Genomic DNA, 48,418 nt, shown 5'->3' with positions numbered 1-48,418 from the left:
TTCCTGCGGTAACGGCCACTTAGGGTTCCGCTTTTACAGCGGGTCACTTTTGAAAAGCGCAGAAGTAACCCAATGCTCTTGCCCCACCACTCGGCACCTCGCTTAGGCTCGGTGTGCCCGTAATCCGCCATGGATTTGGGGGGGGCGCCGCCACGCGCCATCCATGGCGCGGGGCGGCTAAACCGGCATCCCTGCCGGTTTACCCCCCAAATCCCTGTCGAATTCCGGCCAGCGTGGTTTGACGGGGCGCCTGAGATCAAAAGCAGATCAAGATCAAGAGCGGCTCGCTTCGCATCGTGGTTACGGTTGGCTGCGGCTACACAAGCTGTGTCCATACCCATGCTTATTGGGGGCAAGCCCCCCTCCCACATTTTGACCGAGGTGTATTAGTTCAATACCTGTCAGTTGTCAGGCAGCACTCGCATTTGATCCATCGATCAATGAGGCTTCGAGGGGGGAAACAAGTTATCCAGCGTATCAATCAACCGCACCAGATAGATCGGCTTGCGAAATAGATCCAGCACCTGCAAGCGCAGCATATCGCTGACATCATCCATCTCGGCATGACCGGACATCACGATCACAGGCAAATGCGAGCGAGAGGTATGTTCGCGCAGGCGCTTGATCAAGGAGATACCACTTTCCTCGGGCATACGCAGGTCGGTGATAACCAGGGCGATATCGGGATTAAGTGTCAGTTCTTGCAAGGCAAAAGTAACGGACGTGGCGGTAAAGCAGACGAATCCCTCGTTTTCGAGGGATTCGGCCAACTCGATCAGCGCATCCTCCTCGTCGTCCACCAATAGGATTTTTTGGCGGGATGACGAGGGGTTGCTCATGGGCAGTACCTGATAAAAAGAATCACCGGAACGAAAACGTACAGCAGTTACGGTTAAGGCGCAGCTGGCAGCGCATCAGACACTTGCTTAAAGATGCCTTTTATCTTATCGCCAAGCCCAGTACCAATGCCGACGATAACCAACGCCACTATCGCCACAATAATCACATATTCAATAGCCGACGCCCCCTCTCTGCGACGCAGAAATAACTGGGCATGAATGTACAACTTCAAGAACAGGTCAAGGATCATAGGAAGATCTCCTTCATGCGCCACAAAGCGCCGTTACAGCTGGCCCGCACAATGATTGCCGTGTGCCACTAGAGCATTGTCAAGAAATTTAACACTCACAACTGTAAGAACGCATTAATCACAAAGTATTAGTCGCCGCAAACACGCCGCACATCCTGCATTTACAGGACCACCCTTGAACCTCAGATAATTTTTTCGTTCGGTAATGGCATTTTGTCCTAGCTGAGCTACCTTCAAATAGCCAAATCGTTAGTTGTTCATCACAGCCAAGTTGCGAATTTAACTCGTTTGAAGTAACGGGAAAAAAGCCGTGCAACAGGATAGGGAGAGCCGTCATGAACAGTCGCATCAGCATGGTCCTGGCTGGCTTGCTGCTTGTTGGGGCTTTGATTGCAGGGTATTGGGGCCTGGTGCTTAGCCGTTCTCCAGTGCCAGTGGCGGCCCCATCACCAGAACCTGTCATTTCCGTTGAAAAAACCGTCGCCGTCGTCGAGGACCAGACCCGCCAGCCGGTGGTGGTGCTGGTACACGCGGTGCCGCCTTTCGTCGCTCTCACTGCCGCCGATGTGGCGGTGGAAAAACTGCGCACCGTCCCGGCCGGGAGCCTCACTAGTCTCGACCAGGCCATCGGCCGCGCGCCTTTGCGTGCCCTGGGTGCCGGCACCTGGCTGAACGAAGAAAGCTTCACCGCCGGCGGCCCCCTGGCCCGCATGATCCGGGCGAATGAACGCGCCCTGGCCGTGGCTGTCGATGAAGTCATCGGGGCCGGTGGCCAGTTGAGCCCCGGCGATTACGTCGATGTGTTGCTGTTCCTGCGCCAGGACAATGCCAATGCCGAGCAGTCGGCACAGGTGGTTATTCCGGCGATTCGCTTGCTCAGCGTCGGCGATCAACTGGGCCTGGCCAACGACGGCCAACCCGCAGTGCCGCCACCGGCCACCGCCGAAGAGCGCGCCCAGGCGGCCCAACGCCGTACCGCCGCGCGCAGCGTCGTGCTGGCAGTGCCAGAACCGCTGCTGAGCCGGCTGATGCTCGCCTCCCAGGCCGGCACGTTGCGCCTGGCCGTGCGCAGTGCCGATGAGCAACTGCTCAGCCGCTACTGGGCTGGCGAAAGCGATACCCCGGACAAAGTGCAAAGCGCCAACCGCGACCTCTACCAATTCACTCAATTGGCCCTCAGCGGACCGCCGAAGAAAATCGCCCCCACGGTTGCCGACACCGGCCAGCGTCGCGGCGTCGAAGTGATTCGCGGCGCAGCGTCAGCACCCCAAACCCCCTGATTGAACAAGGATGCCTTGAATGAGCCAACGCTACGCTCAATTGGCCTTGGCCTTGATGCTGCCGTGCTTGCCCGTGGGCGTGGCGATGGCAGCACCGGGTAACTGCAACACCCTGGGCCAACTGCCCGCTGTGGTCGAGGTGGGCGAAGGATTGCAAACCGAACTGCACTCGCCGGTGGCGATCACGCGCCTGGCCATTGGCGACCCGAAAATCGCCGACGTGCGGGTCAATGGCGACCGCAATTTCCTGCTGACCGGCGTCGGCACCGGCGCCACCAGCCTGATGGTGTGGACGAGCTGCTCGACCGGCCCGCGCCAGAGCATGGTGTTCGTCAAGGGCAAGGCCACTTCGGCGCTGACCAGCCAATCGCTGTCGCCCTCCGAAGACCCGACACTGCCCAGCCAAGTGCAGACCGACATCCGCTTCGTCGAAGTCAGCCGTACCAAGCTCAAGGAAGCCAGCACCAAGATCCTCGGCATGGGCAAGAACTTCTTCCTCGGCAGCCCCGACCTGCTGTCTCCAGCCGAGAGCGTGTTCAAATTGCCGGTGAGCGCTGACAGCTTCAACATCGGTTTCGGTGGTGGGCGGGTCAAGGCATTGATCAACGCGCTGGAGAGCAGCGGCTTTGCCTACACCCTGGCGCGCCCGAGCCTGGTGGCCATGAGCGGCCAGAGCGCGACCTTCCTGGCCGGTGGTGAAGTGCCGATCCCGGTGCCCAGTGCCGGCAGCGATACCATCACCATCGAATACAAGGAGTTCGGCATTCGCCTGACCCTCACGCCCACGGTTATCGACCACAACCGCATCGCCCTGAAAGTCGCCCCGGAAGTCAGCGAACTGGATTACAACAATGCGATCCGCATCGAGGGCATTCAGGTGCCGGCCCTGACCGTGCGACGTACCGACACCAGCGTGTCGTTGGCCGACGGCGAAAGCTTCGTGATCAGCGGCCTGATCAGCAGCACCAACCGCTCCACCATCGCCAAGCTTCCGGGCCTGGGCGATATCCCGATCCTTGGCGCGTTTTTCCGTGACTCCAATATCCAGAGCGAAGAGAAAGAGCTGCTGATGATTGTCACCCCGCACCTGGTTCGACCCTTGGCGGCCAATGCGCAATTGCCGTCCTTGCCCGGCGAAAAACTGCGCAACTATGACCCGAACTGGTTCCGCCTGTTCTTCCTGGAAAACGGCAACTTCGACCGTCGCAGTGGACTTTCCCAATGAGCGATAGCCTGAGCCAGACCTTCCTGGCAATCACCCGCAACAGCACCGACCTGGAATGGCTCCAGGGTGCGCTGGCACCGCTGGGTCAAGTGATCAGCGTGGGCGGCGGCAGCCTCGACGAACTGCTGGCGCTGGTGGACGTGACCTTCGCCAACCTGGTGTTCGTGGGCCTGGACCGCGAGCACCTGGTGGCCCAAAGCGCCTTGATCGAAGGCGCACTGGAAGCCAAACCGATGCTGGCGGTGGTCGCGCTCGGCGATGGCATGGATAACCAATTGGTACTCAACGCCATGCGCGCCGGCGCCAGGGACTTTGTCGCCTATGGCTCGCGCTCCAGTGAAGTCGCCGGGCTGGTGCGGCGCCTGAGCAAACGCCTGCCGCCCACCGCGCCCAATGCCCACCTTGGCGGCCTGACCGTGCTCTACGGCGCCCAGGGCAATACCGATGGCGCCCTGCTCGCCAGCCACCTGGCGATGGTGGTGCAAAAGAGCGGCCAACAAACCCTGCTGCTCGACCTCGGCCTGCCCAAGGGCGACAGCCTCGCGCTGCTGGGCCTGGAGAGCACCTTCAATTTCGGCGACGCCTTGCGCCACCTGCGCCGCCTCGACACCACACTGATCAACAGCGCGTTCACCAGCACCGACACGGGCTTGCGCATCCTCGCCTACGCCGGCAACGAAGAGCCCCTGGAAGTGACCAGCGCCGCCGAGCTGTACATGCTGCTTAGCGCCCTGCGCCAGCACTTCCAGCACATCGTGGTGAACCTCACCGGCCAGGCTGACAGCGAAGCGTTGCGCACCTTTGTCAGCCACTGCGACAAGCTGCTGTGGTGCACCGACCAGGGCGTACTGGACTGTCGCCGCAACCTCGCGGTGCTGAACCTGTGGCGCGAAAAAGGCATGAAACTCGACCATGCCAAGCTGCTTGTCGACCGCTATATCAAAGGCTGCGCGCCCGACACCGAAGCCCTGGAAAAAAGCTTCGGCCTTGAGTGCATCGCCGTATTGCCGCTGAGCCCCGAAGTGCGCCTGAACGCCAAGAACCAGGGGCAAAGCCTGTTCACTTTGGCGCCACGCGAAGCCTTGACCCAAGCCCTGCGTCAGCTGGGTGAGCGCCTGGCGAAACGCTCCGAGGGCATTGCAAAACCCTCGACGCGCTGGTTCGAGCGCCTGTTGGGGCCAGGTCGATGAACGGCGAAAAACTCTTCGGCGCCCCAACTCGCGGCGCCGCCGCGCACAACGATCACGACGGCCTGAAACTGGTGCTGCATCGCTACATCATCGACGCCATCGAGGAGTCCGGACAGAATTTGCTGGAAGGCTCGCGCCAATCCCTGGCGCAATTTGTCATCGACAAAGTCGCCGAATACATCACGCGCATGCACCTGGCGATCTCGCGCTATGAGATGGAGCGCCTGGCCGAAGAAATCGTCGATGAGCTGACTGGCTTCGGCCCACTGGAAGTGCTGCTGCGCGATGTGTCGGTGACCGAGATCCTGGTCAACGGCCCGCACCGGGTGTTTATCGAGCGCGACGGTGTGCTGTACCAGAGCGACCTGCGCTTTATCGATGCGCACCATGTGGAGCGCGTCATGCAGCGCATCCTTGCGCCACTGGGGCGGCGCCTGGATGAATCCTCGCCAATGGTCGATGCGCGCCTGCCTGACGGTAGCCGGGTCAACGCGATCATCCCGCCGATTGCCCTGGATGGGCCCTGCCTGTCGATCCGAAAGTTTCGCAAGGACATGCTCAAGAGCAGCGACCTGGTGGCGATGCAAACCATAGACCACAGCATCTTCGAGTTCTTCCAGGAGGCGGTGGGCAAGCGCTGCAATATCCTTATCAGTGGCGGCACTGGTACCGGCAAGACCACGCTGCTCAATATCCTCAGCCAATTGATCAACCCCCATGAGCGCCTGGTCACCATTGAAGATGTGGCCGAACTGCAACTGGGCCACCCCCATGTGGTGCGCCTGGAAACCCGCCCGCCCAATGCCGAAGGGCATGGCGAGGTCAAAGCCAGCGACCTGATCCGCAACGCCCTGCGGATGCGCCCCGACCGCATCATTCTTGGCGAAATTCGCGGCGTGGAAGTACTCGACGTGATGACTGCCATGAACACCGGCCACGATGGTTCCATGAGCACCGTGCACGCCAACAATGCCCAGGACGCGCTGCTGCGCCTGGAAACCCTGGTGGGTCTGACCGGTCGCGTGGTGGCGGAAAAAACCCTGCGGCAAATGATCTGTGCGGCACTCGATGTGGTGATCCAGCTGACACGCCTGCCCGATGGGCGCCGGTGCGTCAGCGAGGTGGTGGAAGTGGTGGGCGTGCGCGATGACGTGTATGTCACCAATACCCTGTTTCGCCTGGACCGCCGTACCGGTTTTGGCTTCCTGCGCGAGGCGCTCAACCCGGCCGGTGACAAGCTGCGGCGTGAATCGGCATTGCCGTTGTAGAGGGCACCATGACCGGACTTATCTTGCTGCTCATCTGCATCCTGCTGATCAGCCTGTCGGTGTGGCTGTTCCAGCGCGGGCTGCGCCAGGCCGGCACCGACCGCGTGCTGGAGCGTCTCGCCGACGGCCAGCCGTTGCCCCAGGAACCGAACGGCAGCTGGATTGCGCTGGAGCGCATGTTCCAGCGTGCCGGCCTGGGCAAACCCACCGATCGCCTCGGGTTGTGGCTCAGTTGCTGGGCCGTGGGCATGTTGCTGGGCTACCTGCTGGCCGACTGGCTGGGTTTGCTCACCCTGTTGATAGCGCCGCCGCTGCTGCTGCGCTTGTACATTGCCTGGCGCTACCAGCGACGCGTGCAGCGCATGATCGAACAATTGCCGCAACTGCTGGACCACAGCGTGCGCAGCCTCAAGTCGGGCCGTACCCTCGCCGATGCCGTACTGGGTGCTATCGACAGCACCGAGGCGCCACTCAAGCAGGCCATGAGCCGCATCCAGCGCAACGTGCAGATGGGCGTAAGCCTGCCGGAATCTGTCAGCGACTTTGCCGAGTTCTATGAACGCGATGAGTTTCGCCTGTTTGCCCTGGGCTTGAAGGTCAACCACCGCTACGGCGGCAACGCCAGTGAATTGCTGGAGAACCTGATCAAGATGATTCGCGAGCGTGAGCAGGGCGCACGCCAACTCAAGGCCATGACCGGTGAAACACGCATGACCGCTTATGTGTTGGCGGGCTTGCCCATCGTCATGGTGGGCTACTTCCTGATGGTCAACCCGGGTTATCTGATGAGCATGTGGAATGACGGTACCGGGCGCTATTTGTTGCTGGCCGCGGTGGCGCTCGACATCACGGGCACCTTCGTCATGTGGCGCATGTTGCGGAGTATCTGAAATGGCGATTCTGATCAGCATCCTGCTGTTGCTCGCCGCCGTCGCCTTGATCGCCGGCAACCTGCTGGAGCAACGGCGGCGCCAGCGCATGGTCAGCCAGCGCCTGCAAGGCCACCTGACCCGCGAAGACAAACTCGGCAGCCTGATGCGCCAACTGGGCGCAAGCCAGGTGGCCCAGCGCTCGGTCAGCCTGGACAACGAAACACAGACCCTGCTCAACCGTGTGGGCTGGCGCAAGGCCAACCAACGCTCGATGTTTGCCGCCTGCCAGGTCGGCGTACCGATCGTGCTGCTGGGCCTGACCCTACTGGGCCAGCAACTGCTGTTACCCCATGCCGGCTCGCCGTGGATCGCGCCGGCGGTGGCCCTGGGGATTGGTTACCTGCTGCCCAAGCGCGTCCTGGCCCTCAGCGCCAAATATCGCCAGGAACGCATTGCTCGGGAAATCTCCACGTTCATTCCACTGCTGCGCATCCTGTTCGAATCCGGCATGGCGGTTGAGCAATCACTGCGAGTGTTGAGTACCGAAGCCCAGCGCCTGCTCCCTGACTTGACCCATGAACTGCGCCTGATCCTGGCGCGAGTCGACTCGGGCCTGGAGCTGTCCGAGGAGCTGGGCAAGACCGCACGCCTGCTGGCGGTGGACGAGTTCACCGACACCTGCATCATTCTTCAGCAACTGATTCAGCAGGGCGGCGGCGCGATGAAGTCGCTGCTGGCGCTCAAGCAATTGCTCGATGACCGCCGTCTGACTCGCCTGCAGGAATACATCTCTAAAATGTCGGCGAAGATGTCGGTGGTGATGATGGTGTTCCTGTTTCCAGCCTTGCTGATTGTGCTCGGGGGCCCGGCCATGATCGCCATCTCCCGCGCCCTGAATAACTTCTGAGGAGTCTGTTATGAAGCCACTGATTGTCGCCATAAGCGTGCTGATGCTGGGTGGCTGCGCCAGTAATGGCCAGGCTCCGTGGGCCGGCTTGCTGGCGCCCGGCAGTTGCCCCAAACCCAGCTCGGACCAGGAGCTGTCCTTGAACCTGGCCGACGACATGGCCAACGAAGGCAAGCTGCACGCCAGCCTGGCCAACCTGCAAAACCTGCCCGCTACCTTGCCTCAGGTGCGCCAGCGCCAGGCCCGCGCCTATCGCCTGCTGGGCCGCACCGAGGCCGAGCCGTTGTACCGCAGTTTGCTCGGCACCTGCCTGGCCGCCGATGGCGAGCACGGCCTGGGGCAACTGGCATCGGCCAAGGGCGACAATGGCCAGGCCATGGCCCATCTGCAACGTGCGGCACGCCTGGCGCCCACCGACGAAAAAGTCCGCAATGACTTGGGCGTGGTGTACCTCGATCAACTGCGCCTTGAAGACGCACGCTTTGAATTCATGACCGCCATCGAACTCAAGCAGAGCGATCAATTGGCGGCGGTGAACCTGGTGACCTTGCTGATTTACCAGGACAACTGGGAGCAGGCCGCAAAAGTGGTCGGCCAACTCGGGCTGAGCCCCGAGCAAGTGACGCAGGCCCAGGCACGCGCGCAACGCATCAAGGGTGCGGCTGCGGCAACGGTCCGTCCATCCAAAGACCAGGTAGCGGCCGTCAGCGACACGCTGCCGGCGTCTGTGAAATAGGGAGCCGATGATGAAACTCCATTACCTCGCCAGCCTCGCATTGCTGGCCCTGCCCTACGCAGCATCGGCCATCGAGGCTGGACCGTCTTCGCCGCAGCAGGCGGAAACAGAAAACTGGATGGCCCTGCAACTCAGCGGGCGCGCAGCCTCGGCCAACCCGCAAAAGACCACGCCGGCGGAACGCGAGCAGGCGCTGAAGCGCTGGCTGGACAGCAACAAGCATCCGATCCCGGAGTTCTTTGATCAGAAGGTGGGCGGGTCTGCGCAGAGCGGGAATAAATAGGGTGACTGTGGGAGGGGGCAAGCCCCCTCCCACATTGAATCTCTACCTGCTTTTGCTCTGCCGTTGACTGGGCTTTCAGTGCGCCGTCACCCGCTGGCCCATCGCCGAGTTGCTCGGTGACAACGCCAGCGCCAACTGTGTGCGATTGTGCATATGGGTCAGGCGCAGCACCTGGGACACATACAGCTTGACCGTGTTCTCGGTGATCCCCAGTTCACAGGCAATCTGGTAGTTGGTCTGCCCCTTGCCGACCAGCCGCGCCACGTCCAACTGGCGCGGAGACAACTGATTGAAGATCGCCGGAATTTCCACTGGCCCGGCTTCGTCAGCCATCGCCTCGCCGTCGCTGGCCTTGGGCGCCGGGTTGCGCCGCACCTTGTCCAGGTCCATATACAAGTCATTGATGGATTCGGACAGGTACTGCAACTTCTGGTTAAGCGTACCCAGTTGCAGGTCCTTTTGCCGCTCCTCCAATGCCGCTTCCTGGCGCTTGAGGCCTTCGAGCAGTTCATCCAGATTGATCGGTTTCTGGTAGTAATCGGCGATCCCTGCACGCAGGGCCTTGATCACATCCTGCTTGTCGGCGCGCCCGGTGAGCATGATCGCTTCAAATGCACGATGCTTGCCGGCGACGCGTTGCAACGCCTGAACCAGTTCGATGCCATCCATGTCCGGCATATGCAGATCGCACAGCACCAGGCCGATCAGAGGGTCTTCGCTGAAACGCTCTATAGCTTGTTTGCTGGACTCGCACGGGACACAACGGTACCCGCTGCTTTCAAGAAATTCACAGAGCTCCTCTACGATTAACGGTTGGTCGTCGACTACGAGCACTTTTACTGCAGATGTAAGCTTGTTCACGCGCTACTCCATGCCTGGCAAGCCAAAAGATGACCTATCCTTTCTGACGAAAAATCCCACAACCACTCATTAAACGTAGACGTACTTTCTGACTATGTACATAGCATTAATCCACCTGAATGACTAATGGATCCAAAGCCAGCAGCCCACGTAACCTGTCAAAACAAAGGGTGCAAAAGGCTGTTTTGTTGACACTTGCGCCTCTCCCTCGACCTGGCTTGAGCTAAGCCCTTGATGCATAAGTGCCCAAGCCACCATGGCGATGCCCGCGCCAATCAGAGACCCCAGCAGATACTCGGTATTGGAGGCCAGGCCCAGGGCTGCCAACAACTTCACATCCCCGGCGCCGAAGCGGCCCAACGCATAACCCGGCAGGGTCAGGGCGAGCGCCAGCACCAGGGCCAGGCCGCCATCGCTGCGTGGAGCACCGAGCCACGTCGAGCCGGTCCACAGCAGGTAGATCAACGCCAGTAATCCGACGCCCAAGGTCAGCGTATTAGCAATTTGCCGCTCACGCATATCCTGTAAAGCGCACAGCCCCAACCACAGCAATATCACTACATTCTGGATCACGTAAAAAACATCCCTTTTTGCCGAATGATTCTATGCTGATATCAGGTACTCGCCTCAGGGTAGACGCAGTCATGAAATCAGGCCTCCCGAGAAAGCAAAAAGGTGCGGCGGCGATCGAGTTTGCCTTGGTCTTCGTAATCTTCTTTGCGGTGTTCTACGGCCTCCTCAGCTACAGCTTGCCGCTGCTGCTGATGCAGTCGTTCCACCAGGCGGCGGCAGAAGGCGTGCGCCGCAGTGTGTCACTGGACCCAGGCACCGCAGGCTATTCGGCTTTGGTTGTGCAGCGCGCCAAAGATGCAGCCCAGGCGCAGTTGAACTGGATCCCCGGCTCCTTGAATTTTTTGCCCGGCTACATCACCGCCACTTACACCAATAACTTGCTGACGGTGAAAATCACTTATCCATCAGCCAACATCAAAGCGGTATTGCCGGCCCTGGTATTGCCTGGCGTTGGCACCGTTCCGAACCTGCCCACCAACCTGACCGCTACCTCGAGCCTTCAGTTTTGACGACGGGGGATAAATTGTTCGCACGCCTGCGCGGGCGCAGCAGCGCCTTGGCCCTGGATGCCCCGGCAACGCCTGCGCCGGGCCTGCAGTTGCAACTGGACAACCTGGGCCAAGTGCTAAGCATTGCCGGTAGCCTGCGGCCTCTGCTCGACCAACACCTGGTCAACACGCCCAACCCGCCGTTGCGCACATTGCTGTGCCCAAGCAGCGCGCTGAGTGTCGAAGGTGCACCGCCGCAATGGCAACGACAGGGTCTGGACCTGGACTTTCAGGGTGCCGCCGGCGTGGTTCTGCACACCCGCGGCTGGCTTGAGCCAGAGGGCGACGGCTGGGCCCTGCGTCTGCTGGATGTCACCGACCTGCTGGCCGACCGGGCACGGATGCAACAGCGCGAACAGAACCATCAACTCGCTGGCCTGATGAGCGAACAACTGCGCGTGTGCAGCTTCAACCGCCTGCCACAGGTGTTCAACGAGCACCTGCGCAGCGTGGCCCAGCGCTGGCGCATACCTTGCGTAGCGATGGCGCTGCTCGACGAAGACGATCAGGGTTGGCGCATCTACAGCCAATACGCCGCCCATGATGCCCCGGCCCTGTGGCAAACCGGGCAACATCTTGGCACCAGCCTCGACAGCCTGAACGGCAACATGCCTCTGAACCTGGACATTGCCCTGGGCCGCAGCGAAAACCCGCGCCTGCACAGCATCTTCGGCAACGTCGGCGGTTTGCTGGTGCCCTACCGCGACAGCCACGGCGTGGCGGCCTGGTTGTTGTGTGGCTGCTACGACGGCCAGGTGGATCACACCCGCGAACGTGACTGGCTCACCCTGTGCGCCGCCCTCGCCGCGCCACTGTTGAGCCGCCTGCGTGAACAGCGCCACCACCAACAACTGGAACGGGTGGAAGCCTTGCAAGGCCTGCTCGGCACCGGCTGGTGGGAACTGTTGCCCGCCACCCAAGAGATCCAGCTTGCGCCACAATTGCTGCGCAACCTGAGCCAAGAGGACGGCCCCACCCGCCAGGCCCTCGACACCTGGCTCGGATTGATCCACCCCGCCGACCGCCAAGCCCTCAATAGCCGTCTGCAAGATCTGCAAGCCCTGGGCAAGCCGTTGCTGACCAGCGTACGCCTGCAACGCACACAGGCCGAGCAGGCGCCGCTCTGGTATCGCATACAGGGGCAAGTGCTGGGCGTGGGCAGTGAGCGGCGCTGGATCGGCTTCATGCTCGACATCAGCGACATCAAGAACCAGCAACTGCAAGCCGCCTCCGCCCATGCGCGCCTGGACAACCTGATTGCCAGCTCACCGGCGGTGATCTATGTACAGCGCTACGTCAACGGCGCGCTGCACCCGGCGTTTTTCAGCGCCAGCCTGTTACCGCTGCTGGGCTGGACCTTGGCCGAGTGCAACCACGACACCCTGGCAACGCTGATCCACCCCGACGACCGCGAACTCTACTTTGAACGCACCCGCCAACTGCTGCGCGAAGGCACCGTGCGCAGCCGCTACCGGTTGCGCGATAAACAAGGCCATTACCACTGGCTGCTCGACGAAGCCAAGCTGTTGCGCGATGACCTCGGCCTGCCGGTGGAAGCCGTGGGCCTGTGGCTGGACGTGACCGAAGCGACCCTGGCGGCTGAGCAAGTGCGCCAGAGTGAGGAGCGCTACCGCATCCTGGTGGAAGACTCACCGGCAATGATCTGCCGCTACCGGCCCGACCTGATCCTGACCTTCGGCAACACGCCGCTGGCCAACTACCTGGAATGCCAGCCCGCCCAATTGCCGGGCATTGACCTAGGCCAATGGCTGTCGGATGAACAGCGCGCGTCCTTTGTGCAACGCATCGCGCGATTGACCCCCGAATTCCCGGTCAGCACGGCCGAGATCAGCCTGCAACTGCCCGGACGCGAACATGCCTGGTGGGTGTGGTCCGACCGTGGCGTGTTTGATCAGCAAGGCACCCTGGTGGAAGTGCAAGCCGTGGGCCGCGACAACACTGAAGTGCGCCGCTCACAACAACAACTGACCCAAAGCGCCAAAATGGCCACCCTCGGCGAAATGGCTACCGGCCTGGCCCATGAGATCAACCAGCCGCTGAACGTAATGCATATGGCCGTCGTCAACGTGCTCAAGCGCCTGGGCAATGGCGATGTGCAAATCGACTATCTCACCGAAAAACTCCAGCGCATCGACGCCCAGGTGCAACGCGCAGCCCGGGTGGTCGACCACATGCGCGTGTTCGGCCGTCGCTCGGAAATCGAGCAGCAACCGTTCGACCCGGCGCAAGCGCTGGAAGGCACCCTGGCGTTGCTCAGCGAAGGCTTGCGTGGCAAAGGTGTGGAAGTGCGCATCACACCTGCGGACTTTGCGGTGCAGGTCAAAGGCTACGTCGATCAGTTGGAACAGGTGCTGATCAACCTGATGGTCAACGCCCGCGACGCGCTGCTCAGCCAGCGCGAAAAGAATCCCGCACTGCGCCCCTGGATTGCCCTGTACAGCGAGCATGACCGCCACCATGTACGCATCTGGGTCGAAGACAACGCAGGCGGCATTGACCCGCGCTTGCTGGAACGGATTTTCGAGCCGTTCTTTACCACCAAGCCGATTGGCGTAGGCACCGGGCTGGGGCTCTCGGTGAGCTATGGGATTGTAGAAAACATGGGCGGGCGCCTGAGCGTCAGCAATGGCGAGGCGGGAGCGAAATTCTGCGTAGAACTGCCCATCGTCCAGGATCAGATCACCAGGTAAGCCCGGCCCATATGGCAGGTGAGGTTGGCGCCAACTTCGGCGTTGCCCAAGTTGATGCCCAAGGCGCTGAGCAACGTGTTGACGATGGGATCAAGGATCGGCGACAGCACGTTCTGGATCAGCCCCACCACCGCCGTGGTGATTGTCGCCAGCAGCCCGGCGACGCCAGCCAGCGCACCGTTGGATACGCTGCCGCTGGGCGGTGCGTAAGTCACCTGCAAGCCATTTAAAGTCGACGCCAGGCTACCGACGATATTGGCTGTGCCCGGCGCGAACTTATAGGTCGGCGGCGCATTCATCTCGGCAACCGGCGAAAACACCATCGTGCTGGTTTGCGCGGCAATGGTGGAGTTGGCCTTCAACAGCAAACCGCCCCCCACATTGGGTGTACGGGTGGGGCTGCACAACAGCGTCAGGACAACACAGTAGCGCTCGCCAAAATCGATCAGCCTGACAGGCTGCACATTGACAGGTGCGGATGAAGAAAAAGCCGCTACCGGATCCACCGTACCAACCGCCAGGGTAGCCAGGGACGTAGTGGTTTTCACCGTCAAGGATTTGGAGGCCGGCGAGTCGCAATTGAAGTCCGTGACATAGGTTTGCGCGCTGCCGGCTTCAATGTAAATGGCCAGCGACGTCGTAACATCAACATCAGCCACATTGCAGGCCACCAGGCATAGCACCCCTCCCACCACTGCCGGCAGGTTGAGGTTCAACAGGCCCTTGACCACTTGAGACACCGGCGTACCCAACCCCGTCAATATGGAAGCCACGCCAGACACGGCCTTGATAATCGGCGCCTGTACGGTCACCAATGTGCGCACTTGCGCAGTACGCACAAAAATCTGATCGGTCGGAGGGACATTCAATAAGCCCTTCTTCGCCAATGCCGGATTGCCAATGGCCGACAACTGCGGCGGCTCAATGACTTTGGTCTGGATCGAAACGTTGCCCACCAACGGAACATTCAGTTGAGCCGCCGCACTCACAGCATTCTTGCTACTGGACAATTGCGCCACTGCCTCCAGCAGCTGAAACAATTGCACATTGCTGTTCAGCGCCGCTGTCGGCGTGCCAGTGGCGATGTCGATCAGGTCCCCCACCGTCAACAGCTTGGAATTAGGCGCAATCGCTTCAATAGAAATCACGTCATTGATCACCGACGTGACCGCCGCGCCGTTTTTCTGCAAGACCTTGACGGCGGCATCGATCAACTGGGTAGCGGAGACGGCGGTGTTAAGTAATGCATCGTAGTCTCCAGCCTTTACCTGCAAGTCGATCGCTAACTGGTCCAGATAACTGAGCAGGTTGACGTTGGTCTGCAACAAGCCGTTCCAACCGGCTGCCGTGAGCGACAGGTTGCCCCCCAGCAGGTTGCCGATGACCAGGTTCAGTATTGGCGACTTGCTCGAATCGACACTGGCCAGGCTGCTGCGGATCGACAACTGCGCTACCGGAGGAGGCGTCGCCGCGACAGCGGTGGCGCTCAGGTTGATTTGCGCGGTGATCGGCGCGCCACTAAAGAGGTTCCACAGACCGTTGGCGATGCTGCTCATCACCGTGCGCGAAGCCACCACGCGGATCGCGTCGCTCTTGGTGGCATCGGCGGTAAACACTCGGGTGTTCAGGGCGTTGGTGGCCAGGGTCCCGCACGTTACGGCCAAGGTGCGGCCATTGCCGACCACAAAACCATTGCGCGCAGCGTTTTGCGTGGCGTAGGCGTTGGCCGTGGTGTTGGCGCCGCACTGACCACCGAGGCCGGCCGCTTCCAGCGCCGAAGTATCGGCGACGGACTGCAGCTTGCGCTTTTCCAGATACAGACGCCCGCTGTCGACCGCCAGCAACGTAAACACCAGGGCCAAGGCCAAGGTGCCTGCCGCCATCAAGCCTATTGCCCCACGCTGCCTGGAACCGAATCGGGGAGACATCGAAGCACTCCTGCGCTAACTCACCGGGGTTGCACTGGAGTGTAGACAAGGGACAGGCAGGTTGCTGGCAACTCGCCATATTGGCGACTGGCGGAGATGTTCTTGCCATTGGAAAATTTGTGGGAGGGGCGGTGCGACGATTCGACTTGCTCCCTCCCACAGGGTTGCGCAGTGTTGATTAGTGCGGTGGGTAGTTGGAAAGGATTTTGGTCACCGTACTGCGGATGGCCTTGCTGCGATCTTCCGGATTAGGCGTGCTGGCCATCATTTGCTCGTCGCTGCCGCGCCACACCAGTTTGCCGTCCTTGCCGTCGAGCAGGTCGATCTGGATGGTCGCCACTTTGTAGGTGATGTTGCGCGTTTCGTTGTACATCGGCGCGCCCCAGTAGCCATTCCATGGGCCGCCCCAGGCGCCGCCGTAGTTGGTGGTGACTTGTTGCTGGCGGTCTTCGACGATCAGGTACGCCTGTACATTCAGGTCGGCCTTGGTACCTGCCGCTGCCGGGCGCAGGCCGCGTTGGTCGAGTTGCTCGCCCACGGCCTGGCGGATGCGCTGCTCGGTAAGGTCGCTCTTGATCCGCGGGTCATCGGGGCGGTACTGCAACGCCGGGTCTTTCCAGGCCCAATTGCGGTAGGCGCCAAAGTCGCGGCTGGCGTCGAAATCGTGGTTGACCTGGTTGCTCTGGCAACCGCCCAGCAACACAACAACAGCAAGTGCAGCGATGCGACCCAACATGATGTTCTCCAGAAAACGACATGAACCTGAAATGAGAATAGCTGCTAACTGGGCGGATAGGCGGCCATTGCCTTCTGCATCGCCTTGCGCAAGCTATCGGCGCGCTCACTCAGGCTGCCCTGGCTGGTGGTTTCTGCGCTGGTGCTCCACACCGGCTGGCGGGTGCGGGCGTCGAACAGGCTGATGCGCGCCACCGCCACCGTCACTTCATAGGTGCGTACCACAGGCACTGTGTTGTACATGCCATAACCGTTGCCATAGCGGTTGTAGCCACTGTAGCCATACCCGTAATCGTCCTGGACCTGGCGCAGGCGCTTCTCCAGGCGCACATCGGCACTCACCAGCAGGTCGGGCACACGGTTGTCATGCAAGGGGCGCAGGCCGCGCTGGTCGAGGGCGCCGCTGACCGCCTCGGCAATCTGTGCCGAATCGGCCCAGGCCGTACCCGCCGGCAGTTGGCCGTTGAGCCAGCCCCAACTGCGATAGGCGCCATAGTCGCGTACTGGTGCCGGATAGGCGCTGGCATCAAAGGTCGTGGCCGCCTGCGCCGGAGCCGGCGGCATCGGCGCTGAAGCGGCGACGTAAGGGTTGGGGCTGGAGCACGCCCCCAGCCCCAGGGATAACAGGATTAAACCGAGACGACGCATTTCGACCTCCGCAGACTGGGCCGCTTAAACCGGACGGCAGATCCAGTGCAAATAACGCCCAAGCCCGGCAAAGCTTGGGTGACGACGATGAGCGAGCTCCATCTCCAACAAGTCCTGCAAATCGGCGCGGGCCTGGAATTCCATCGGCATGTAGTCGTGAAACACCCGCACCCCACTCTGGCTTTCGACCTGCCACAACCCTTCGAGTTGCGCCGCCAATTCCCGAGGGTCGAGCGGTTGCTGCGGCGTGAGGCTCTGCTTTTCACCGGCCATGTCGTTCTTGCGCATTTTGCGAAAGTGGCCTTTGAGCAGGTTGCGGTAAATCAACGCATCGCGGTTGTAGAAAGCCAGGGACAACCAGCCGCCGGGCAGCGTCAACCGATGCAGCACCGGCAGGATGGCATGGGGTTCGGCCAACCATTCCAACACCGCGTGGCACAGCACCAGATCGTAAGGCTCGGTGAGTTGGCCGAGCAAGTCTTGCCATGGCGCATGAATAAACGTCGCACTTTGGCCGGCGTCGGCAAAACGTTGGCGCGCACCGTCGAGCATCGGCTCAGCGGGTTCAGCCAAGGTCACCTGGTGGCCGCGCTCGGCCAGCCACAGCGACATATGCCCCAGGCCCGCGCCGATATCCAGCACGCGCAACGGACGATCAGGCAACGCTTCAAGCAAGTCAGCCTGAAGCACCGCCAGGCGAATCGCGCCCTTGGCGCCGCCATAGATTTTCTCGGCAAAACGCGTGGCCAACTGGTCGAAATGACGATCACTCATGGGCAAACCGCCGCTCGCTGTCGGCCAACTTGGCACGCACCACTTCATTCATGTCCAGGCCCAGCTCACTGCACAGCAACAGCAAGTACAGCACGATGTCACCGACTTCCTGGCCCGCATGGGCGAGTTTATCGGCGGGAAGCTGGCGGGATTGGTCTTCAGTAAGCCATTGGAAGATTTCCACCAGTTCGGCCATTTCCACACTGGCGGCCATGGCCAGGTTTTTCGGGCTGTGGAACTGCTTCCAGTCGTTGGTATCGCGGATGCGGTGCAGGCGTTCGGTGAGGTGTTCGAGGTTCATTGGGGGGCTCCTGAATGGGTATAGCTTCAGGGGGATGGGGATTGAAGGCAAGTGAATAGCGGTGGTGTTCTCAAGGGCGCTATCGGGAGCAAGCCCCCTCCCACACTTTGATTTGTGAACACATTTCAAAATGTGGGAGGGGGCTTGCTCCCGATGAGGCCCTAATCAACCACGCTAAACTCGAGCCTGGCGGTTTGACCGGCCTCATCCAACACGCTGAGCTGATAGCGCCCCAGCCGCTCAAAACTGGCATTGATGCTGTCCTGATTGGCGCTGTCCCCCAACGGTGCGCCGTTGAGAAACCACCAGCGCCGACCGCTGCCGCCCAACGCGGAGATTTTCAGGCGCAAGGCTTGTTGGCTGGCCGCGGGCAGGCGCAACTGGTCGCCCTCGCGCACGCCCACAATGGACAATGGCGAAGCCGCAGCCAGCGCCGGTGGCGGGCAATCCGGGTCAGGCGCAGGAATGCGCGCTTCACGGCGCTCAACCCTTGGCAACCAGGGCTCCAGCGGCGCGGGCCACAGGGCAATATGCCTCGGCACCGCGCCAGGGCAATGGGCATCAACCCGCAAGCCCTTGGCATTGACCCAGATGCTCTCCATCAGCCCCACGCTCAAGGGTTGATCCAATGCCTGCAAGGTAGGCGGCGTAGTGTTGTCCAGGGTCCAGGCAAACCGCTGGCGCCGGCAATTGGGGTCACTGCGGGCCATGGGCTGGCCCAGCGGCCAACAGATCGCCGCCACGCCGATATTCGCCGGCACCGGTTTGACCGGGGCACTGATGCCGCGCTGGCTGTCGCGGTTGGTCAGCACGTCATGCACCTGCAGCATCAACGGCGCTGCCGACGCCAGGCCGAACTGGCCCGGCACGGGTGTGCCATCGGGCCTGCCAATCCAGACGCCGATCAAATAACGCGGGCCCACGCCAATTGCCCAGGCATCGCGAAAGCCATAGCTGGTGCCGGTTTTCCACGCCAGCACCGGGCGTTGCACCAGTTCGGCACGCGGATCGCGGTCGGGCCGTGCCTGGCCGCTGAGGATGCGCCGCACGATCCAGGCGGCCCCCGGCGACAGCAAAGGCCGCTCCCTGAGCGCATCCTCCGGCTGTAGTCGCAAAGTGGCGCTCTTGCCGTCGCGGGCCAAGGCGCTGTAGCCGCTCACCAGGTCCTCCAGGCGACTGCCCGCGCCCCCGAGGATCAGCGCCAGGTTCGGCTCGGCCAGCGCCGGCAGCGCCAACGGCATGCCGCCGATGCGCATCTGTGCGGCAAAGCGCTTGGGCCCGTAGGCTTCCAACAGTTGCACCGCCGGCAGGTTCAACGAGCTGGACAGCGCCGTGCTCGCCGGCACCGCCCCGGTAAAGCCCATGGAAAAGTTGCCCGGCCGATAATCACCGTAACGCCGCGGCACGTCCTGCAACAGGGACTCGGAGTGAATCAAGCCGTCGTCCAACGCCATGCCATACAGGAAAGGCTTCAGGGTCGAACCGGGCGAGCGCAGCGCACTGATCATGTCCACATGGCCAAAGCGCTTGGTGTCGTTGATATCCACCGAGCCCAGGTAGGCACGCACCGCCATGCTTTCCTCTTCCACCACCAGAATTGCCGCCGAGGTGTGTTCCGGCAGGCGTGCACGCCAACCCAGCAAGAGGTCTTCGAGGCGGCGTTGCAGGGTGGCGTCCAGGGTGGTGCGAATCAGCGGCGGGCTGTCGGGGCGGTTCAGACGCCGCGCCAGCAACGGCGCCAGGCTCGGTTCCAGGCGCGGCGCGAGCAGCAGCGGTTCTTGCAGGGCTTCATCGACCGCAGGCTGCGGCCACACCTGGAACTCGGCGAGGCGGCGCAGCACTTTGTCGCGGGCCTCCTGGGCACGTTGCGGATGACGGTCCGGACGCAAACGACTGGGCGCCTGGGGCAATACCGCGAGCAAGGCGGCTTCGGCGTGGGTCAGTTGTGAGGGCGACTTGCCCAGATACGCCCAACTCGCCGCTGCCACGCCCTGCAGCGTGCCGCCGAAGGGCGCACGATTGAGGTAAAGGTTGAGGATTTCGTCCTTGGACAGGTGCCACTCCAACTGCGCGGTACGCCACAGTTGACGCAACTTGCCATGCAGGGTGCGTGAATGCGGGTCGAGCAAACGCGCCACCTGCATCGACAAGGTACTGCCGCCGGACACCACCCGTGCACCGGTCAGGTTTTGCCAGGTCGCGCGTACCAGCGCTAGCGGGTTTACCCCGGGGTGTTGGTAAAACCAGCGGTCTTCGTAAGTGAGCAGCGCGTCGAGATAATACGGCGACACCTCGCGCGTCTGCACCGGGTAGCGCCATACGCCGTTGGCATCGGCAAATCGCCACAGCGGCGTGCCATCTTCGGCCAGCACCACACGGGCCAGGTCGTCCTGGGGCAGGGGCAATGGCCAGATACGATCGGCCAGCCATAGCACGGCGATTACCAACAGCAGGCTCGCCAGGGTCCAGCGGGCAACAAAACGCAAATTCAAGCGGCTAAACCTCTATGCTTGTAGGGAACTAGCCACGCCCCATCGCGACAAAAGGCTCAGTGCTGGCAATTTCGTCCACTTATTCATCGAGACACACCTATGCAAGCAGACTTTTTTGGATGGCTGGGTAACACACTCGGCTTGATCATCCACTACATCATCGAGTTCTTCAGTGGGCTGTTCAATATGCTATCCAACGCCGGCGGCAACTTTGTCGATGGGATGTCTCGAGCGCTAGGCATGGACACCTCGATCATCAGCATCATCACCCTGATCGTCGGGTTGCTCTTCTTGTACTCGGCGGTACGCGCCTTTATGCGGGCCTCGATCATCGTGGGCATCATCTGGCTGCTGCTGGGCCTGTGGTTGCTGAGTTGGGTTGTGCACTGATTTATCTGACAGCCCCAATCCCTTGTAGGAGGGGGCTTGCTCCCGATAGCTGAGTGTCAGCCAATGATGTTGTGACTGATTCACCGCTATCGGGAGCAAGCCCCCTCCCACAAAAGCCCCCCACTTCAACTTCAGCGATCAGCGGCCCTTGATCACCATATCCGCCGGCGTCTCGCCCACCGCCTGCCAGTTCGGCCGATACATCGACTCCACTTGCGGCGGCGGCACGCGATAGGTGCCAGGCGTCACCGCACGTGCCAGGTACAGCAAGTGCGTGGTGCCGTAGCCGTCCAGGTTCATCGCCGCCACATAGCGATCATCCCTGAACTCCTGATGCTTGAGCGATGCATTCTGCATCGACTCGCGCCACTCCTTCACCTGGCTGCTGGCGTTCTCCAGGCTCGCCGCGCTTTGTGCCAGGTTTTGGTTTTCCAGTTCCAGGCCGGCGGGCAGCAGGTCTACCACCAGGGCATCCGGCACGCGCTGCTTGGCACTGACGGCCAGGTGCACCAGCACCAGGTCGCCGCTGTCGAGGCTGCGCAGGTTCAACGGCTGGCCGTTCATGCCCAGGTATTCGCGGCGAATGCTCAGGTTCTCGCCGCCCGCTGCCGGTGGCAGTTGTGGGTAACCTGAAATAGTCAGCTGCTGGTAAACGGGGGTCTGGCCCTGATTGCTCAGGCTCAGGTCGCTGGATAGCAGCTTTTCATCCAGTTGCAGCGTGGACTGCTGTTTGTTCAGCTCCCGCGCCCCGCCACTGCCGGTCAGCGACACCTGCCAGTCAGCCTCGGGCTTGGCGAAGCCGAGCCGCCCGGCCAGGAACAGCGAGTTGCGCTCCTGAGTCGACAGATACGGGCTGGCCGCCAACTGGTCCGACAAGGTAAACAGGCGCTCTTCACGTTTGCCCTTGGCCAAGTCGTTTTCCTCCAGCAGCGCCAGGATCATCGCCTGATCGCGCAATGGGCTGCCGTAGTCGGCCAGCCATTCCTTGGCACTGCGCTGCGCCGCCAAACCGGCGAGCAAGGCCTGATCGGCACGCGGCTGGTCGCCCATTTTTTGCAAGGCGATGGCCAACTGCACCAATGGCAAGCCGGAGCGCGCATCACTGCGGCGTTCGAACAGGCTGCGCAAGGCACCCAACGGCGCCTGCTGACTGCGCGCCAGCACCATGCCGGCGTAGGCCTGTACGGCAAAACGCGTGTGCTCGGCGTTGTCGCTGTAGTCGACTTCAATCAGGTTGCGTTCCTGCACATACCGCAGCAACCGCTCGCTGGCCTTCTTCAAGGCTTCAGGCGGTACGGCAAACCCCTGGTCGCGGGCGCGCAGCAGGAAGTCGGTGACATAGGCGGTCAGCCAATATTCTTCCTCGCCGTCAGCGCCCCACAAGCCAAAGCTGCCGTTGTAGCGCTGCATCCCCAGCAGGCGTTCGATGCCCAACTCGATCTTGCGTTTGCGTTCGGCATCCGGTTCGCCCTTGATGCTCAGGCGCTTGAGCAGCGCATCATCGGCATAGAGCGACGGGTACAAGCCGCTGGCGGTTTGTTCCAGGCAGCCATAGGGGTAAGCCTTGAGCGCACTGATCTGCGCGCCAAGGTTCAACGGCGGCCGGCTCGACAGGCTCAACAGCGCCTCACGCCCCGAGGAATCGAACTGATCGAGCGTGCCCGCCGGCAGGCTCCACGGCTGATCCTTGAGCACAGCGCGGTAATGCTTGAGCAAGGCCGGGTACGCCGGGCGCACGCCCAGGGTCCATTCGCGGCTGAACGGCGGCAGGTTTTCCCCCGGCAGGTCCAGGCCATTGACGGTGACCTTGACCTTGCCCTGGCCGAGACCGCCCCAGGCTTTTACCGGAATACGCAGGGTGGTGCGCTGGCCTTGCTTGAGCTCAACCGATTGCGCGCCGCCGTTGACCAGTTCCAACTGCCCTTGCGCGGTCAATTGCACATCGAGTTTCTGCGCCTTGCCCGACAGGTTGGAGAGGTCCAGGGCCAAGGTGGTCTGGTCGCCTCCCGCGAGGAAGCGCGGCGCCGAGAGTTCGGCAATCAGCGGTGCGGCGATGACCGTCTTGCCCTCGGCCATGCCATAGCGATCATCGCTCCAGGCCTGGGCCATCAGGCGCAGTTCGCCGTTGAAGTCGGGGATATTGACGCTGACTTCGCCCTCGCCTTTGTCGTTCAGGGTCACCGGCGCGCTTTGCAGGGCAACGATGGTCACGCTGGTGTCCGGGCGCTTGCCGCCTTTGGCCAACGCCGCGTCACCGCCAAATGCCAGGCTGGCGAGGCGCCCCTGGCCGGCTTCGATCAACTGGCCGTAGATGTCGAACTGGTCGACGCCATAGGCTTTGCGGCCGAACAGGCTGGAATACGGATCAGGCGTGGGGTATTCGGTGATATTGAGGATGCCCACATCCACCGCCGCCAGCAGCACATGCACCTGTTGGGGCACGCTGCCATCGGCGTTTTTGGCGGCGATCTTCACCGTCAGAGGTTGTTTGGGGCGCATTTTTTCCGGTGCAGTGAGGGTCAGGCCGAGTTTGCGCTGGGTACGATCCAGCGGCAGGTGCAACAGGCCCACGGCACGTTTGGGGGTGATATTGGCTTTGCGCTCGCCGGGGCGAATCACCAGGGCGCTCACATACAGATCATGGCGCGACCATTTCGGGTCGAGCTTCACCGCAAAGCTTTTGCCTTCGGCCGGTACGTCGATCTCCTGCCACCACAGCGGGCCTTCGGCGGATTCCACCAAGAGGTAGCCTTTACCGGCAGCCGGTGGCGTGACGGTGACATTGGCGGTGTCGCCATCGCCATAGGCCGGTTTATCCAACGCCAGCTTGACCTGGTCGGGGCGCACGGCGCCGCCTTCGGTGTTGTCCTGGGCCTGGTAGCCGGCCCAGAAGCGCACGCTGCTGACCAGTCCGGTCTGCGGGTCTTCCACCTCGACACGGTACGGGCCCCACTCCACCTGGAAGCTGACCTTGGCGGTGTCGCCGGCCTTGATGTTCAGGGTCTGCTCATCGAGGTTGAGGAATTTCTCGTTGAAGTGATAGCTCCAGCCATCGTTCTCCGAGTAGTTCCAGTAGTAGTCACGGCGCTCACGCACCAGGCGCACCTTGAGGTTTTGCGCAGCTAGTTTCTGACCGTCCTGGTTGGCCACCAGCACTTCGAATTCCACCGGGCCATCGCCATTGGTTTCCTTGCCGTCAAACAACCCGCGCAGGCCCGGCAATTGCTCGGCCGGCCAGATCGGCTGCACCAGGCGTCGGGTGATGGGCCGCCCGCCGGACTCTTGCAGGCTGGCTTGCACAATCAGTTGCAACGGGGATTTGGCCTCGGCCCATTTGCTTTCCAGGGTCAGCGCTTGCTCGCCATTGGCGTCGAGTACGCTTTCGTCCAGTTCGAAATCCTGGCTCAGCTCTTCTTCAGTGACGGAACCGAACTGGTACCCCGGCAAGGATTTGACCGCCTCACGCAGCGGGCGCACATAGACCTGGCCGCTGACCCGATTGCCGGATGCCGGTGCGCCGTACAGATAGCGCCCATTGACCTGAATGACCGGGTTCTCCGCCGGGCTCAGTGCGGTTTCACTGCCCTTGAGTTCCAGTGCCAGGCGTTCGGGCAGGAAGTCTTCGACGAGGAATTCATACAGTTGCGGCTTGCCGTCACCCAGGTCAAATACCAACTGCCAGCGCCCGGTCGGTGCTTCGCCGGCCAGTTGCAGCGCGTATTGATACAGGCCGGAGGCATCAGCATCCCACACAAACTTGCGGCTCACCTGTTCATCCGGACGACGCACCTCGACGCTCACCGGCTGCGGTTTGACCGCGTTGCCATCCTTGTCGCGCAACAGCGCATTGAGCAGCACGGTTTCGCCAGGGCGATACAGGTCACGCGGGCCGAACACAAAGAACTGCAGCGGGTGGGACGGCTGCCCGCCGATATCGAACTCGGCCAAATCCAGCGCGGCGCTGTCCAGGCGCAACAGGCTGGTCTGCTCGCCTTGTTTGGCCAGCAACACCTGGGCTTTTTTCGGCAGCGGCAGCTCGGCGTGACCACCGTCTTCAGTCTTGCCCTGGCCGAGTACGCGGCCTTCGGCATCGAGGATTTCCAGTTCGACGCCGTTCAGTGCCTTGCCGCCTTCCAACGCTTGGGTAAACACATCCAGGCGATTGGCATAACGGTGCACCGACAGGCCGATGTCACTCAAGGTAAACAGCGTGGCCGGTTGCGAATAGTTGTAGGTGCCCGAGGCACGCATCACCGCCAGGTACACGCCCGGCTGCTGCAATTGCTTGAGGCCGGCAATCGGCAGCAGCAGGGTTTCGCGAGTGTTGCGTGCCGGGTTCAGGTCGAAACGCCCACCGTAGACCAGCTCGGCCATTGGCAGCAGTTCACGGGACTCATAGCTTTGCAGACTGGTATTGCGCCCCCACTGCGCCAGGAACGACGGCAGGGATTCGGGCTTGATGCGGAAGAACTCAACATCGATCTTGTCGACGTTCAGCGCGATCACCGGCAAGCCCTCGGCCAGGCGCGTCGGCAGCAACGTGCCACGGCTGGCAAAGCCCACGGTGGCTTGCAGGTCACGGGTTTCCAGGCGGGCGGTGTATTCGGCGGCGAGTGTGTTGTCGTTGACCGCCTTTACCCCGGCGTCCACCGTCAGCACCAACTTGCGCTGCGGCTCCAGGTGGCGCAGGCGCAACTCCATCAAGTTATCGGAAAGCTCCCAGGCGCCATCGACCTTGCCGGACTTGCTGTCCACCAAGTGCAGCTTGTCGGCGAACTTCTGATCCGGGTCCAGAGGAATGGAAAAACTCACCGACAAGGTGCTGGCCCCGTCCAACTGCACCTCGGACACGTCCACCACGCTTAACTCGCGCCCGGCATAGCGCTGCTTCAACGCCGCCACGTCGACCGCTGCCTTGGCGGGTTTGGGCGCTACGCTTGCCGCGGCGGGCGCCGTCGGTGCAGCGGGCTTATCGGAAGAATCACAGGCGCTCAGCAGGGCCAGCGCGCAAGCGAGGAACAGTCCTTTGTTAAGCATGGGGCACTCGTAGTCAGAGGGAACCGAGGGGTGAACTATATATCAGCGCCGCGCTGGCTGCTGCGGTGCCGGTCACATTGACCGACGGAGGGAAGTTTGGTTCTGGGTGCCTTCCGGGCTAAACCAAATCCCACAAACAATGCAGTTCAAAATATGGGAGGGGGCTTGCTCCCTCCCACATTGGATCTGCGGCGTGATGGGTGGGCGGGTACAATGCTGCTCCACCAAGGAGCCTTCATGACCGCCCTGCTTGCCGACTGGCGCCACCGCCCCACCCATCGCCGCGTCTGGGCCCTGGCCGCGCCGATGATCCTGTCGAATATCTCCGTGCCACTGGTAGCCCTGGTCGACAGCATGGTCATCGGCCACCTGCCACACGCCCACCAACTGGGCGCCGTGGCCGTCGGTGCCAGCCTGTATACCTTCCTGGCCTGGGCCATGGGTTTCCTACGCATGGGCTCCACCGGGTTCGCCGCCCAGGCCGCCGGGCGCAAGGATGGCGCGGCGCTGCGGCAAATCCTGTTGCAAGGCTTGCTGCTGGCGCTGGGGCTGGCGATGTTACTGGGCACGGTCGGTATTCCCCTGAGCCATCTGGCGTTGGAATGGATGCAGCCCTCCCCTGAACTGAACCAACTGACCCGCGAATTCTTCCACACCCGCCTGTTCGGCCTGCCCGCCGCCCTTGCCAGCTATGCGCTGGTCGGTTGGTTCCTCGGCACACAGAATGCGCGGGCGCCGCTGGCGATTCTGCTGACCACCAACCTGGTCAACATTGCGCTTAACCTGTGGTTTGTACTCGGCCTGGACTGGGGCGTGGTCGGCTCCGCCCGCGCCTCGGTGATCGCTGAATGGACCGGCGCGCTGCTCGGCCTGGCACTTACGCAAAAAGCCCTGCGCGCCTACCCTGGCCATATCGCCTGGGCTGCACTGAAACTGTGGCAAAGCTGGAGGCCGTTGCTGGCGGTCAACCGCGACATTTTTATCCGCAGCCTGGCCCTGCAGTCGGTGTTCTTCATGATCACGGTGCAAGGCGCACGGCTGGGGGATGCCACGGTCGCCGCCAATGCCTTGCTGCTCAATGGCCTGTTGCTGACGGCCCATGCGCTGGATGGCCTGGCTCACGCCGTCGAAGCCCTGTGCGGGCACGCCATTGGCGCCCATGACCGCCAGGCGTTGCGCCGCTCGCTGGTGGTTGCCTGCGGCTGGTCGCTGATCGCCAGCATCGGTTTCGCCCTGTTGTTCACCTTCGGCGGCCATCTGTTTATCGCTATGCAAACGGATATTCCCAGTGTGCGCGAAACCGCCGACATCTACCTGCCTTACCTGGCGGTACTGCCGTTGATAGCGGTGTGGAGTTATTTGCTCGATGGACTGTTTATCGGCGCAACGCGGGCGCGGGAGATGCGCAATGGGATGTTGCTGACGGTGCTGTTGGTGCTGCCGATTGCCTGGGCGTTGCAGGGGTTGGGTAACCACGGGTTGTGGGTAACCTTCCTGCTGTTCATGGCGGTGCGCAGCCTGACACTCTGGGCGATAGCCTGGCGCTTGAATCGGCAAGGGCTGTGGCTGGGAGCAAACTGAAGGAATGCAGACCCAAATGTGGGAGGGGGCTTGCTCCCGATAGCTGAGTGTCAGTCAACAGACTCATTGACTGATCCACCGCTATCGGGAGCAAGCCCCCTACCACATATATTACGAGGACAGGTACGAAGAACGGGTCAAGCCCAGGCGCAACGCATCCAGGAACTGGGTGCGCTCAGACGCGGAGATCTTCGCACTCGCACACTTGTCGCGGTAATGCGTCATCAACTCCTCCGGCGACAAGTGCACATAGCGCAGCATGTCTTCGATGGTGTCGTGGGTCTCGATCCCGGCGCTGTACACCGAACCGTCTTCACGCTGGTAGATGTTCACCGAGTCGGTGTCACCGAACAGGTTGTGCATGTCGCCCAGGATCTCCTGATACGCGCCGACCAGGAAGATACCCAGCAGGTAGTCTTCACCTTCGTTCAAGCCGTGCACCGGCAGGCTGGTCTCGATGCTCTGCTCGTCGACGTACTGCTTGATCTTGCCGTCGGAGTCGCAGGTCAGGTCTTGCAGCACGGCACGGCGCAGCGGCTCTTCGTCGAGGCGGTGCAGCGGCAGGATCGGCAGGACCTGGCCGATGGCCCAGGTGTCCGGCAGGCTCTGGAACACCGAGAAGTTGCAGATGTACTTGTCGGCCAACTTGTCGTTGAGCTCGTCCAGCACCTGGCGATGCGAACGCTGGCGGGCTTTCAACGAGTTGTGCAGGCGGCGGCACACGGCGAAGTAGCACTGTTCGGCCAGGGCTTTTTCGGCCAGGGTCAGTTTGCCGTCGGCGTACTGGGTGGCCACGTCGCTCATGTAGTGGGTGGCGCGCCAGTAGGTTTCGGTGACCATTTCGATGTCGGTCGGACCGAGCAGGTCCACCAGCCATTGCACGGTTTCCGGCAGGCTTTCCTTGTTTTCAATGGTCGGGATTTCGTCGTTGTGCTTCTCGACATCAGTGACTTGCACCACCAGCATGGCGTGGTGGGCGGTCAGGGAGCGACCGCTTTCAGAGAAGATATTCGGGTGCGGCAGGCTCTGCGCATCGCAGAATTCCTTGAGCATGCCCACGACCACGCCGGCGTAGTCGTCCATGTCGTAGTTGATCGAGCTGGCGTTACGCGAGTGGGTACCGTCGTAGTCCACGCCCAGGCCGCCGCCGACGTCGATGTGGTCCACCGGCAGGCCGAGGTTGCGCAGTTCGCCGTAGTAACGAATAGCTTCCTTGAACCCGTGCTGGTAGTCGGCCAGGTTGGCGATCTGCGAACCCATGTGGAAGTGCAGCAGGCGGATGCCCTGGTCCAGGCCGGCCGCGCGGAAACGCTCGACCACCGACAGCAACTGCGCCGCCGACAAGCCGAACTTGGATTTCTCGCCACCGGTGTCCGCCCACTTGCTCGATGCCAGGGAAGACAGGCGCACACGCAGACCCACCTGAGGCTTGACCTTGAGGCTGGCGGCCTCTTCGATCACCAGCCCGACCTCGGATTCTTTCTCGATCACGATAAATACGTTGTGACCAAGCTTCTGCCCCATCAACGCCAGGCGGATGAACTCGCGGTCCTTGTAACCGTTGCAGACGATCGTGCCACCCTTCGGCGCCAGGGCCAACACGGCCAGCAGCTCGGGCTTGGAGCCCGCTTCCAGGCCGATGGAAACGTTCTGGGTGGCGATGATGTTCTCGATCACCGCTTCCTGCTGGTTCACCTTGATCGGGTACAACGCGGTGTACTTGCTCTGGTATTCCAGGCGTTCGATATTCGAATCGAAGGCGCCGGTGAGTTGGCGTACACGGTCTTGCAGAATGTCGGGGAAACGCACCAGCAGCGGCAACGACAGGCCGCTTTTACGCAGTTGATCGACCTGCTCGTACAAATCGACCGGCGTGCTGTTCGGACCGTTGGGGCGGACTTCTACGCGACCGGCTTCATTGATCGCGAAATAACCGGCCCCCCAATGGCGGATCCCGTAAACACTGCGGCTGTCCGCAACTGTCCATTGGCTGCCATCGTCTTTGCGTGTGCGTCGTACGGACATCGAAGTCCCCTATAAATGAAGGCGAAGGCGCCACCTCAAGCGGAGGCTGGCGCAGTCTAAAGAATGAAAATGACGATTTGCCTGCAAGAAGGTCAGACCCCACTCGCAGGACAGAGTTTAGCCACAGGTTGGGAAGAGGCTTTCAGCCGCCGGACTTCTTGGCCTTGTAACCGAGCTTGATCAACTCGGCCAACAGCAGTTCGACGTGATCACCCTGAATCTCGATGACCCCGTCTTTCAACGCACCACCGGTGCCGCAGCGCTTTTTCAGCGTGGTGGCCAGCTCCTTGAGGGCATCTTCGGCCAGGGGCACGCCGGTGATGGTGGTCACCGTTTTGCCGCCACGGCCTTTGCTCTCGCGTCGTACGCGGGCAATGCCATCACCTTCGGGGATCAGGGTCTGTTTGCAGGTACACGAATCCACGGGCTGACGACAGTCCGGGCAGTGTCGACCTGCGTCGGTGGAAAATACCAGGCCACCAAGGGCGGCGAAGGATGCGGCTTTTTTGGCCACCGGCAATCCTCTTGGGAGGATGAAGACTGATCGGCGCCGCAAAGGGCGGTGACCGACCGCGAAGCCCCACTCAGGCAGGGGCAGCGCTACCGAACCGCTAATGTGGTTCGGGTGAAAAGGCGCGCAGTGTAACGGCAAAAAGCGAAGTTGCTAAGAGCCAAATGGCGCCAATTTATGCAACTTTAGCGACGTGAGGCGAGATAGCGCCGCAGACCTTCTTGAGCATCCGGGCAATAGGGCTTTTGCTCGGCCTCGGCAAGCACCGTTTCGAGGGGCAGAAAGCGTGCATCCATGACCTCTTCAGGCTGCAAACACAACGGGCCGTCCCATACGGCAGAGTAGGAAGTGCACCACAGGCGGCTGTCACCATCTTCAAAGTAAAAATGATCGTGCTCGACCAACTCCACTCCACTTACGCCCAGCTCTTCGGCCAATTCTCGCTGTGCCGACAGGGCATAGCTTTCCCCCGCCGCCACCATACCGCCAGCCGCCGTATCCCAAAACCCCGGATACAGGGCCTTGCTCAAGGTGCGCCGATGCACGCACAGCTCGCCCTTGGAATTGAATAGAAAGATAAAGGTGCAACGGCCAATCAGGCCGCGCTGGCGCAGGTCGGACCTGACCAGGTGGCCGAGCAGCTTGTCCTGCTCGTCGACCCAGCAGATCAGTTCAGCATCGGAGGCCGCACGGTGTTCGGCCTCCTTTTGAGTAGCGTCCATCATCAACCCTGGTTGAGGAGCTGACGCAAGTCGATCACTGCAGCGTTTGCCCGGGAAATATAGTTGGCCATCACCAACGAATGGTTCGCCAGTACCCCGAAGCCACTGCCGTTAAGAATCATAGGACTCCACACCGGCTCCTGCGAGGCCTCCAGCTCACGAATGATCTGGCGCACGCTGACGGTGGCGTTTTTCTTGGCCAGCACGTCGGCAAAGTCGACTTCGATGGCGCGCAGCAGATGGGACAAGGCCCATGCCTGGCCACGGGCTTCGTAGAACACGTTATCGATCTGCATCCATGGGGTTTCCACCACTTCTTCATCGACTTGCGGCACTTCGCCCGGCGCCAGCGCCTCGGTTTTAAGCGCGGTGTTCAGTTTGACGCGGCCGACGCTGGCCGACAGGCGCTGGGACAGCGAGCCCAGACGGGTCGCCACATCGCCCAGCCAGTTGTTCAGGTTGTCGGCACGCGCGTAAAACAGTGCGCCGCGCTGGTTCGGGTCAGACAGGCGCGCTTCGTAGCGGCTCAGGGAGTTGATGCCTTCCTGGTATTCCGACTCGCTCGAAGGCAGCACCCAGCTCTTGTTATCGAAGTTAAACCGCGGTTCGGCCTTGGCCAGGTCCGCGTCTTCAGCCGACTGCGACTGGGAGCGAGCGAAGTCTTTGCGCAGTGCGCGGGTCAGGTCACGCACCTGCACCAGCACGCCATATTCCCAGCTCGGCATGTTGTCCATCCACAAGCCCGGCGGGAAACGGTCGTTGGAGATGTAGCCGCCAGGCTTGTTCAGCAAGGTGCCGACCACGGTCTTGAGGGTTTCGACCGTGGTGTAGCCCACGACCATCTGCTTGCCTTCCTTCTCGGCGGCAAGCTGGGCGTTCTGCTGGACCGGAAACAGCGCCGGCTCCTGGCTCCAGTACCAACCCAGGCCACCGGTGACCAGCAGGTACAGGCCGATAATGCTGAGCAAAGCCCGGCTCATCAGCAAGTTGCGAAAATAGCTGCGGTTGGCCGACTTGGGCTCAGGGGCGGGGCCTTTGGCACTGCCTTCACGGTTTTTCCAGTCCAGCATGGCGATATCCTTTCAATCACTTGAGTTCATGCACGTCAATTGTCCGGGTGCGTTCAGACACTCCGACCACAACCCTACCCCATCGTGCCCATCGTTGCGGGGCTTTTACGCGAAAGTGGCGCACAAGCAAGGTTGGACTATAAAGGATGCACGCTTTTTACGCTGCGCGACCCGCGAGTCAATAACTGAATATCCGGCACGCAGACTTAATTGACGTATGACACTCATGCAACAGAAAAGAGGTGCTAGCATAGAGCCATCAGTCGACCTCAGCATGCACCCTCACAGTAGTCAGGATATGACCGAGTCAGAAGACCCTAGCCGCGAGCGTCTCAAGCAGCATTTTGCCCAGCGGGTAATTCATCAGGCACGTCAAATTCTTGAGATCTGGCAGCGCCTGCAACGCGGCGAATGGTCGAACGCCGACTTTTCCGAACTCAGCGAAGCCAACCTGCGCCTGCAGCGCTTCGCCGAGCGTTTTGAACAGCCCGAACACCGCCAACTGGCCCAGCATATTGGCCAAACCCTCCAGGCGGTGGACGAAAACCGTGGCCGTTTGAGCAGCCAACTGATCACCGAACTCAACCGCTTGATGCAGCGCCTGTCGCGCACCGGCCTGCGTCAGGGTGACCAGCTTGAGCAAACCCTGCTGCCACCGATGCGCAAACCGATCTACGTGATGCTGGCCGACCACGACCGCGCCGAGCGCCTGGCCAAGCAGCTGGAATTCTTTGGCCTGAGTGCCCAATCCCTGGACAGCGTCGCGGCTTTTCACACGGCCATGGCCGAGCGCCTGCCGTCAGCAATCGTCATGGACGTGGACTTTTGCGGCCCCGGCCTGGGCCTCACCCTCGCCGCGCAAGCCCAGGAGGGCCTGGAGCAAAAGCTGCCGCTGTTGTTTTTCAGCCTGCACGAAACCGACACGCCCACGCGCCTGGCCGCCGTGCGCGCCGGAGGTGAGGAGTTCCTGACCGGCACCCTGGAGGCTTCGAGCCTGCTGGAAAAGATCGAAGTGCTGACCTGCGTTGCCCAGTACGAGCCGTACAAAGTGCTGATCATTGACGACTCGCGGGCCCAGGCGCTGCACACCGAGCGCCTGCTCAACAGCGCCGGGATTGTCACGCGCACCTTGATCGAACCGATCCAGGCGATGGCCGAACTGGCGGATTTCCAGCCCGACCTGATCATCCTCGACATGTATATGCCCGCCTGTACCGGCACCGAACTGGCCAAGGTGATTCGCCACAACGACCGTTACGTCAGCGTGCCGATCATCTACCTGTCGGCCGAAGACGACCTGGACAAACAGCTGGACGCGATGAGCGAAGGCGGCGATGACTTCCTGACCAAACCGATCAAGCCGCGCCACCTGATCACCACCGTGCGCAACCGCGCAGCGCGGGCGCGCAACTTGAAGGCGCGGATGGTGCGCGACAGCCTGACCGGGCTGTACAACCATACGCATATCCTGCAATTGCTCGAAGACTGCAGCTTTCGCGCCCGCCGCGAGAACAAGCCATTGAGCTTTGCGATGCTGGATATCGACCACTTCAAACGAGTCAATGACAGCCACGGCCACCCCATGGGCGACCGGGTGATCAAGAGCCTGGCGCTGTTTCTCAAGCAGCGCCTGCGCAAGACCGACTACATCGGCCGTTATGGCGGTGAAGAGTTTGCCATCGTGATGCCCGACACCGACGTGGAATCGGCCTGCAAGGTACTGGACGACATTCGGCGGCGCTTTGCAGAAATCCACTACCCCGCCCAACCGCAGGATTTGTGGTGCACCTTCAGTGCCGGCCTGGTGGAGTTGTGTGACGGGTGCGACAGCCTGACGATGGCCGCCCAGGCTGACGAAGCGCTATACCTTGCCAAGGACGCCGGACGCAACCGCGTGCAAGCCGCGCGCGCATCAAAGCAAAGTGCCATCTTTTCACCGGAATCCACCGAATCGGTCATAACTCTGTAACGCAAGCGCAATAACTTCAGGCACTTATCTTTTGCCGTCGGTTGAAACCCCGCATGCGCCTCAAGCTGCTGACCAATCTCAATACCCTTCTGCTGGTGGCCGTATGCCTGGCCCTCGGGGCGACGCTGTGGTGGTCGCAACGGGCGCTGGAGCGGCCTTATTTATTGATGGAGCGCTACCTGGGCCTGTCCCAGGGCTTTCAAAACCAGGCAGCGCGCAATATCGACGACTACCTGGCCAGCGGCGATGCCCTGCGCCTGAGCAGCGCCAGTCAAAGCCTGGAGAGCCTGTTGCAGCAACTCGCGCAATTGCCGGCCGAGTTAGCGCAAACCCTGCACCCCAGCCTGGCGGACCTGGAAACCTTCAGTAAGACCGACCTGCTGGCTGCAGGCAAGCTGGCCGGCGACCCGCAAGCACTGTTGGTTCAGGCCGAGCGCGAACTGGGCGCAAACCTGGAGCAACTGAGCCAGTACGCCAGCGGCGTCAACTCCACAGACGCAGCACGCTACCTGCCTCCCCTGCTGACCGCCTCGCAGCATCTGGGCAAACTGTCCCTGGCCCGCGACAAGCTGGTGAGCAGCGGCCGCGCCGAGCTGGCCGACGAGGTGGAGCGCGAGATTGCCACCATGCGCACCCAGGCCGACCTGTTGGCGCAGTTGCCATTGCTTGGGGTAAAGGCCAGCGCCGAATCCAACGTTGACGATTTCTCCGCGTTGATGGGCCTGGAAAACACCGAAAAAACCGCAGCCCAGGACACCGGCGTCGACCTCAAGCGCGAGCTCAACAGCCTGTTGACCCGCTACCCCGCCGAACTCCAGCGCACCCGCGAGCAGATCCAGCAGCGCGCCGACCTCGCCGCTGCCACCCACCTGAAGATCGCCAACGTGCAACAGGCCATCGCCGGCCTGGAGCCGGTAGTGCGTGCACAGCACGCCAGAATCCAGGGCGAGGTGCGTGTGCTGCAAGGCGTGATGATCGGCCTGATCCTGTTGATCGCACTGCTGATCGACACGCTTCAACGGCGCCTGGCACGGGTGCTGACCAATCTGGCACCGGCCTTGTCGACCTGGGCCGAAGGTAATTTCAGCCAGCCGATAGCCCTGGGCAAGACCAACCATGAACTGCACGCTATCGAAGCCTCCCTGAACCGCCTGCGCGCCTATCTGGTGGGCCTGGTAGGCACTATTCGCGGGAATGCCGAAGCAGTGGCCGGCAGCAGCCGCGCCCTCGCCGAACTGAGCAGCGGCCTGCACGACGGCGCCGAGCGTCAGGCCGGCGACACCGCGCAAATCCGTGACTCCCTGGGTGAACTGGAAGCCACCATCCAGCAAGTGGCCGGGGATGCCAGCCAGGCTGCCGGCGCCAGTCGCAGTGCAGGCTTTGCTGTGGAGCAAGGCCAGCGCGTAATCGGCCTGAGCCTGACCGGGTTGCACGCCTTGGTGGGCGAAGTGCAGCAAAATGCGCAGATGATCGAGAAACTCGCGGAAGAATCCGCCACCATCGGCGGCGTGCTGACCGTGATTCGCTCGATTGCCGAGCAGACCAACTTGCTGGCGCTCAATGCCGCTATCGAGGCGGCTCGCGCCGGTGAAGCCGGACGCGGCTTCGCGGTGGTGGCCGACGAAGTCCGTTCCCTGGCCCAGCGCACCGCTGGCGCTACTGCCGAAATCCAGGGCCTGATCGCCGGCCTGCAAACCGCCGCCCATCAATCGGTACAAGGCATGCGCGCCCAGGTTGAACACGCCGAAGCCACCGCCCAGCAAGCCCAGGCAGCAGATGGTGCGCTGGATGAAATCGTCGGCGCGATCCAGACGATTTCCGAGACGGCGGTACGCATTGCCGATGTGACTGCGCAGCAGAGTGGGGCCGTGAGTGAGATTCGCGATAACAGTGAGCGGATTCACCAGCTGGGTGAGGATAACTTGCTGCGCATAGGCCAGGGCCGTAGCCAGGGTGAGCACCTGTTGGTGCTCGGAGGGCAACTCAACACTGCCGTACAAGCCTTCCGCGTCTGACCCGCTCTCCCGCCCTATGGAGATCAAATGTGGGAGGGGGCTTGCTCCCGATTACAGTGTGTCAGTCTCAATACCTGTAGCTGATCCACCGCTATCGGGAGCAAGCCCCCTCCCACATTTGATCTTCAGTGGATTCAAGACCGTGTTCAGCATGACCGGATTCCGGGCCACAGTCACAAATTTCGCGCAATCCTCGCTAATCGTGCTGGCTACTGCATAGAACTGGACAGTCACAAAGGCTTTGCGGCATAGTCGCCGGGTTCTGCCGCACCCCTACCAATAACAAGGAACAGCCGATGGCGACCTTACTGGTTCTTCATGGACCCAACCTGAACCTGCTTGGCACCCGCGAACCGGGCGTCTACGGGGCAGTGACCCTCGACCAGATCAACCTCGACCTGGAAAGACGGGCCCGTGAAGCCGGCCACCATCTGCTCTACCTGCAAAGCAATGCCGAGTATGAATTGATTGATCGCATCCACGCCGCGCGTAACGAAGGCGTGGACTTTATCCTGATCAATCCCGCCGCTTTTACGCATACAAGCGTTGCATTACGTGACGCGCTGCTGGCGGTGAGCATCCCATTCATCGAAGTGCATTTATCGAACGTGCACAAACGCGAAGCTTTCCGCCATCACTCTTACTTCTCCGATGTAGCGGTAGGAGTGATCTGCGGCCTTGGCGCCAGCGGTTACCGACTGGCCCTGGAGGCCGCCCTGGAACACGTTGAAGAACAGGCTAAACGCCCCTGACCGACCCTTGGGAGTTGATGATTCATGGATATCCGTAAAGTTAAGAAACTGATCGAACTGCTGGAAGAATCCGGTATCGACGAGCTGGAAATCAAGGAAGGCGAAGAGTCCGTACGGATCAGCCGTCACAGCAAGACCCCGGCCCAACAGTTCTACGCACCGCAGATGCAAGCACCGGCTCCTGCCGCTGCCGCCCCTGCCGCCGCTCCAGCCGCTGCCGCAGCCCCTGCTGCCCCAGCCGCACCAGCGTTGAACGGCTTCGTGGTCAAGTCGCCAATGGTCGGTACTTTCTACCGCACCCCGGCACCGACCTCGCCAGCCTTCGTTGAAGTAGGCAAGACCGTGAAAGTGGGCGACACCATCTGCATCGTTGAAGCGATGAAGATGATGAACCACATCACCGCTGAAAAAGCCGGCGTCATTGAATCCATCCTGGTAGAAAACGGTCAGCCGGTTGAGTACGACCAGCCGCTGTTCACCATCGTTTGAACCGCGGAGCGCCTTCGATGTTGAAACCTGCGAAGAAACTGCAAAAAGTCCTGATCGCCAACCGCGGCGAGATCGCGCTGCGTATCCTGCGCGCCTGTAAGGAAGAGGGCATCAAGACCGTCGCTGTTTACTCGACGGCCGATACCGAATTGATGCACGTGAAACTGGCGGACGAAAGCATCTGCATCGGCCCGCCACTGGCCACGAACTCGTACCTGAAAGTCTCGAACATCATCGCTGCCGCAGAAGTGACCGGCGCTGATGGCATCCACCCGGGCTACGGCTTCCTCGCGGAAAACGCCGACTTCGCCGAACAGGTGGAAAAATCCGGGTTTGCCTTCATCGGTCCCAAAGCCGAAACCATTCGCCTGATGGGCGACAAGGTCTCGGCCAAGGACGCCATGATTGCAGCGGGCGTGCCGACCGTTCCAGGCTCCGACGGCCCACTGCCTGAAGACGAGGAAACCGCTCTGCGCATTGGTCGCGAAGTCGGTTACCCGGTGATCATCAAGGCCGCCGGTGGCGGTGGTGGTCGCGGTATGCGCGTGGTGCACAAGGAAGAAGACCTGATCGAAGCCGCCAAGCAGACCCGCTCCGAAGCGGGCGCCTGGTTCGGCAACCCGATGGTCTACCTGGAGAAGTACCTGACCAACCCACGTCACGTGGAAGTCCAGGTGCTGTCCGACGGCCAGGGCCACGCCATCCACTTGGGCGACCGCGATTGCTCGCTGCAACGTCGTCACCAGAAAGTGTTGGAAGAAGCCCCGGCACCGGGCCTCGACGAAAAAGCCCGCCAGGAAGTCCTGGCACGCTGCGTCAAGGCGTGCATCGACATCAACTACCGTGGCGCCGGTACCTTCGAGTTCCTCTACGAGAACGGTCGCTTCTACTTCATCGAGATGAACACTCGTGTGCAGGTAGAGCATCCGGTTTCGGAGATGGTCACCGGTATCGACATCGTCAAGGAGATGCTGAGCATCGCCGCAGGTAACGTGCTGTCCTTCACCCAGGACGACGTGAAGATGCACGGCCACTCCCTGGAGTGCCGCATCAACGCCGAAGACCCGAAAACCTTTATCCCAAGCCCTGGCCTGGTCAAGCATTTCCACGCGCCCGGCGGCAACGGCGTACGTGTGGATTCGCACCTGTACAGCGGCTACAAGGTTCCGTCCAACTACGACTCGCTGATCGGCAAGCTGATCACCTGGGGCGCGACCCGCGACGAGGCCATGGCCCGTATGCGCAACGCCCTGGACGAAATCGTGGTCGACGGCATCAAGACCAACATCCCGCTGCATCGGGACCTGGTTCGCGATGAGGGCTTCTGCGAGGGTGGTGTGAACATTCACTACCTGGAACACAAGCTGGCCAACCAGTAAGTGCTCCACCCAACAAAGCCGCCTTCGGGCGGCTTTGTTGTTTCTGCCCCCCAGCTTTCAGGCCATACACAGTACAAATGTGGGAGGGGGCTTGCCCCCGATTGCAGTGTGTCAGCCTCAGTATCTGTAACTGATCCACCGCTATCGGGGGCAAGCCCCCTCCCACATTTGGTCCGCATTCACTCAGTAATGTCGTCTTCTGCTGCCCGCTCGCGTAAACTTGCGCGCTTTCGCGGCCTACTCGCTGCACATTCATTTTTTCAAAGGTGCCCGCCATGCCTTGGCTGCAAGTCCGTCTCGCCATCAGCCCAGAACAAGCCGAAACCTACGAAGACGCTTTCCTCGAAGTGGGCGCTGTGTCGGTGACCTTCATGGACGCCGAAGACCAGCCGATCTTCGAGCCGGAACTCAACACCACGCCGCTGTGGTCCCACACCCACCTGCTGGCCCTGTTCGAAGACGGCACCGATGCCGCCGCCGTACTGGCCCATATGGAACTGCTCACCGGCGGCCCGCTGCCCGAGCATCACAGCGAAGTCATCGAAGACCAGGACTGGGAACGCAGCTGGATGGATAACTTCCAGCCCATGCGCTTCGGCCAGCGCCTGTGGATCGTGCCAAGCTGGCACGCTGCTCCCGAGCCAGACGCCGTCAACCTGCTGCTGGACCCGGGCCTGGCGTTCGGCACCGGCACCCACCCCACCACCGCCCTGTGCCTGGAATGGCTGGACGGCCAGGACCTGACCGACAGCAACGTACTGGACTTCGGCTGCGGCTCCGGGATCCTGGCGATTGCCGCGCTGCTGCTGGGCGCCAAGGAGGCCGTGGGCACCGATATCGACGTGCAGGCCCTGGAAGCCTCCCGCGATAACGCCGGGCGTAATAACATCGCTGAAGGCAAATTCCCACTCTATCTACCTGAAGATCTGCCCCAGGTACAGGCCGATGTACTGGTCGCCAATATCCTCGCCGGGCCGCTGGTGTCGCTGGCACCGCAACTGTCGAGCCTGGTCAAGCCGGGTGGGCGCCTGGCGCTGTCGGGTATCCTCGCCGAGCAAGGTGAAGAAGTGGCTGCGGCCTACGCCAGGGATTTCGAGCTGGACCCGATCGCCAACCGTGATGGCTGGGTACGCATCAGCGGTCGTCGGCGCTAGAATGAGCGCTTGTCTGAATCGGATGGCCGCATGACCGACAGTTTCGTCACCCAGTGCCCGCATTGCCAAGCCCGCTTCCGTGTCAACCACGCTCAGTTGAGCGTGGCCCGTGGCGTGGTGCGCTGCGGCTCGTGCCTGCAAGTGTTCAATGCCGCTCGCCAGTTGCTGGAGCAGCGCGCCCAAGTGTCGGCAGCCGAACCTGAAGTGCCCGCGGTGGTCGAGCCAACGCCTGAACCCCCGCGAGCCATCAGCCAGAAACAGTGGACAGCCCAGGAGCTGGACCTGGACAACCTGGACCTGGACGAAGAACTGGCCAAGCTCGAGCGCCGCGAGATTCAGCACACTCAACCCCAGGGCGCGGAGCGTCGGCAACCCGGCACCGATCGTCGGCACAAGGAAGACACCCTCAGCGCCAGCCGCGACACGGTCAAGGCCGAGGAAGAACAATGGGCCGCCAGCCTGTTCAGCGAGCCCGCGCAAGAGCGCGCAGGCGGCGACGAAGACGAGCCTGAACCAAGCAATACCCGGCAGCGCACCGAACCGTCCATGTCGCTGCACAGCGAAACCATCGACGACGAGCCAACCCTGCTCTCGCCCCTGCATGACGACGAGCCCGACCCGCCCTTCACGCCCCTGACCCCAGCGGCAGAAGAAGCCGATGAACGCCCGCAATCACGGCGTAAACGCCCACGCACCGAGGCCAGCGTGCACGACGCCGTGCTCCAGGACCTTGAAGACGACCCGCTGCACCTCTATGCGCAGAAACGTCCGTCGGGCTGGGGCCGCCGCCTGATCTGGATCCTGCTGGTGCTGATCGCCGCCGCCGGCCTGGCAGGCCAGTACATCGCCTACCAATTCGACGAACTGGCCCGTCAGGACGCCTACCGTCCGTGGTTCCAGCAGCTGTGCCCGAAATTGGGTTGCTCCGTGCCATCGCGGGTCGACATCGCCCATATCAAGAGCAGCAACCTGGTGGTACGCAGCCACCCGGAGTTCGCCGGTGCGCTGGTGGTGGATGCAATTCTCTATAACCGCGCGACCTTTTCCCAGCCGTTCCCGCTGCTGGAACTGCGTTTTGCAGATTTGAACGGCAGCCTGATCGCCAGTCGTCGCTTCAAACCCGCCGAGTATCTGAGCGGCGAGTTGGCTGGCGTCAGCGAAATGCCTTCGCAGACACCGATCCACATTTCCCTCGACATCCTTGATCCCGGCAACAAAGCCGTGAACTACAGCCTGAGCTTCCACTCGCCCGAGTGAAACGGCACACCCGAAGAGGTTTGACGGCGGATTATTGACTTGACCGACGTCAACCAAACCGGTGGCGATAAAAAAATAACTGTTCAGATTTTATCCAATTCAGCCTTTAACCCGTCATCGAGAGCGGGTATCATGCCAACCCTTTTTCGAACTCTAATGATCCGGCCCCACAACAGGGAAGTCCTATGTCGGCGGTACGCATCGGCCCATATACATTGCAGAACGGCTTGATCCTCGCCCCGATGGCGGGTGTCACCGATCAGCCCTTTCGTCAGCTGTGCAAGCGTTTGGGCGCGGGTCTAGTAGTCTCTGAAATGGTTACCAGCGACATGAGTTTGTGGAACACCCGCAAATCGCGGATGCGCATGATCCACGAAGGTGATCCCGAGCCACGCTCGGTACAGATCGCCGGGGGTGATGCGCAGATGCTGGCGGATGCGGCCCGGGCCAATGTGGAGCTGGGTGCACAGATCATTGATATCAACATGGGCTGCCCGGCCAAGAAGGTCTGCAACAAGGCCGCCGGTTCCGCCCTGTTGAAAGATGAGCAGTTGGTCGCCGAGATCCTGCAGGCCGTCGTTGGCGCAGTCGATGTGCCGGTGACCCTGAAGATTCGTACCGGTTGGGACCGGGACAACAAAAATGGCCTCACAGTGGCAAAGATCGCTGAACAGGCCGGGATTACAGCGCTGGCGGTGCATGGCCGTACCCGCGCCGACCTTTATACCGGTGAAGCCGAGTACGACACCATTGCCGCGATCAAGCAGGCCGTGTCGATGCCGGTATTTGCCAATGGCGACATCGACTGCGCCGAGAAAGCCCGGCGTGTGCTGCACGCAACCGGTGCCGACGGATTGTTGATTGGCCGGGCCGCCCAGGGGCGACCGTGGATTTTTCGCGAGATCGAGCATTTCCTGCGCACTGGTGAAGTCTTGCCGGCGCCGGAGTTGGTCGAAGTGGAACGTATTCTGCTGGAGCATCTGGCCGCCCTGCACGCCTTCTATGGGGATGTGATGGGCGTACGCATTGCTCGCAAGCATGTCGGCTGGTATCTCGCCACCTTGCCGGGCGCCAAGGAATTTCGCGCTCAGTTCAATCGTTTGGATGAAACGCAGGCACAGGTCGCCACCGTTCGTGAGTTCTTCGCCGAACGTGACAAGAGCCTGGGAACAGGGGATGGAAAAGGGGTGGCCGCATGACGATGATGACCGAGACTTTAGTGAGTGGAACAACACCCGTGAGCGACAACGTCAATTTGAAACAGCACCTCAACACGCCCAGCGAAGAAGGCCAGACCCTTCGCGGGAGTGTCGAGAAAGCGCTGCACAATTATTTCGCCCACCTTGAGGGTGCTTCCGTCACGGACGTGTACAACCTGGTGCTCTCCGAAGTCGAGGCGCCCTTGCTCGAAAGCGTGATGAACTACGTCAAGGGCAACCAGACCAAAGCCAGTGAGCTGCTGGGCCTCAACCGTGGCACCTTGCGCAAAAAGCTCAAGCAGTACGATTTGCTGTAAGCATTCAATCAAACCAGAAAGGCGCCCGCGTAAAACCGGTCGCCTTTTTTGCTGACTCCTTTGCTTTTGATGGAAATTGAAATGACCGACCAGACTACCCGCCTGCCGATCCGCCGCGCCTTGATCAGTGTTTCCGACAAGACCGGGATCCTCGAATTTGCCCGGGAGCTGGAAGCCCTGGGTGTGGAAATCCTCTCCACGGGCGGGACCTTCAAACTGCTGCAGGACAACGGCGTGGCCGCAGTAGAAGTCGCGGACTACACCGGTTTCGCAGAAATGATGGACGGTCGCGTCAAGACCCTGCACCCGAAAATCCATGGCGGCATCCTCGGCCGTCGCGGCATCGACGACGCCATCATGACCGAGCACGGCATCAAGCCGATCGACCTGGTGGCCGTTAACCTCTACCCATTCGAAGCCACCATCAACAAGCCAGGCTGCGACCTTCCCACCGCCATCGAGAACATCGATATCGGCGGCCCGACCATGGTGCGCTCGGCGGCCAAGAACCACAAAGACGTGGCCATCGTGGTCAACGCCAGCGACTACGCCAACGTGCTGGCAAACCTGAAAGCCGGTGGCCTGACCTACGCCCAGCGTTTCGACCTGATGCTCAAGGCGTTCGAACACACCGCAGCCTATGACGGCATGATCGCCAACTACATGGGCACCGTGAACCAAGCGGCTGACACCTTGAGCACAGAAGGTCGCAGCCAGTTCCCGCGCACCTTCAACAGCCAGTTCATCAAGGCCCAGGAAATGCGCTACGGCGAGAACCCGCACCAGAGCGCGGCGTTCTACGTGGAAGCCAAGCCTGCCGAAGTGGGCATTGCCACCGCGACCCAGCTGCAAGGCAAAGAACTTTCCTACAACAACGTGGCCGATACCGACGCCGCGCTGGAATGCGTGAAGAGCTTCGTCAAACCGGCCTGCGTGATCGTCAAGCACGCCAACCCGTGCGGCGTGGCCGTGAGCCCGGACGCTGAAGGCGGTATCCGCCAGGCGTACGAACTGGCCTACGCCACCGATACCGAATCTGCGTTCGGCGGCATCATTGCCTTCAACCGCGAGCTGGATGCCGAGACCGCCAAGGCGATCGTCGAGCGCCAGTTCGTCGAGGTGATCATCGCGCCAAGCGTCAGCGAAGAAGCCCGCGCCATTGTCGCCGCCAAAGCCAACGTGCGCCTGCTGGCCTGCGGCGAGTGGTCGGCCGACCGCGCCGCTGCCTGGGACTACAAGCGCGTCAATGGCGGCTTGCTGGTACAGAGCCGCGACATCGGCATGATCGGCAGCCAGGACTTGAAAGTGGTGACCAAACGCGCCCCGACCGAGCAAGAGATCAACGATTTGATCTTTGCCTGGAAAGTCGCCAAGTACGTTAAATCCAACGCCATCGTCTACGCCAAGAACCGCCAGACCATCGGTGTCGGCGCCGGCCAGATGAGCCGTGTGAACTCGGCGCGTATCGCCGCGATCAAGGCAGAACACGCCGGTTTGCAGGTGGTGGGTTCGGTAATGGCTTCCGATGCATTCTTCCCGTTCCGTGATGGCCTGGATAACGCCGCGAAAGCCGGTGTTACTGCCGTGATCCAACCGGGCGGCTCGATGCGTGATGCAGAAGTGATTGCCGCTGCTGATGAAGCCGGCATCGCCATGGTCTTCACCGGTATGCGCCACTTCCGCCACTGATCCCACTCGATCGAAATGTGGGAGGGGGCTTGCTCCCGATAGCGGTATTTCAGCAGGTTGATTATTTGACTGATACACCGCAATCGGGAGCAAGCCCCCTCCCACATAAAGCGCACTTGCGGCGCCTCACAGAATTTGCTTCATCCGAGGTTTTTGAAATGAATGTTTTGATCATTGGCAGCGGTGGCCGTGAACACGCCCTGGCCTGGAAAGTTGCCCAGGACCCACGTGTCCAGAAAGTCTTCGTCGCCCCCGGCAACGCCGGTACCGCCATTGAGGCCAAGTGCGAAAACGTCGCCATCGACGTACTGGCCCTTGAGCAACTGGCAGATTTTGCCGAGAAGAATGTTTCCCTGACCATCGTCGGCCCGGAAGTGCCACTGGTTGCCGGCGTCGTCGATCTGTTCCGCAGCCGTGGCCTGGATTGCTTCGGCCCGACCGCTGGCGCCGCCCAGTTGGAAGGCTCGAAAGCCTTCACCAAGGATTTCCTGGCACGCCACAAGATCCCCACCGCCGACTACCAGAACTTCACCGAGATCGAGCCGGCCCTCGCCTACCTGCGCGAAAAAGGCGCACCGATCGTGATCAAGGCCGATGGCCTGGCTGCCGGTAAAGGCGTGATCGTCGCCATGACCCTGCAGGAAGCCGAAGACGCCGTGCGCGACATGCTCGCCGGCAATGCCTTTGGTGATGCAGGTTCGCGCGTGGTGATCGAGGAATTCCTCGACGGCGAAGAAGCCAGTTTCATCGTAATGGTCGACGGCAAGAACGTACTGCCCATGGCCACCAGCCAGGACCACAAGCGCGTCGGCAATGGCGACAGCGGCCCGAACACTGGCGGCATGGGTGCTTACTCCCCGGCGCCAGTGGTCACCAGCGATGTGCATCAGCGCGTCATGGACCTGGTGATCTGGCCGACCGTGCGCGGCATGGCCGACGAGGGCAACGTCTACACCGGTTTCCTCTACGCCGGCCTGATGATCGACAAAGCCGGTAACCCGAAAGTCATCGAGTTCAACTGCCGTTTCGGCGATCCGGAAACACAACCGGTGATGCTGCGCCTGCAATCTAGCCTGGTGCTGCTGGTGGAAGCGGCGCTGGCCCAAGCGCTGGATAAGGTCGAAGCACAGTGGGACCCACGCCCGAGCGTCGGCATCGTGCTGGCGGCCGGTGGTTACCCTGCCGATTACGCCAAGGGCGATGTGATTGAAGGTCTGGATGCCGCCGCTGCGCTGGAAGGCAAGGTGTTCCACGCAGGTACCGCGCTCCAGGACGGCAAAGTTGTAACCGCAGGTGGCCGTGTGTTGTGCGCCACCGCAATGGGTGCCAGTGTCGATGCAGCACAACAGCAGGCGTACAAGCTGGCTGCGAAAATCGACTGGAAAGGTTGTTTCTACCGCACCGACATCGGCTACCGTGCCATTGCCCGTGAACGCGGCGAGAACAGCTGAGAGCTACACTTGCAGTAGCTATCCGTTCGGTTAGGTAAGGGCCTTTGGCCCTTGCCGTACACATGTCGCCCCGCGCATAGTTAACCCGTGCATCAACCTACGAAGGGATTTCGCCGTGCGCTGGCTCAGGATCGCCATAGGTTTCACAGTCAGCTTGCTGACCCTGCTCTGCCTGCTCCCGGCCCAGGCCGCCGCACAAGGCAGTGGTTGGGCGGTATTGCTTGATGAACAGGCCGACCTGCAACTGAGCGACATCCGTTCCGCCCGCTACACCAATCAATTCAGCCCCATCGAACTGGACCGGATCACTGCCGCGCAGCCGGACGGTGCGTTGTGGGTGCGCTTCAGGCTGCAGCCCGGCAAGCACGAACAAGTGCTGCGGGTCTTTGCCCCGGATCTTTCCAGCCTGAGCCTGTATGTACTGGACGGCGATACCCTGGTGGAGCAACAAACCACCGGCACGCGCCAACCCCAGGTTGAACGCCCGCTGCCCAGCAGCGATTTCATGCTGCCGATGCCCCAGAGCCCACGACCTCTTGAGGTGTACCTGCGCCTGGTCTCGGAACACGAACTGCGCCCCTACATCACCCTGGAACCTGCAGTACTGGCCGCCGCCAACCAGAACCAGACGCTGATCTACGGCCTGCTGTTCGGCGTGCTGCTGATGCTGATCCTGCACAACCTCACGCGCTTCGCCTACCACCGCTCGCGCAGCAGCCTGTGGCTGGCCGCCTGCGAATTGCTGTTGATGCTCAGCCTGGCGCTGCTGCTCAACCTGGTGGGGCCATGGCTGCCGAACTGGCACGCGATCCAGACCCCTGGCGCCTACCTCGCCCTGTTGCTGACCGCACCTTGCGGGTTGATGTTCGCCTACCGCTTCTTCATGCCCCTGGGCCCGCACCCGCTGAACAAGGTGTTGATGGCCGATATCCTGCTGATCGTGCTGTGCGGTCTGCTGTTGTTGTTCGTCAATACCCTGCCACTGAACATCATCACCTATGCCCTGGTGGCGCTGGCCGGCCTGAGCATGTTGTTTGTCTCGGCCTACCACTGGCAAAAAGGCTACCGCCCGGCGCGTCTGTTCGTGGCGGCGATGGTGGTGTTCAACATTGGCACACTGATCATTCTTCCCGCCCTGCTCGGCCTCACCCTGGTGGCGCCGCAGGGCCTGATCGTCACCCTGCTGGGTTTCATCTGCCTCAGCGGCCTGTTGATGAGCCTGGCCCTGGGCGAACGCCAGCGCGCGATTGTCGAAACGCGCTTCAGCCTGAGCCGCGACCTGGCCGCCAGCAACGCCGAAATCGCCGCCAAGGCCGAGTTCCTGGCGAAGATCAGCCATGAAATCCGCACGCCCATGAACGGCGTGCTGGGCATGACCGAACTGCTATTGGGTACGCCGCTGTCGGTGAAGCAGCGCGACTACGTGCAGACCATCCACAGCGCCGGTAACGAGCTGCTCACCCTGATCAACGAGATTCTCGACATTTCCAAGCTGGAGTCCGGGCAGATCGAACTCGATGATGTGCAGTTCGACCTCAACGCGTTGATCGACGACTGCCTGAGTATCTTTCGCGCCAAGGCCGAGCAGCAGAATGTCGAGCTGATCAGCTTTATCCAGCCCCAGGTGCCACGCGTGATCAGCGGCGACCCGACGCGCCTGCGCCAGGCGTTGTTGAGCCTGCTGGAGAACGCCCTGCACAAGACCGATGAAGGCGAAGTGCTGATCGTCGTGGCCCTCGACGAGCGCAGCACCAAGCCCCGTTTGCGCATTGCCGTGCAGGACAGCGGCGTGCCGATGGAAGCCGCCGAACGCGACGCGCTGCTGCACAGCGAACTGCACAGCAAGAACTTCCTCTCGGCGACACGCCTGAGCGGTCACCTGGGCCTGGTCATTGCCCGCCAGTTGATCCTGCTGATGAACGGCGAATTCGGCATCAAGAGTGGCAGCCATCAGGGCAGCACCTTGTGGCTGACCCTGCCGCTGGACCCGGAGCGCCTGGAGCACCCGACGTCGGATCTCGACGGCCCGCTCAAGGACGCCCGCGTGCTGGTGGTGGACGACAACGACACCTGCCGCAAAGTACTGGTGCAGCAATGTTCGGCCTGGGGCCTTAATGTCAGCGCCGTGCCGTCCGGCAAGGAGGCCCTGGCGCTGCTGCGCACCAAGGCACACCTGCGCGATTACTTCGACGTGGTGCTGCTGGACCAGAACATGCCGGGCATGACCGGCATGCAACTGGCGGCGAAGATCAAGGAAGACCCGAGCCTGAACCACGACATCCTGCTGATCATGCTCACCGGTATCAGCAATGCGCCGAGCAAGATCATCGCGCGCAACTGCGGGATCAAGCGCATCCTCGCCAAACCCGTGGCCGGTTATACGCTCAAGACGACCCTGGCCGACGAACTGGCTCAACGCAGCAAAGGCGCAGCCATTCCACGCCCCGCCCCCAGCGCACCGGTGGCGGTGACTGTGCCGAGCGACTTCCGCATCCTGGTAGCCGAAGACAACAGCATCTCCACCAAAGTGATTCGCGGCATGCTCGGCAAACTCAACCTCAACCCGGACACCGCCAGCAACGGCGAAGAAGCCCTGCAAGCGATGAAGGCCCAGCGCTATGACCTGGTGTTGATGGATTGTGAAATGCCAGTCCTCGATGGATTCTCCGCCACCCAGCAGCTGCGCGCGTGGGAAGTCAGCCACCAACGCGTACGCACGCCGGTGGTAGCGCTCACGGCGCATATTCTTTCGGAACATAAAGAACGCGCACGCCAGGCCGGCATGGACGGGCATATGGCCAAGCCGGTGGAGCTATCACAGTTGCGCGAGCTGGTGGATTACTGGGTAGTGCAGCGCCAAAAGCTTCCTGAGCGCAGCACCATTTCCTGATTTGAAATACCATCCCCTGTGGGAGCGGGCTTGCTCGCGAAGGCGGCCTGACAGCCGACACAGTTATACCGAGTACATATCCATTCCTGCGGTAACGGC

Annotated in this window: 39 protein-coding genes; 24 read left to right on the top strand and 15 right to left on the bottom strand. The window is 61.6% G+C overall.

Translation table 11 applies throughout. From position 1 onward, the window contains the following. Positions 1–437: 437 nt before the first annotated feature. A complete protein-coding gene (locus E4O97_RS07375; RefSeq protein ID WP_032878083.1) occupies positions 438–839 on the bottom strand; it encodes a response regulator in 402 nt (133 codons plus the stop codon). A 53-nt stretch (positions 840–892) separates the two neighbouring features. Beyond that, positions 893–1,090, bottom strand: coding sequence for a Flp family type IVb pilin (locus tag E4O97_RS07370; protein ID WP_032878084.1), 198 nt, complete (start codon positions 1,088–1,090; stop codon positions 893–895). Positions 1,091–1,425: 335 nt separating this feature from the next. On the opposite strand from E4O97_RS07370, the gene cpaB reads away from it, so the two are divergent. Genes cpaB through E4O97_RS07330 form a run of 8 tightly spaced genes read left to right on the top strand, consistent with a single transcriptional unit; the run spans position 1,426 to position 8,851 of the window. Next, positions 1,426–2,370, top strand: coding sequence for a Flp pilus assembly protein CpaB (gene cpaB, locus E4O97_RS07365; RefSeq protein ID WP_032878085.1), 945 nt, complete (start codon positions 1,426–1,428; stop codon positions 2,368–2,370). Positions 2,371–2,389: 19 nt separating this feature from the next. Beyond that, positions 2,390–3,595, top strand: coding sequence for a type II and III secretion system protein family protein (locus E4O97_RS07360; protein WP_032878086.1), 1,206 nt, complete (start codon positions 2,390–2,392; stop codon positions 3,593–3,595). After that, positions 3,592–4,785 (top strand): pilus assembly protein, encoded by a 1,194-nt coding sequence (locus E4O97_RS07355; protein WP_032878087.1) that lies wholly within the window; start codon positions 3,592–3,594, stop codon positions 4,783–4,785. Before E4O97_RS07360 ends, E4O97_RS07355 begins: the two co-directional genes overlap by 4 nt. Then, positions 4,782–6,053, top strand: coding sequence for a CpaF family protein (locus tag E4O97_RS07350; protein WP_032878088.1), 1,272 nt, complete (start codon positions 4,782–4,784; stop codon positions 6,051–6,053). The genes E4O97_RS07355 and E4O97_RS07350 overlap by 4 nt, the downstream gene beginning before the upstream one ends. A gap of 8 nt (positions 6,054–6,061) precedes the next feature. Beyond that, complete coding sequence (locus tag E4O97_RS07345) at positions 6,062–6,943, top strand: type II secretion system F family protein (protein ID WP_216090688.1); 882 nt, start codon at positions 6,062–6,064, stop codon at positions 6,941–6,943. Between the two features lies 1 nt (position 6,944). Continuing rightward, positions 6,945–7,832 carry a type II secretion system F family protein gene (locus tag E4O97_RS07340; RefSeq protein WP_248161044.1) on the top strand — a complete coding sequence of 296 codons (888 nt, stop codon included), beginning with the start codon at positions 6,945–6,947 and terminating at the stop codon, positions 7,830–7,832. Positions 7,833–7,842: 10 nt separating this feature from the next. After that, the gene (locus tag E4O97_RS07335; RefSeq protein ID WP_248161042.1) at positions 7,843–8,568 is read left to right on the top strand and encodes a tetratricopeptide repeat protein; all 726 of its coding nucleotides are present in this window, start codon (positions 7,843–7,845) and stop codon (positions 8,566–8,568) included. A gap of 10 nt (positions 8,569–8,578) precedes the next feature. Beyond that, a complete protein-coding gene (locus tag E4O97_RS07330; RefSeq protein WP_032878092.1) occupies positions 8,579–8,851 on the top strand; it encodes a DUF3613 domain-containing protein in 273 nt (90 codons plus the stop codon). Between the two features lie 75 nt (positions 8,852–8,926). On the opposite strand, the gene E4O97_RS07325 is transcribed toward E4O97_RS07330, so the two are convergent. Further along, positions 8,927–9,712, bottom strand: a complete 786-nt coding sequence (locus E4O97_RS07325) for a response regulator transcription factor (RefSeq protein ID WP_032878093.1) — start codon at positions 9,710–9,712, stop codon at positions 8,927–8,929. Between the two features lie 123 nt (positions 9,713–9,835). Further along, positions 9,836–10,285 carry a prepilin peptidase gene (locus E4O97_RS07320; protein WP_078820193.1) on the bottom strand — a complete coding sequence of 150 codons (450 nt, stop codon included), beginning with the start codon at positions 10,283–10,285 and terminating at the stop codon, positions 9,836–9,838. A 71-nt stretch (positions 10,286–10,356) separates the two neighbouring features. Between E4O97_RS07320 and E4O97_RS07315 the strand changes: the two genes are divergently transcribed. Next, positions 10,357–10,794, top strand: coding sequence for a TadE family protein (locus tag E4O97_RS07315; protein ID WP_032878095.1), 438 nt, complete (start codon positions 10,357–10,359; stop codon positions 10,792–10,794). Next, the gene (locus E4O97_RS07310) at positions 10,791–13,544 is read left to right on the top strand and encodes a PAS domain-containing sensor histidine kinase (protein WP_248161040.1); all 2,754 of its coding nucleotides are present in this window, start codon (positions 10,791–10,793) and stop codon (positions 13,542–13,544) included. The genes E4O97_RS07315 and E4O97_RS07310 overlap by 4 nt, the downstream gene beginning before the upstream one ends. Here E4O97_RS07310 and E4O97_RS07305 read toward each other — a convergent pair. The 6 genes from E4O97_RS07305 to pbpC form a co-directional block, all read right to left on the bottom strand. After that, entirely contained in the window at positions 13,529–15,472 is a 1,944-nt protein-coding gene (locus E4O97_RS07305) for a pilus assembly protein TadG-related protein (protein WP_248161039.1), read from the bottom strand. The two genes, E4O97_RS07310 and E4O97_RS07305, sit on opposite strands and share 16 nt — an antisense overlap. Positions 15,473–15,650: 178 nt before the next feature. Continuing rightward, positions 15,651–16,208: a DUF4136 domain-containing protein gene (locus tag E4O97_RS07300; protein WP_032878099.1), complete on the bottom strand. Its 558-nt coding sequence runs from the start codon at positions 16,206–16,208 to the stop codon at positions 15,651–15,653. 44 nt (positions 16,209–16,252) lie between these two features. Next, positions 16,253–16,855, bottom strand: a complete 603-nt coding sequence (locus E4O97_RS07295; protein ID WP_032878100.1) for a DUF4136 domain-containing protein — start codon at positions 16,853–16,855, stop codon at positions 16,253–16,255. Positions 16,856–16,879: 24 nt separating this feature from the next. Beyond that, positions 16,880–17,629 carry a methyltransferase domain-containing protein gene (locus tag E4O97_RS07290; RefSeq protein ID WP_216090684.1) on the bottom strand — a complete coding sequence of 250 codons (750 nt, stop codon included), beginning with the start codon at positions 17,627–17,629 and terminating at the stop codon, positions 16,880–16,882. Continuing rightward, complete coding sequence (locus E4O97_RS07285; protein WP_003188211.1) at positions 17,622–17,930, bottom strand: MazG-like family protein; 309 nt, start codon at positions 17,928–17,930, stop codon at positions 17,622–17,624. Before E4O97_RS07285 ends, E4O97_RS07290 begins: the two co-directional genes overlap by 8 nt. Before the next feature lie 161 nt (positions 17,931–18,091). Further along, a complete protein-coding gene (gene pbpC / locus E4O97_RS07280; protein ID WP_050549357.1) occupies positions 18,092–20,422 on the bottom strand; it encodes a peptidoglycan glycosyltransferase PbpC in 2,331 nt (776 codons plus the stop codon). 99 nt (positions 20,423–20,521) lie between these two features. Between pbpC and E4O97_RS07275 the strand changes: the two genes are divergently transcribed. After that, positions 20,522–20,812 (top strand): hypothetical protein, encoded by a 291-nt coding sequence (locus tag E4O97_RS07275; RefSeq protein WP_032878103.1) that lies wholly within the window; start codon positions 20,522–20,524, stop codon positions 20,810–20,812. 138 nt (positions 20,813–20,950) lie between these two features. Here the strand turns inward: E4O97_RS07275 and E4O97_RS07270 are convergent, their stop codons facing one another. Next, a complete protein-coding gene (locus tag E4O97_RS07270; protein WP_248161037.1) occupies positions 20,951–25,849 on the bottom strand; it encodes an alpha-2-macroglobulin in 4,899 nt (1,632 codons plus the stop codon). Between the two features lie 237 nt (positions 25,850–26,086). Between E4O97_RS07270 and E4O97_RS07265 the strand changes: the two genes are divergently transcribed. Further along, positions 26,087–27,430 carry an MATE family efflux transporter gene (locus E4O97_RS07265; protein ID WP_103733873.1) on the top strand — a complete coding sequence of 448 codons (1,344 nt, stop codon included), beginning with the start codon at positions 26,087–26,089 and terminating at the stop codon, positions 27,428–27,430. Between the two features lie 111 nt (positions 27,431–27,541). Here the strand turns inward: E4O97_RS07265 and speA are convergent, their stop codons facing one another. The 4 genes from speA to E4O97_RS07245 all read right to left on the bottom strand — a co-directional run bounded on the left by speA (position 27,542) and on the right by E4O97_RS07245 (position 31,758). After that, the gene (gene speA / locus E4O97_RS07260; protein ID WP_005784410.1) at positions 27,542–29,455 is read right to left on the bottom strand and encodes an arginine decarboxylase; all 1,914 of its coding nucleotides are present in this window, start codon (positions 29,453–29,455) and stop codon (positions 27,542–27,544) included. Positions 29,456–29,597: 142 nt separating this feature from the next. Next, positions 29,598–29,969 (bottom strand): translation initiation factor Sui1, encoded by a 372-nt coding sequence (locus E4O97_RS07255; protein ID WP_005784408.1) that lies wholly within the window; start codon positions 29,967–29,969, stop codon positions 29,598–29,600. Between the two features lie 182 nt (positions 29,970–30,151). Continuing rightward, positions 30,152–30,688 (bottom strand): NUDIX hydrolase, encoded by a 537-nt coding sequence (locus tag E4O97_RS07250; protein ID WP_103733875.1) that lies wholly within the window; start codon positions 30,686–30,688, stop codon positions 30,152–30,154. Between the two features lie 2 nt (positions 30,689–30,690). Beyond that, entirely contained in the window at positions 30,691–31,758 is a 1,068-nt protein-coding gene (locus E4O97_RS07245; protein WP_003188197.1) for a DUF2333 family protein, read from the bottom strand. Between the two features lie 298 nt (positions 31,759–32,056). Here E4O97_RS07245 and E4O97_RS07240 point away from each other — a divergent pair, with 298 nt between their 5' ends. The 12 genes from E4O97_RS07240 (at position 32,057) to E4O97_RS07185 (ending at position 48,319) form a co-directional block, all read left to right on the top strand. Next, positions 32,057–33,727, top strand: coding sequence for a PleD family two-component system response regulator (locus E4O97_RS07240; protein WP_005784403.1), 1,671 nt, complete (start codon positions 32,057–32,059; stop codon positions 33,725–33,727). A 53-nt stretch (positions 33,728–33,780) separates the two neighbouring features. After that, on the top strand, positions 33,781–35,742 hold the full coding sequence (locus E4O97_RS07235) for a methyl-accepting chemotaxis protein (protein WP_248161036.1): 1,962 nt from the start codon (positions 33,781–33,783) through the stop codon (positions 35,740–35,742). A 296-nt stretch (positions 35,743–36,038) separates the two neighbouring features. Further along, on the top strand, positions 36,039–36,494 hold the full coding sequence (gene aroQ, locus E4O97_RS07230; protein WP_032878109.1) for a type II 3-dehydroquinate dehydratase: 456 nt from the start codon (positions 36,039–36,041) through the stop codon (positions 36,492–36,494). A 24-nt stretch (positions 36,495–36,518) separates the two neighbouring features. Beyond that, complete coding sequence (accB, locus tag E4O97_RS07225; protein ID WP_003188191.1) at positions 36,519–36,983, top strand: acetyl-CoA carboxylase biotin carboxyl carrier protein; 465 nt, start codon at positions 36,519–36,521, stop codon at positions 36,981–36,983. A gap of 17 nt (positions 36,984–37,000) precedes the next feature. Beyond that, the gene (gene accC / locus E4O97_RS07220; protein WP_003188188.1) at positions 37,001–38,362 is read left to right on the top strand and encodes an acetyl-CoA carboxylase biotin carboxylase subunit; all 1,362 of its coding nucleotides are present in this window, start codon (positions 37,001–37,003) and stop codon (positions 38,360–38,362) included. 275 nt (positions 38,363–38,637) lie between these two features. Then, on the top strand, positions 38,638–39,516 hold the full coding sequence (prmA, locus tag E4O97_RS07215) for a 50S ribosomal protein L11 methyltransferase (protein ID WP_032878110.1): 879 nt from the start codon (positions 38,638–38,640) through the stop codon (positions 39,514–39,516). Between the two features lie 30 nt (positions 39,517–39,546). Then, complete coding sequence (locus E4O97_RS07210; RefSeq protein WP_248161035.1) at positions 39,547–40,773, top strand: DUF3426 domain-containing protein; 1,227 nt, start codon at positions 39,547–39,549, stop codon at positions 40,771–40,773. Positions 40,774–40,958: 185 nt separating this feature from the next. Continuing rightward, the gene (dusB, locus tag E4O97_RS07205; RefSeq protein ID WP_032878112.1) at positions 40,959–41,972 is read left to right on the top strand and encodes a tRNA dihydrouridine synthase DusB; all 1,014 of its coding nucleotides are present in this window, start codon (positions 40,959–40,961) and stop codon (positions 41,970–41,972) included. Then, positions 41,969–42,289: a DNA-binding transcriptional regulator Fis gene (gene fis, locus E4O97_RS07200; protein ID WP_002555375.1), complete on the top strand. Its 321-nt coding sequence runs from the start codon at positions 41,969–41,971 to the stop codon at positions 42,287–42,289. The genes dusB and fis overlap by 4 nt, the downstream gene beginning before the upstream one ends. A gap of 81 nt (positions 42,290–42,370) precedes the next feature. Next, positions 42,371–43,978, top strand: a complete 1,608-nt coding sequence (gene purH, locus E4O97_RS07195; RefSeq protein ID WP_032878113.1) for a bifunctional phosphoribosylaminoimidazolecarboxamide formyltransferase/IMP cyclohydrolase — start codon at positions 42,371–42,373, stop codon at positions 43,976–43,978. A gap of 158 nt (positions 43,979–44,136) precedes the next feature. Further along, the gene (gene purD / locus E4O97_RS07190; protein ID WP_103733880.1) at positions 44,137–45,429 is read left to right on the top strand and encodes a phosphoribosylamine--glycine ligase; all 1,293 of its coding nucleotides are present in this window, start codon (positions 44,137–44,139) and stop codon (positions 45,427–45,429) included. A 115-nt stretch (positions 45,430–45,544) separates the two neighbouring features. Then, positions 45,545–48,319 carry a hybrid sensor histidine kinase/response regulator gene (locus E4O97_RS07185; RefSeq protein WP_032878117.1) on the top strand — a complete coding sequence of 925 codons (2,775 nt, stop codon included), beginning with the start codon at positions 45,545–45,547 and terminating at the stop codon, positions 48,317–48,319. Positions 48,320–48,418 lie beyond the last annotated feature (99 nt).

Origin of the sequence: Pseudomonas sp. W15Feb34, from assembly GCF_023127765.1 — a bacterium.
Classification (GTDB): domain Bacteria; phylum Pseudomonadota; class Gammaproteobacteria; order Pseudomonadales; family Pseudomonadaceae; genus Aquipseudomonas; species Aquipseudomonas synxantha_A.
This window is presented reverse-complemented; position numbering and strand designations above follow the sequence as displayed.

Excerpts from the sequence above, each read along its gene's own strand:
- E4O97_RS07375 (WP_032878083.1), bottom strand. The coding sequence starts at position 839 with ATGAGCAACCCCTCGTCATCCCGCCAAAAAATCCTATTGGTGGACGAC.
- E4O97_RS07370 (WP_032878084.1), bottom strand. The coding sequence starts at position 1,090 with ATGATCCTTGACCTGTTCTTGAAGTTGTACATTCATGCCCAGTTATTT.
- cpaB (WP_032878085.1), top strand. The coding sequence starts at position 1,426 with ATGAACAGTCGCATCAGCATGGTCCTGGCTGGCTTGCTGCTTGTTGGG.
- E4O97_RS07360 (WP_032878086.1), top strand. The coding sequence starts at position 2,390 with ATGAGCCAACGCTACGCTCAATTGGCCTTGGCCTTGATGCTGCCGTGC.
- E4O97_RS07355 (WP_032878087.1), top strand. The coding sequence starts at position 3,592 with ATGAGCGATAGCCTGAGCCAGACCTTCCTGGCAATCACCCGCAACAGC.
- E4O97_RS07350 (WP_032878088.1), top strand. The coding sequence starts at position 4,782 with ATGAACGGCGAAAAACTCTTCGGCGCCCCAACTCGCGGCGCCGCCGCG.
- E4O97_RS07345 (WP_216090688.1), top strand. The coding sequence starts at position 6,062 with ATGACCGGACTTATCTTGCTGCTCATCTGCATCCTGCTGATCAGCCTG.
- E4O97_RS07340 (WP_248161044.1), top strand. The coding sequence starts at position 6,945 with ATGGCGATTCTGATCAGCATCCTGCTGTTGCTCGCCGCCGTCGCCTTG.
- E4O97_RS07335 (WP_248161042.1), top strand. The coding sequence starts at position 7,843 with ATGAAGCCACTGATTGTCGCCATAAGCGTGCTGATGCTGGGTGGCTGC.
- E4O97_RS07330 (WP_032878092.1), top strand. The coding sequence starts at position 8,579 with ATGAAACTCCATTACCTCGCCAGCCTCGCATTGCTGGCCCTGCCCTAC.
- E4O97_RS07315 (WP_032878095.1), top strand. The coding sequence starts at position 10,357 with ATGAAATCAGGCCTCCCGAGAAAGCAAAAAGGTGCGGCGGCGATCGAG.
- E4O97_RS07305 (WP_248161039.1), bottom strand. The coding sequence starts at position 15,472 with ATGTCTCCCCGATTCGGTTCCAGGCAGCGTGGGGCAATAGGCTTGATG.
- E4O97_RS07300 (WP_032878099.1), bottom strand. The coding sequence starts at position 16,208 with ATGTTGGGTCGCATCGCTGCACTTGCTGTTGTTGTGTTGCTGGGCGGT.
- E4O97_RS07295 (WP_032878100.1), bottom strand. The coding sequence starts at position 16,855 with ATGCGTCGTCTCGGTTTAATCCTGTTATCCCTGGGGCTGGGGGCGTGC.
- E4O97_RS07290 (WP_216090684.1), bottom strand. The coding sequence starts at position 17,629 with ATGAGTGATCGTCATTTCGACCAGTTGGCCACGCGTTTTGCCGAGAAA.
- E4O97_RS07285 (WP_003188211.1), bottom strand. The coding sequence starts at position 17,930 with ATGAACCTCGAACACCTCACCGAACGCCTGCACCGCATCCGCGATACC.
- E4O97_RS07275 (WP_032878103.1), top strand. The coding sequence starts at position 20,522 with ATGCAAGCAGACTTTTTTGGATGGCTGGGTAACACACTCGGCTTGATC.
- E4O97_RS07270 (WP_248161037.1), bottom strand. The coding sequence starts at position 25,849 with ATGCTTAACAAAGGACTGTTCCTCGCTTGCGCGCTGGCCCTGCTGAGC.
- E4O97_RS07265 (WP_103733873.1), top strand. The coding sequence starts at position 26,087 with ATGACCGCCCTGCTTGCCGACTGGCGCCACCGCCCCACCCATCGCCGC.
- speA (WP_005784410.1), bottom strand. The coding sequence starts at position 29,455 with ATGTCCGTACGACGCACACGCAAAGACGATGGCAGCCAATGGACAGTT.
- E4O97_RS07250 (WP_103733875.1), bottom strand. The coding sequence starts at position 30,688 with ATGGACGCTACTCAAAAGGAGGCCGAACACCGTGCGGCCTCCGATGCT.
- E4O97_RS07245 (WP_003188197.1), bottom strand. The coding sequence starts at position 31,758 with ATGCTGGACTGGAAAAACCGTGAAGGCAGTGCCAAAGGCCCCGCCCCT.
- E4O97_RS07240 (WP_005784403.1), top strand. The coding sequence starts at position 32,057 with ATGACCGAGTCAGAAGACCCTAGCCGCGAGCGTCTCAAGCAGCATTTT.
- E4O97_RS07235 (WP_248161036.1), top strand. The coding sequence starts at position 33,781 with ATGCGCCTCAAGCTGCTGACCAATCTCAATACCCTTCTGCTGGTGGCC.
- aroQ (WP_032878109.1), top strand. The coding sequence starts at position 36,039 with ATGGCGACCTTACTGGTTCTTCATGGACCCAACCTGAACCTGCTTGGC.
- accB (WP_003188191.1), top strand. The coding sequence starts at position 36,519 with ATGGATATCCGTAAAGTTAAGAAACTGATCGAACTGCTGGAAGAATCC.
- accC (WP_003188188.1), top strand. The coding sequence starts at position 37,001 with ATGTTGAAACCTGCGAAGAAACTGCAAAAAGTCCTGATCGCCAACCGC.
- prmA (WP_032878110.1), top strand. The coding sequence starts at position 38,638 with ATGCCTTGGCTGCAAGTCCGTCTCGCCATCAGCCCAGAACAAGCCGAA.
- E4O97_RS07210 (WP_248161035.1), top strand. The coding sequence starts at position 39,547 with ATGACCGACAGTTTCGTCACCCAGTGCCCGCATTGCCAAGCCCGCTTC.
- dusB (WP_032878112.1), top strand. The coding sequence starts at position 40,959 with ATGTCGGCGGTACGCATCGGCCCATATACATTGCAGAACGGCTTGATC.
- fis (WP_002555375.1), top strand. The coding sequence starts at position 41,969 with ATGACGATGATGACCGAGACTTTAGTGAGTGGAACAACACCCGTGAGC.
- purH (WP_032878113.1), top strand. The coding sequence starts at position 42,371 with ATGACCGACCAGACTACCCGCCTGCCGATCCGCCGCGCCTTGATCAGT.
- purD (WP_103733880.1), top strand. The coding sequence starts at position 44,137 with ATGAATGTTTTGATCATTGGCAGCGGTGGCCGTGAACACGCCCTGGCC.